This is a genomic window from Limosilactobacillus reuteri subsp. reuteri, assembly GCF_000016825.1.
Classification (GTDB): Bacteria; Bacillota; Bacilli; order Lactobacillales; family Lactobacillaceae; genus Limosilactobacillus; species Limosilactobacillus reuteri.
In genome coordinates, this window is the sequence record NC_009513.1 from 760,343 (window position 1) to 818,013 (window position 57,671).

At 38.9% G+C, this 57,671-nt stretch carries 55 protein-coding genes and 1 pseudogene (2 of these 56 running past the window's edge); 43 read left to right on the plus strand and 13 right to left on the minus strand.

What is annotated here, in order from left to right; genetic code table 11:
* The 9 genes from LREU_RS03730 to ribF form a co-directional block, all read left to right on the plus strand.
* Positions 1-2,959: the 3' portion of a PolC-type DNA polymerase III gene (locus LREU_RS03730; protein WP_003668188.1), read on the plus strand. The gene continues 1,373 nt to the left of window position 1, outside the view; the window shows 2,959 of its 4,332 coding nt (coding positions 1,374-4,332); its start codon lies beyond the left edge, outside the window; it ends in the stop codon at positions 2,957-2,959.
* Between the two features lie 133 nt (positions 2,960-3,092).
* A complete protein-coding gene (rimP, locus tag LREU_RS03735; protein WP_011953434.1) occupies positions 3,093-3,566 on the plus strand; it encodes a ribosome maturation factor RimP in 474 nt (157 codons plus the stop codon).
* A 20-nt stretch (positions 3,567-3,586) separates the two neighbouring features.
* Positions 3,587-4,774, plus strand: coding sequence for a transcription termination factor NusA (gene nusA / locus LREU_RS03740; RefSeq protein WP_003668184.1), 1,188 nt, complete (start codon positions 3,587-3,589; stop codon positions 4,772-4,774).
* Positions 4,775-4,802: 28 nt separating this feature from the next.
* A complete protein-coding gene (gene rnpM / locus LREU_RS03745; protein ID WP_003668183.1) occupies positions 4,803-5,105 on the plus strand; it encodes an RNase P modulator RnpM in 303 nt (100 codons plus the stop codon).
* Positions 5,092-5,403, plus strand: coding sequence for a L7Ae/L30e/S12e/Gadd45 family ribosomal protein (locus LREU_RS03750; RefSeq protein WP_003665798.1), 312 nt, complete (start codon positions 5,092-5,094; stop codon positions 5,401-5,403). Before rnpM ends, LREU_RS03750 begins: the two co-directional genes overlap by 14 nt.
* Before the next feature lie 13 nt (positions 5,404-5,416).
* Entirely contained in the window at positions 5,417-7,675 is a 2,259-nt protein-coding gene (gene infB, locus LREU_RS03755) for a translation initiation factor IF-2 (protein ID WP_003668181.1), read from the plus strand.
* 19 nt (positions 7,676-7,694) lie between these two features.
* Positions 7,695-8,054: a 30S ribosome-binding factor RbfA gene (gene rbfA / locus LREU_RS03760; protein ID WP_003665800.1), complete on the plus strand. Its 360-nt coding sequence runs from the start codon at positions 7,695-7,697 to the stop codon at positions 8,052-8,054.
* A gap of 197 nt (positions 8,055-8,251) precedes the next feature.
* Complete coding sequence (gene truB / locus LREU_RS03765) at positions 8,252-9,157, plus strand: tRNA pseudouridine(55) synthase TruB (protein WP_003668179.1); 906 nt, start codon at positions 8,252-8,254, stop codon at positions 9,155-9,157.
* Between the two features lie 12 nt (positions 9,158-9,169).
* Entirely contained in the window at positions 9,170-10,117 is a 948-nt protein-coding gene (gene ribF, locus LREU_RS03770; RefSeq protein ID WP_003668177.1) for a riboflavin biosynthesis protein RibF, read from the plus strand.
* A 60-nt stretch (positions 10,118-10,177) separates the two neighbouring features.
* Here the strand turns inward: ribF and LREU_RS03775 are convergent, their stop codons facing one another.
* Positions 10,178-10,549: a hypothetical protein gene (locus tag LREU_RS03775; RefSeq protein WP_003668175.1), complete on the minus strand. Its 372-nt coding sequence runs from the start codon at positions 10,547-10,549 to the stop codon at positions 10,178-10,180.
* 120 nt (positions 10,550-10,669) lie between these two features.
* Here LREU_RS03775 and hrcA point away from each other — a divergent pair, with 120 nt between their 5' ends.
* From hrcA to lepA, 5 genes are all read left to right on the plus strand, one after another.
* Positions 10,670-11,722, plus strand: coding sequence for a heat-inducible transcriptional repressor HrcA (gene hrcA / locus LREU_RS03780; protein ID WP_003668173.1), 1,053 nt, complete (start codon positions 10,670-10,672; stop codon positions 11,720-11,722).
* 12 nt (positions 11,723-11,734) lie between these two features.
* Complete coding sequence (gene grpE, locus LREU_RS03785; RefSeq protein ID WP_003668171.1) at positions 11,735-12,307, plus strand: nucleotide exchange factor GrpE; 573 nt, start codon at positions 11,735-11,737, stop codon at positions 12,305-12,307.
* 24 nt (positions 12,308-12,331) lie between these two features.
* The gene (gene dnaK, locus LREU_RS03790) at positions 12,332-14,197 is read left to right on the plus strand and encodes a molecular chaperone DnaK (protein ID WP_003668169.1); all 1,866 of its coding nucleotides are present in this window, start codon (positions 12,332-12,334) and stop codon (positions 14,195-14,197) included.
* A gap of 128 nt (positions 14,198-14,325) precedes the next feature.
* Positions 14,326-15,477: a molecular chaperone DnaJ gene (gene dnaJ / locus LREU_RS03795; RefSeq protein ID WP_003665811.1), complete on the plus strand. Its 1,152-nt coding sequence runs from the start codon at positions 14,326-14,328 to the stop codon at positions 15,475-15,477.
* Between the two features lie 130 nt (positions 15,478-15,607).
* A complete protein-coding gene (gene lepA, locus LREU_RS03800) occupies positions 15,608-17,443 on the plus strand; it encodes a translation elongation factor 4 (RefSeq protein WP_003668167.1) in 1,836 nt (611 codons plus the stop codon).
* Positions 17,444-17,593: 150 nt separating this feature from the next.
* Here lepA and LREU_RS03805 read toward each other — a convergent pair whose 3' ends face one another.
* Together LREU_RS03805 and LREU_RS03810 are read right to left on the minus strand one after the other, a co-directional pair.
* Positions 17,594-18,754 carry a site-specific integrase gene (locus tag LREU_RS03805; RefSeq protein ID WP_003668165.1) on the minus strand — a complete coding sequence of 387 codons (1,161 nt, stop codon included), beginning with the start codon at positions 18,752-18,754 and terminating at the stop codon, positions 17,594-17,596.
* A gap of 123 nt (positions 18,755-18,877) precedes the next feature.
* Positions 18,878-19,612 carry a response regulator gene (locus LREU_RS03810; protein ID WP_003668163.1) on the minus strand — a complete coding sequence of 245 codons (735 nt, stop codon included), beginning with the start codon at positions 19,610-19,612 and terminating at the stop codon, positions 18,878-18,880.
* 4 nt (positions 19,613-19,616) lie between these two features.
* Here LREU_RS03810 and LREU_RS03815 point away from each other — a divergent pair, with 4 nt between their 5' ends.
* On the plus strand, positions 19,617-19,853 hold the full coding sequence (locus tag LREU_RS03815; RefSeq protein ID WP_003668162.1) for a hypothetical protein: 237 nt from the start codon (positions 19,617-19,619) through the stop codon (positions 19,851-19,853).
* Positions 19,854-19,904: 51 nt separating this feature from the next.
* Here LREU_RS03815 and LREU_RS03820 read toward each other — a convergent pair whose 3' ends face one another.
* The 4 genes and pseudogenes from LREU_RS03820 to LREU_RS10190 all read right to left on the minus strand — a co-directional run.
* Complete coding sequence (locus LREU_RS03820; RefSeq protein WP_003668161.1) at positions 19,905-20,354, minus strand: hypothetical protein; 450 nt, start codon at positions 20,352-20,354, stop codon at positions 19,905-19,907.
* Between the two features lie 98 nt (positions 20,355-20,452).
* Complete coding sequence (locus LREU_RS03825) at positions 20,453-20,911, minus strand: hypothetical protein (RefSeq protein WP_003668160.1); 459 nt, start codon at positions 20,909-20,911, stop codon at positions 20,453-20,455.
* 174 nt (positions 20,912-21,085) lie between these two features.
* Positions 21,086-21,214, minus strand: coding sequence for a LexA family protein (locus LREU_RS10520; RefSeq protein WP_229281117.1), 129 nt, complete (start codon positions 21,212-21,214; stop codon positions 21,086-21,088).
* A gap of 159 nt (positions 21,215-21,373) precedes the next feature.
* Positions 21,374-21,547: pseudogene (locus LREU_RS10190) on the minus strand (hypothetical protein); the annotation flags it as partial.
* 408 nt (positions 21,548-21,955) lie between these two features.
* Here LREU_RS10190 and LREU_RS03835 point away from each other — a divergent pair.
* Both LREU_RS03835 and LREU_RS03840 read left to right on the plus strand, forming a co-directional pair.
* Positions 21,956-23,371, plus strand: coding sequence for a C69 family dipeptidase (locus tag LREU_RS03835; RefSeq protein ID WP_003668158.1), 1,416 nt, complete (start codon positions 21,956-21,958; stop codon positions 23,369-23,371).
* Between the two features lie 72 nt (positions 23,372-23,443).
* On the plus strand, positions 23,444-24,520 hold the full coding sequence (locus LREU_RS03840; RefSeq protein WP_011953435.1) for an Ldh family oxidoreductase: 1,077 nt from the start codon (positions 23,444-23,446) through the stop codon (positions 24,518-24,520).
* A 233-nt stretch (positions 24,521-24,753) separates the two neighbouring features.
* Here LREU_RS03840 and LREU_RS03845 read toward each other — a convergent pair whose 3' ends face one another.
* Together LREU_RS03845 and LREU_RS03850 are read right to left on the minus strand one after the other, a co-directional pair.
* Complete coding sequence (locus LREU_RS03845) at positions 24,754-25,713, minus strand: L-lactate dehydrogenase (protein WP_003665815.1); 960 nt, start codon at positions 25,711-25,713, stop codon at positions 24,754-24,756.
* 106 nt (positions 25,714-25,819) lie between these two features.
* Positions 25,820-25,999: a hypothetical protein gene (locus tag LREU_RS03850; protein ID WP_003668154.1), complete on the minus strand. Its 180-nt coding sequence runs from the start codon at positions 25,997-25,999 to the stop codon at positions 25,820-25,822.
* 196 nt (positions 26,000-26,195) lie between these two features.
* Between LREU_RS03850 and LREU_RS03855 the strand changes: the two genes are divergently transcribed.
* The 6 genes from LREU_RS03855 to dtd all read left to right on the plus strand — a co-directional run bounded on the left by LREU_RS03855 (position 26,196) and on the right by dtd (position 31,397).
* Entirely contained in the window at positions 26,196-26,501 is a 306-nt protein-coding gene (locus LREU_RS03855; RefSeq protein ID WP_003668153.1) for a hypothetical protein, read from the plus strand.
* 77 nt (positions 26,502-26,578) lie between these two features.
* Positions 26,579-27,538 carry a 50S ribosomal protein L11 methyltransferase gene (gene prmA / locus LREU_RS03860; RefSeq protein ID WP_003668152.1) on the plus strand — a complete coding sequence of 320 codons (960 nt, stop codon included), beginning with the start codon at positions 26,579-26,581 and terminating at the stop codon, positions 27,536-27,538.
* Positions 27,539-28,279: a 16S rRNA (uracil(1498)-N(3))-methyltransferase gene (locus LREU_RS03865; protein ID WP_003668151.1), complete on the plus strand. Its 741-nt coding sequence runs from the start codon at positions 27,539-27,541 to the stop codon at positions 28,277-28,279.
* Positions 28,280-28,357: 78 nt separating this feature from the next.
* Positions 28,358-28,693, plus strand: a complete 336-nt coding sequence (locus tag LREU_RS03870; RefSeq protein WP_003668150.1) for a hypothetical protein — start codon at positions 28,358-28,360, stop codon at positions 28,691-28,693.
* 18 nt (positions 28,694-28,711) lie between these two features.
* On the plus strand, positions 28,712-30,949 hold the full coding sequence (locus tag LREU_RS03875; RefSeq protein ID WP_011953437.1) for a RelA/SpoT family protein: 2,238 nt from the start codon (positions 28,712-28,714) through the stop codon (positions 30,947-30,949).
* A gap of 10 nt (positions 30,950-30,959) precedes the next feature.
* Positions 30,960-31,397 carry a D-aminoacyl-tRNA deacylase gene (gene dtd / locus LREU_RS03880; RefSeq protein ID WP_011953438.1) on the plus strand — a complete coding sequence of 146 codons (438 nt, stop codon included), beginning with the start codon at positions 30,960-30,962 and terminating at the stop codon, positions 31,395-31,397.
* Between the two features lie 157 nt (positions 31,398-31,554).
* On the opposite strand, the gene LREU_RS03885 is transcribed toward dtd, so the two are convergent.
* On the minus strand, positions 31,555-32,403 hold the full coding sequence (locus tag LREU_RS03885) for a fructosamine kinase family protein (protein ID WP_003668147.1): 849 nt from the start codon (positions 32,401-32,403) through the stop codon (positions 31,555-31,557).
* Between the two features lie 381 nt (positions 32,404-32,784).
* Here LREU_RS03885 and aspS point away from each other — a divergent pair, with 381 nt between their 5' ends.
* Both aspS and tnpA read left to right on the plus strand, forming a co-directional pair.
* The gene (gene aspS / locus LREU_RS03890) at positions 32,785-34,587 is read left to right on the plus strand and encodes an aspartate--tRNA ligase (protein ID WP_003668146.1); all 1,803 of its coding nucleotides are present in this window, start codon (positions 32,785-32,787) and stop codon (positions 34,585-34,587) included.
* 228 nt (positions 34,588-34,815) lie between these two features.
* Positions 34,816-35,274 carry an IS200/IS605 family transposase gene (gene tnpA, locus LREU_RS03895; protein ID WP_003664118.1) on the plus strand — a complete coding sequence of 153 codons (459 nt, stop codon included), beginning with the start codon at positions 34,816-34,818 and terminating at the stop codon, positions 35,272-35,274.
* 139 nt (positions 35,275-35,413) lie between these two features.
* On the opposite strand, the gene LREU_RS03900 is transcribed toward tnpA, so the two are convergent.
* Both LREU_RS03900 and LREU_RS03905 read right to left on the minus strand, forming a co-directional pair.
* Complete coding sequence (locus LREU_RS03900) at positions 35,414-36,157, minus strand: amino acid ABC transporter ATP-binding protein (RefSeq protein ID WP_003668144.1); 744 nt, start codon at positions 36,155-36,157, stop codon at positions 35,414-35,416.
* Positions 36,147-37,658, minus strand: a complete 1,512-nt coding sequence (locus LREU_RS03905; RefSeq protein WP_003668141.1) for an ABC transporter substrate-binding protein/permease — start codon at positions 37,656-37,658, stop codon at positions 36,147-36,149. Before LREU_RS03905 ends, LREU_RS03900 begins: the two co-directional genes overlap by 11 nt.
* Positions 37,659-37,957: 299 nt before the next feature.
* Here LREU_RS03905 and rpsU point away from each other — a divergent pair, with 299 nt between their 5' ends.
* The 17 genes from rpsU (at position 37,958) to LREU_RS03990 (ending at position 55,730) form a co-directional block, all read left to right on the plus strand.
* Positions 37,958-38,149 (plus strand): 30S ribosomal protein S21, encoded by a 192-nt coding sequence (gene rpsU / locus LREU_RS03910; protein ID WP_003665847.1) that lies wholly within the window; start codon positions 37,958-37,960, stop codon positions 38,147-38,149.
* Positions 38,150-38,208: 59 nt separating this feature from the next.
* Positions 38,209-38,655 (plus strand): GatB/YqeY domain-containing protein, encoded by a 447-nt coding sequence (locus tag LREU_RS03915; RefSeq protein ID WP_003668138.1) that lies wholly within the window; start codon positions 38,209-38,211, stop codon positions 38,653-38,655.
* A gap of 119 nt (positions 38,656-38,774) precedes the next feature.
* Positions 38,775-39,752, plus strand: coding sequence for a choloylglycine hydrolase (gene bsh, locus LREU_RS03920; RefSeq protein ID WP_003668136.1), 978 nt, complete (start codon positions 38,775-38,777; stop codon positions 39,750-39,752).
* Between the two features lie 159 nt (positions 39,753-39,911).
* Positions 39,912-41,144 (plus strand): argininosuccinate synthase, encoded by a 1,233-nt coding sequence (locus tag LREU_RS03925; RefSeq protein WP_011953439.1) that lies wholly within the window; start codon positions 39,912-39,914, stop codon positions 41,142-41,144.
* Positions 41,134-42,519, plus strand: a complete 1,386-nt coding sequence (gene argH / locus LREU_RS03930) for an argininosuccinate lyase (RefSeq protein WP_003668134.1) — start codon at positions 41,134-41,136, stop codon at positions 42,517-42,519. The genes LREU_RS03925 and argH overlap by 11 nt, the downstream gene beginning before the upstream one ends.
* A 128-nt stretch (positions 42,520-42,647) precedes the next feature.
* Positions 42,648-43,220, plus strand: a complete 573-nt coding sequence (locus tag LREU_RS03935) for a biotin transporter BioY (RefSeq protein ID WP_003668133.1) — start codon at positions 42,648-42,650, stop codon at positions 43,218-43,220.
* A gap of 5 nt (positions 43,221-43,225) precedes the next feature.
* Entirely contained in the window at positions 43,226-44,197 is a 972-nt protein-coding gene (locus LREU_RS03940) for a biotin--[acetyl-CoA-carboxylase] ligase (RefSeq protein WP_011953440.1), read from the plus strand.
* Between the two features lie 99 nt (positions 44,198-44,296).
* Positions 44,297-45,304, plus strand: a complete 1,008-nt coding sequence (locus tag LREU_RS03945) for a PhoH family protein (protein WP_003668131.1) — start codon at positions 44,297-44,299, stop codon at positions 45,302-45,304.
* Positions 45,304-45,783: an rRNA maturation RNase YbeY gene (ybeY, locus tag LREU_RS03950; RefSeq protein WP_003665856.1), complete on the plus strand. Its 480-nt coding sequence runs from the start codon at positions 45,304-45,306 to the stop codon at positions 45,781-45,783. The genes LREU_RS03945 and ybeY overlap by 1 nt, the downstream gene beginning before the upstream one ends.
* Positions 45,767-46,162, plus strand: a complete 396-nt coding sequence (locus tag LREU_RS03955; RefSeq protein WP_003665857.1) for a diacylglycerol kinase family protein — start codon at positions 45,767-45,769, stop codon at positions 46,160-46,162. Before ybeY ends, LREU_RS03955 begins: the two co-directional genes overlap by 17 nt.
* 11 nt (positions 46,163-46,173) lie before the next feature.
* Complete coding sequence (era, locus tag LREU_RS03960; RefSeq protein ID WP_003668129.1) at positions 46,174-47,079, plus strand: GTPase Era; 906 nt, start codon at positions 46,174-46,176, stop codon at positions 47,077-47,079.
* A gap of 15 nt (positions 47,080-47,094) precedes the next feature.
* The gene (gene recO, locus LREU_RS03965) at positions 47,095-47,880 is read left to right on the plus strand and encodes a DNA repair protein RecO (protein WP_003668128.1); all 786 of its coding nucleotides are present in this window, start codon (positions 47,095-47,097) and stop codon (positions 47,878-47,880) included.
* A 260-nt stretch (positions 47,881-48,140) separates the two neighbouring features.
* On the plus strand, positions 48,141-49,127 hold the full coding sequence (gene glyQ, locus LREU_RS03970; protein ID WP_003668127.1) for a glycine--tRNA ligase subunit alpha: 987 nt from the start codon (positions 48,141-48,143) through the stop codon (positions 49,125-49,127).
* 1 nt (position 49,128) lies between these two features.
* Positions 49,129-51,204, plus strand: a complete 2,076-nt coding sequence (gene glyS / locus LREU_RS03975) for a glycine--tRNA ligase subunit beta (protein WP_003668126.1) — start codon at positions 49,129-49,131, stop codon at positions 51,202-51,204.
* 134 nt (positions 51,205-51,338) lie between these two features.
* The gene (gene dnaG / locus LREU_RS03980; RefSeq protein ID WP_003668125.1) at positions 51,339-53,204 is read left to right on the plus strand and encodes a DNA primase; all 1,866 of its coding nucleotides are present in this window, start codon (positions 51,339-51,341) and stop codon (positions 53,202-53,204) included.
* 1 nt (position 53,205) lies between these two features.
* Positions 53,206-54,348 (plus strand): RNA polymerase sigma factor RpoD, encoded by a 1,143-nt coding sequence (gene rpoD / locus LREU_RS03985; RefSeq protein WP_003668124.1) that lies wholly within the window; start codon positions 53,206-53,208, stop codon positions 54,346-54,348.
* A 197-nt stretch (positions 54,349-54,545) separates the two neighbouring features.
* Complete coding sequence (locus LREU_RS03990; RefSeq protein WP_003668123.1) at positions 54,546-55,730, plus strand: aminotransferase class I/II-fold pyridoxal phosphate-dependent enzyme; 1,185 nt, start codon at positions 54,546-54,548, stop codon at positions 55,728-55,730.
* Between the two features lie 69 nt (positions 55,731-55,799).
* Here the strand turns inward: LREU_RS03990 and LREU_RS03995 are convergent, their stop codons facing one another.
* Entirely contained in the window at positions 55,800-57,182 is a 1,383-nt protein-coding gene (locus tag LREU_RS03995) for an ISLre2-like element ISLre2 family transposase (RefSeq protein ID WP_003667567.1), read from the minus strand.
* Between the two features lie 224 nt (positions 57,183-57,406).
* On the opposite strand from LREU_RS03995, the gene LREU_RS04000 reads away from it, so the two are divergent.
* A protein-coding gene (locus LREU_RS04000) for a tRNA (adenine(22)-N(1))-methyltransferase (protein WP_011953441.1) crosses the window boundary here: on the plus strand, positions 57,407-57,671 show its beginning. 443 nt of this gene lie beyond the right edge of the window; the window shows 265 of its 708 coding nt (coding positions 1-265); its start codon is at positions 57,407-57,409; its stop codon lies off the right edge, out of view.

Sequence of the window (57,671 nt, forward strand, 5' to 3'; positions counted from 1 at the left end):
ACGTTTTGATGAATTCATCGATCCTGGTTTCCCGTTATCAGAACAAACAACTAATTTAACTAGTATCACCACTGAAATGGTTCAGGGTTCAAAAACTGAAGAAGAAGTTTTTCAGATGTTTAAGGACTTTTGTAAGGGCTGTATCATTGCTGGTCATAACGTTTCATTTGATATGGGTTTTATGAATACTGGCTATGAACGTCATCAAATGGGAAAAATCGCGGAACCAGTAATCGATACATTACCACTGGCGCGATTCTTATATCCTGATATGCGAGGATACCGATTAAACACACTTAGTAAAAAATTTAAGGTAGCATTGGAACATCACCACCGTGCTAACTATGATTCGGAAGCTACAGGACACTTGCTTTATAAGTTCTTGAAAGATGCTGAAGCCCGTTATGATGTGAAGTATGTGGATGATTTAAATAAGCATATGGAAGAAAATAATGCTTACCGTCATGCGCGGCCTTTTCATGTAACGATTTTTGCACAGACCCAGGCTGGCTTGAAAAACTTATTTAAGTTAGTATCACTATCAAACGTTGAATATTTTTACCGGGTACCGCGAATCCCGCGAACAGTGCTGACGAAATATCGTGAAGGACTGCTTTTGGGAACTGCTTGTTCATCGGGAGAAGTATTTACCGCGATGATGGAGAAGGGTTACGATCAAGCACTAGAAAAGGCGCGCTACTATGATTTTATTGAAGTTCAGCCTAAGCCAAACTATGCACCGTTGCTTGAACAACACGTGATTGCAGATGAAGGTCACCTCGAAGATATCCTCAAAAATATGGTCAAACTGGGGGATGAGTTGGAAAAAACAGTGGTTGCCACTGGAGATGTCCATTACCTTGATCCACATGATGGAATTTACCGTAAGATCCTGATTAACTCGCAAGGTGGTGCAAACCCGTTAAATCGAACTGAGCGTCCAGAAGTTCACTTTAGAACGACTGATGAAATGCTAAATGAATTTGCTTTTCTCGGTGAAGAAAAAGCCCACGAATTAGTTGTGGAAAATAGTAATAAGATAGCAGCTGAGATTGATGACAATATTCGGCCGGTAAAAGATAAACTTTATCCACCGCATATGAAGGGGGCCGAACAGGAAATCCAAGATCGGACATGGAATACTGCGAGAAAATGGTATGGTGATCCTTTGCCACAACTAGTTCAGGACCGGATTGAATTAGAGTTGAACAGTATTGTTAAGAACGGTTTCTCTGTTCACTATTTAATTGCCCAACGACTAGTAGCTAAGTCCAATAAAGATGGATACTTAGTAGGTTCGCGGGGATCTGTTGGTTCAAGTGTGGTTGCAACGCTTTCGGGAATTACAGAAGTTAACCCGTTGCCACCACATTACCGTTGTCCAAATTGTCAATTTACCCACTTCTATACACAAGGGGAATATAGTTCAGGTTTCGATTTGCCAGATAAAAAATGTCCAAAGTGTGGCACTCTAATGGTAAAAGACGGTCATGATATTCCATTCCAAACTTTCCTTGGATTTAAGGGGAATAAGGTGCCGGATATTGATTTAAACTTCTCCGGTGACTACCAGCCAATTGCCCATAACTATATGAAAGTTTTATTCGGTGAAAAAAATGTATTCCGTGCCGGGACGATTGGTACGGTTGCCGATAAAACTGCATATGGATATGTGAAAGCTTACGAACGAGATACAGAAAAGGAATTTAGAAAGGCAGAGGAGGATCGCTTAGCAAAAGGAGCTACAGGTGTTAAGCGAACTACTGGTCAGCACCCAGCGGGAATTATTATTGTCCCTGATGATATGGATATTTATGACTTTACACCTGTACAGTATCCTGCTGATGACCAAACAGCTGCCTGGGAAACAACTCACTTTGATTTCCACTCGATTCACGATAATATTCTTAAAATGGATATTTTGGGGCATGATGATCCAACGATGATTCGTGCCTTACAAGACCTATCAGGAATTGATCCTCAATCGATTCCAATGGATGATCCAGGGGTGATGGCCTTATTCTCTAGTCCTAAGGTATTGGGTGTAACTGAAGAACAAATTCAAAGTAAAACTGGTACACTAGGATTGCCGGAATTCGGGACGCGATTTGTCCGGGGAATGCTGGAGGATACTCATCCGAAAAACTACTCGCAATTACTACAAATTTCTGGTCTTTCACATGGAACTGGGGTGTGGCTAGATAATGCCCAGGAACTAATCAAACAGGGAATTGCCACTATCGCTAATGTGATTGGTTGTCGTGATAACATCATGACCGACTTAATCCACTATGGAATGGACTCAGAAATTTCTTTCCAAATTATGGAACACGTACGGAAAGGTCGCGGAATTCCAGACGAGTGGCAAGAAAAGATGCATGAAGCTAATGTTCCACAATGGTATATGGATTCATGTTTGAAGATCAAGTACATGTTCCCGCGGGCGCACGCGGCTGCTTATGTTTTGATGGCTCTGCGAATTGCTTACTTTAAGGTTTACTTCCCGTTAGTTTATTATTGTGCATTCTTCTCTGTGCGCGCAGATGACTTTGATGTAGTTGCGATGTCTCACGGTAAAGATGCGGTTAAGCAACGGATGAAAGAAATCAATGATAAGGGAAACGATGCTAGTGCAAAAGAGAAGAATCTCTTAACAATCCTTGAACTAGCTAATGAGATGCTGGAACGGGGCTTCAAATTTAAGATGGTTGATATTGAAAAATCAGATGCCTCCGATTGGTTGATTGATGGTGATTCATTAATTGCACCATTCCGAGCAGTTCCTGGATTAGGACTAAACGTTGCTAAGCAAATTGTTGCCGCACGTGAAGAACGGCCATTCCTTTCTAAAGAAGATTTGGCAGAGCGCGGGAAGGTTTCGCAGACGCTGATTGATTTCCTCACCGATAATCATGTATTAGATAAGCTGCCTGACGAAAATCAACTTAGCTTGTTTTAAGGAATAACAATGAAAACATGCTTCATTGCTTGCCAGTAGCGATGTTACATGCTACAATAGATTATGGTAAATAACTCGTGGGAGTGAGCAGAGATGCTCGCTCTTTTTATTGCAAATAATGGAGGTGACACGTTTGAGCAGTGTTGTAGAAACTGTAACAGATCTTGTAACGCCGATTTTACAGGACCATGATTTTTACTTATATGACTTAGAGTTTGTAAAAGAAGGTAAAAGCTGGTACCTCCGCGTTTATATTAATAAAGACGGTGGGATTACGCTAGAAGATTGCGCACTTGTCAGTGATGAATTAAGTGAAGCATTAGATAATGTTGAACCTGATCCAATTCCACAGGCTTACTTTTTAGAAGTTTCCTCACCAGGTGCTGAACGCCCACTAAAGAAAGAGGAAGATTATCAACGAGCAATTGACCATTACATTCACATCTCTCTTTACCAACAGATTAATGGTCAAAAGGTTTATGAGGGTACCTTAACGCAATTATCTGATAAAGAAATTACGTTGGATTATTTAGATAAGACTCGTCATCGGCAAATTACGATTGATCGTCAGAAAATTGCCCAGGCCCGATTAGCGATTAAATTCTAGTATTAAAGGAGTGTCGAAAGGTGAGTAAGCCAAAAATTAACACTGAGATGATTGGCGCCCTTGATTATCTTGAAAAAGAAAAGGGTATCAAGAAAGAGATTGTTATTGAAGCGTTAGAACAAGCACTTGAATCAGCATACAAGCAAAATTACGGTGATAAGAATGTTGAAGTAGAATTCAATTCATTGACTGGGAATATTAAAGTCTACGCTGTAAAAACAATTACTGATGATGAAGAAGCAGTCGAAGCAGATAGCAACGAATTTATGAGTTTAGCTGATGCACGGAAGCTTCCTCATGGCCAAGGGTATGATATTGGTGATGAAATTCGCGAAGAAGTTACTCCTCGTGACTTTGGTCGGATTGCTGCCCAAACTGCTAAACAAGTGGTAATGCAACGTCTCCGTGAAGAAGAACGGAAAATTATTTACGACAGGTACAAGACTTATGAAAACGAGATTATCACTGGTGAAGTTTCACGAGAAGATAAGCGTTTCACATACGTTGATTTAGGAGATGGCGTAGAAGGTGCTATGGGCTTTAGAGATAAGATGCCTAATGAGCACTACCATGTCCATGATCGGATTCAAGTATACGTAACGAAAGTAAATGACGATCGTCGGGGACCACAAATCTTTGTTAGCCGGACTGCTCCAGAACTTTTGAAGCGATTATTTGAACGAGAAGTGCCTGAAATCAAGGATGGGACTGTCTTAATCGAAAATATTGCTCGTGAAGCAGGTGATCGTGCTAAGGTTGCGGTATACTCAAATGATCCTAATGTTGATCCAGTTGGGACTTGCGTTGGTCCACGAGGTTCTCGTGTCCAAGCAATCGTTAATGAACTTGATGGCGAGAATATGGATATTGTGGAATACGTTAAGGATCCCGCTAAGTTTATCGCTAATGCGTTGAACCCAGCAGAAGTACTTGATGTAATCTTTAACGAAGAGAAGGCAGCAAGCGAAACTGAGGATAGCGAAGGAGAAGAAACGACTGAAGGACAAACAGAACGTTCTTGCACTGTCGTTGTTCCAGATAGCCAATTATCCTTAGCCATTGGTAAGCGGGGACAAAATGCTCGTCTCGCTGCTCGTTTGACTAAGTACAAGATTGATATCAAGTCTGAATCTGAAATGGCTGAAAATGATCAAGAATCTGAAGAAGTAGCTGATTCAGAAGAAAATATTGACAATAACGAAGAATAACTAAAAATTAAGCAGCGGGGTGAAAATAATGAAAAAGAGAAAAATACCGATGCGTAAAGACATTGTTACCGGTGAAATGATGCCCAAACGGCAATTAATTCGGGTAGTTAAGAATAAGGAAAATGAAGTATCCTTAGACCCAACTGGTAAGAAGCCTGGTCGTGGAGCATATGTTGCAGTAGATGTGGATATTGCAAAGCGGGCCAAGAAAGAAAAAACTTTTGAAAAGGCTTTTCATGTTCAACTTGATGAATCATTTTATGATGAATTAATCAAGTATGCAGACCACCTACAGGCACGACAAGAGTTATTTGGTAATGATCAAAAATAAAGAACAGGTCTTAAACCTCCTTGGAATCGCTCGGCGCGCCCGGCAACTTCAAAGTGGGGAAGAGATTGTCTTAAAAAATATTCAAACTAAAAAGGCAAAGTTTGTATTCCTAGCTTCAGATGCTGGAAAAGCTAGTGCAAAAAAGATTACTGATAAATGTAAATTTTATGGCATTCCTTTTTCAACCGATTTCACTAGAGAACAGCTTAGCCAGGCAACAGGGCAAGCACGAACAGTTTTTTGTGTAATGCAATCAGGTTTTGCAAGGAAGTTTGAGGAACTACTAACTATGAGATAAGGAGTGTGAGCATATGGCCAAAGAGCGAATTTATGAATTAGCTAAGGAATTAAAAATGCCTAGCAAAGACTTAGTTAATATGGCCAATCGGCAAGGAATGGGAGTTAAAAGTCACATGTCTTCTGTTACCCCAGATCAAGCGCAACAATTACGTCAACTTGCAAAGGGTGGACAAAAAACAACTAATAATCAACACCAACCAGTAAAGAAAAATGATGGTCACAATAAGCAAAATAACCATCAAGCACAAAATCATAATCAACACCATGATCATGATAAAACGCAAAATGAGCGTCCACAAAAGAAAAACAATAGCCGGTCAAACAATGGAACAAAAGATAATAATCAACACCAAAACAACGGTGGTCGATTTGGCGGCAGCTTGAATAACGATCAAGGCCGTAATGGCAAACGCTTTAATAAGAAAAATAAGAAGAACAAGAAACACAATAAGAATAAGCGGTTACGTGAGGTAGCTCATAAGCAACCAACACAACGAAAAGATAAGCCGCTTCCAGAAGTATTAGAATATACTGATGGGATGAATGCTCAAGACTTAGGAAAGATCTTACACCGTTCACCAGCAGAAATCGTTAAAAAATTATTTATGCTTGGTGTAATGATCAACCAAAATCAGTCACTTGATAAGGATACAATTGAATTATTAGCAACTGATTACGGTATTGAGGCTAAGGAAAAAGTTCAAGTTGATGTTTCAGACATTGATAAGATGTTTGAAGATGAACAAAATAATACTGAACATCAAGTAACGCGGCCAGCTGTTGTTACCGTTATGGGACACGTTGACCATGGTAAGACAACCTTGCTTGATAAGTTGCGTCACTCTCATGTTACTGAACATGAAGCGGGGGGAATTACTCAGGAAATTGGTGCTTACCAAGTTCACTATAATGATCAATTAATTACGTTCCTTGATACCCCAGGACACGCTGCCTTTACTGAAATGCGTGCACGAGGAGCTAATATTACTGATATCACGGTCCTTGTTGTTGCAGCTGATGATGGAGTTATGCCACAGACAGTTGAAGCGATTCACCACGCGCAAGCTGCCCAAACACCAATCATTGTTGCAGTTAACAAGATTGATAAGCCAGGTGCAAATCCAGATCGTGTAACTGAAGAATTAGCAAAGTACAATTTAATTCCTGAAGACTGGGGTGGAGATACGATTTTTGTTAAGATTTCTGCCAAATTTGGTAAGAATCTTGATGAATTGCTTGATATGATTCTACTCCAAGCTGAAATGTTGGAATTGAAGGCTAATCCAGATCAAAATGCAGCTGGGTCAGTTGTTGAAGCCCGTCTTGATCAAGGCCGGGGATCAGTTGCTACTGTTTTAGTGCAACAAGGAACTCTTCATGTGGGGGACCCAATTGTTGTTGGTAACACATTTGGTCGTGTGCGGACAATGACAAATGAAAATGGTCGTCGGATTAAAGAAGCCACCCCATCTACTCCTGTTGAGATTACTGGGCTAAATGAAGTACCAGAAGCTGGGGACCGTTTTGTTGTCTTTGATGATGAAAAGACTGCCCGTGCAGCAGGTGAAGAACGGGCTAAACGTGCCATGGATAAGGAACGTCAAAAGACTTCTCACGTTACATTAGACAACCTTTTTGCTACTATGAAGAAAGGGCAAATGAAGACCTTACCAATTATCATTAAAGCCGATGTTCAAGGATCAGTTGAAGCTTTAAGTCAAAGTCTTCAAAAGATTAAAGTTGACGGTGTTCGTGTTGATATTATTCACCAAGCCGTTGGTGCCATTAATCAAAGTGATGTTACCTTAGCTGAAGCATCTAATGCGGTTATCATTGGCTTTAATGTCCGTCCAACTGCCGTAGCTAAGACATTGGCTGATTCTAATAGTATTGATATTCGTCTTCACCGTGTCATTTACGATGCAATTGAAGAAGTTGAAGATGCGATGAAGGGGATGCTTGAACCGGTATACAAGGAAGAAACAATTGGTCAAGTAGAAGTTCGTCAAATCTATAAGGCATCAAAGGTTGGTACAATTGCCGGGGGAATGGTTACATCCGGTAAGATCACTCGTGATGCAAAGGTTCGCTTAGTTCGTGATGGCGTTGTTATTTACGAAGGTGAACTAGGTAGTCTTAAGCGCTTCAAAGATGATGTCAAAGAAGTTAAGCAGGGTTACGAATGTGGTTTGACAATCGAAAACTACAATGACATTAAGGAAATGGATGTTATTGAAGCCTACAAGATGAAAGAAGTTCCAGTTAAGTAAAAGCTGAGGAGAGATAAAGATGCCAAGTAAACAATATCGAGTAGATCGTTTAGCTCAAGAAATTCAAAAAGATGTTGATGAAATCTTGTTAAAACGTGTTCGTGATCCACGTGTACAAAACGTTACAATTACAGGTGTGGATGTTACTGGTGATCTCCAGCAAGCAACTATCTATTACAGTATCTTGTCAGATCTTGCTTCTGATGCCGAAAAGGCACAGGCTGGATTAGATAAGGCGACTGGGTTAATTCGCAGTGAATTAGGTGCACGTCTTAATATTTTTAAGACTCCAGAAATTAAATTTGTAAGAGACCCATCAGTTGCTTACGGTAGTCGAATTGATCAACTCATTAACGACTTACACAAAAAAGAAAAATAATTAGCAAAAAGGGGAGCGAGACAGAAGTCACTTGTGAGTTCGTTTTCGACGCAAAGCTAGCCTCTGTGAGCTCCCGCAAGCAACAATAGGCCTCCAACGTTCGGTTTTACCGAGCGATGGAGGCCATTGTTGTACTGCGTTATTTGTCTTTTGTGAAAGTAACTTGACTTATATCACAGCCCCTTGGAGGAATAACGATGGATGGAATAATACCCTTATATAAAGAACGTGGGATGACTAGTTTTGCCTGTGTTAGTCGACTGCGACAAATTTTAAAAACTAAAAAGATTGGTCATTCAGGAACGCTTGACCCAGGTGTAGCAGGCGTTTTACCAATTTGTGTTGGAAATGCTACCAAAGTTGTTGACTATTTGATGCAATCAGGAAAGCAATATCAAGGTGAGCTTTTAATTGGGTTTGCGACTACTACTCAAGACCTTGATGGAGACAAAATTGAAGAAAAAGTAGTTGCAGATGAAATTCCCACTAGTGAAATACTATCAGCCATGAATTCATTAACGGGGACAATAATACAAATCCCACCGATGTATTCGGCGGTAAAAGTAAATGGAAAAAAGCTTTATGAATATGCAAGAGCTGGTGAAACTGTTGAACGGCCCAAACGGCAAGTGACTATTAGCAAATTTGAATTACTAAGCTCAAAGTATGATAAGAAAAACAAACAACAACGAATCCGCTTTAATGTTGAATGTAGTAAGGGTACTTATATTCGGACACTTGTTGTTGACCTTGCACGTAAACTAGGATATCCAGGAGTAATGAGTTTGTTAACGCGGTTGAAGAGTGGAGGCTTTACTCTTGATCAGACTCTAAGTTTAGATGACGTTCGCGATGCTGTTGCGACCCAAACTCTCCAGCAATACTTGTATCCTTTAGATTATGCTTTGAAGGACTATCCGCAATTAACGATTCAAGTGGCTCAATGGAAAAAGGTTCAAAATGGGGGATGGCTTTCTCCAAGTGAACTTAATACTAGCGAGAAGGAAATTGTGTTATCATTTGATGGACAAGTAAAAGCACTGTATCATTTTGATCCGAAAAATAAAATGTATAAGCCAACTAAAATGTTTGCAGTTAATTGAGGAGTGTAGGAGTTGCAAGTTATAAAAATTCACCATCCTTTGGCAAAAAGACTAATTCCTGCGGGGCCAATTGTACTTGCAATGGGTTTCTTTGATGGTGTTCATCGGGGGCATCAAGCAGTAATCAAATGTGCCCGTGAAATTGCCCGTGAAAAAGGATTGCCATTAGTAGTTTTGACGTATGATCATGCTCCTGGAATTGTTTATCGTCAATATAAGGGCGGCTTTAAATATCTATCAACGGTCGATAGGAAGCTTGAATTATTAAATGATCTTGATGTCGATCGGGTTTATCTAATAAGTTTTACATCATCGTTTGCAAGCCTTTCCCCTCAGCAATTTGTTGATGAGTATTTGGTAGGTTTTCATGCTCAAACGGTCGTAGCAGGTTTTGATCATACTTATGGAAAAGAAGATATTGCATCAATGAAGTTGCTTCCTAAGTATGCAGCGGGACGGTTTGAAGTTGTAACTGTGCCCAAATTTACTGAGGATGGAAGTCAAGAAAAGGTCGGTTCGCGAGAAATTCGGAAATTAATCGATGCTGGTAATGTGGAAGCAGCTAACCAAGCGTTAGGGTATCCTTATCAAACAACTGGCTTAGTAGTTCATGGCTTAGCTCGTGGACGAACACTTGGTTTTCCTACGATCAATGTTGAGCATCCAGAAGAGGAGCGAATTCCTGGAATTGGGGTCTATGCCGTCAAAGTTAAGCTCAGTAAGAAGTGGTATGACGGTATGGCAAGTGTTGGCCACAACATAACATTTGGCGATGCTAATCAATTAACGGTTGAAATTAACTTATTTGATTTTCAACAAATGGTGTATGGCGAGGAAGTAGTTGTTCGTTGGTATCAGTACCTTCGTGGCGAAGAAAAGTTCACGGGAGCGGATGCATTAGTTGCACAGATGAAGCAAGATGAACAAGACGCCCGTCATATTTTAGAAAAATATAAATAAAAGAGGTTTAGATTGATCTTTCGTGGCAATTGCACCACCAAGATTCATCAAACCTCTTTTTTAATGCCGACTTCCCCGATGACTGGTAGTCTGATTAATTTTATGGATGTTTCGTTCAAATTTGAATCCGCCATCAGTCACTAATTTGAAATGCCGCATTTTCCCGTTAAAAGGCTGGCCGTTTAAGCGCACTGTTGTCCAGTTACGCATAATTTCGGTCATTGAAGCAAGTGCCTTAAGTTGATTAGGATTGTTCTCCTTAATTGCTTCGTCTTTAATATCTGACTGCAAGCGATAGATTAGGTTGTTGTGATATTCTAATAGTTCATTCGTGAGGGGCGCATTACGGTATTTATTAAATAACTTCTGAATTAATAACATTGCTTCTTGAGTATTCTGGGGTTGAATATAGCGATGTTCTTTATGTTTCATGGATAAAGCTCCTTTAAAAAATTGTTTGACGTTTCTTGACTTTTAGGGTAGTAATTGGTATATTATACAGTGTGTTTAGCACTTGACCCTAATGAGTGCTAAAAGGGGAAGTGATATACGATGCTAACACAACGACAGAAAAAGATTCTGCAAGCGATTGTACGTCAATACACATCAACTGGTCAACCGGTTGGATCAAAACATTTAGCAGAAAAGTTACCTTTTAAGGTCAGTTCAGCAACTGTCCGTAATGAGATGGCGGTTTTAGAGGACAATGATTTGATCTTAAAAGAGCACTCTTCATCGGGCCGGATTCCATCGAAACGAGGTTACCGGTATTATGTTGATAACTTGCTTGATCCACAAGCAGTTACTGATAATGACCTGGTAGTAATTCAAAACTCACTTGGAAACGGTTTTCAAAAGATTGACGAGATTATTTCACATTCAGCAGATATCTTATCAAACTTAACTTCATATACTGCTTTTACACTAAAGCCTGAGCAAGAAAGTGTTCGTTTGAGTGGCTTTCGAGTTGTACCGCTGGGGAATCATAAGGTTATTGCGATCTTAGTTACCGACAGCGGTGAGGTTGAAAATCAGTCATTCACTTTGCCGCCGGACATTGACACAGATGCAATGCAGGCAGTAATTAGAATGATTAATGATCAATTAGTTGGTTTGCCGCTATCAGAAGTGGTAAAACGACTAAAAGATGATATCCCACTCCAGGTTCTGCATTATATGCATAGTCCCGATGGTTTCCTTGACATTTTTGATAATGTCTTATCTCAAGCAGCACGTGAGCGGTTTTTCGTTGGTGGTCGATTGAACTTACTGGATTTTGCAAGTACTCATGATCCCCACGCAATCCAATCACTGTATGGCTTGTTAGATAAGAACGACAACTTATCGAATATCTTGGATTCGACACTTACCTCAGATAATGGAGTTAATGTTAAAATCGGTCAAGAAATCTCTAAGAATAAGCTTCTTGATGACTATAGCTTGATTACTGCAAGTTATAATGTTGAACAATATGGACGAGGAATTATTGCAGTTCTTGGTCCAACAAGGATGCCTTATTCACGGACGATTGGAATTGTAAATGCCTTTCGCCAAGAATTAGCAAAACGGCTATTAGATTTCTACCGTCACTATTATGATTCATAGGAGGCGAGTTAATTGGCCAAGGAAAAACAAGAAGAACAACAAAAACAAACTGCGCCTGAAAATGAAAAGGCACCTAAAAAAGATATAAAAAAAGAGGCTTCAGATAAGAAGGGTGATCAAACTTCTAAATTAAAAGAAGAGATCGCTGACTTAAAGAAGCAGCTCGCTGATAAAGATGACAAATATTTGCGAGCAGAAGCAGAAATTCAAAATATGACTAATCGTTTTAATAAAGAACGGGCTCAAATCCTTAAATATGATGGTCAGGATTTAGCAAAGTCAATTTTACCAGTGCTTGATAACCTTAAACGGGCATTAGCAATTGAAGTTGTAGACGATAATGGCAAGCAACTTAAAAAAGGCATTCAAATGGTCCATGATCACCTTGTAAAGGCATTAAATGATCATGGCATCACTGAAATCAAAGCTGATGGTGAAACATTTGATCCTACTCTTCACCAGGCAGTTCAAACTGTTCCGGTCGAAGAAGGTCAGAAGCCTGAAACTGTTGTTAATGTTCTTCAAGCAGGATATCAACTCAAAGACCGGGTATTACGCCCAGCAATGGTTGTTGTTGCTCAATAAATTTGTGAGAGAAGGAAATAAATTATGGCAAGTAATAAGATTATTGGTATTGATTTAGGTACTACTAACTCTGCGGTTGCTGTTATGGAAGGTAATGAACCTAAGATTATCACCAACCCAGAAGGAAGTCGGACAACACCATCTGTTGTTTCATTTAAGAATGGTGAAACTCAAGTTGGGGAAGTAGCAAAGCGTCAAGCAATTACTAATCCTAACACTATTTCATCAATCAAGAGTCACATGGGTGAAGCAGGATACACTGTTGAAGTTGATGGTAAGAAATATACTCCACAAGAAATTTCAGCAATGATTTTGCAATACCTTAAGAAATATGCTGAAGACTACATTGGTGATACTGTTACTCAAGCAGTTATCACTGTTCCTGCATACTTCAACGATGCTCAACGTCAAGCTACTAAGGATGCCGGTAAAATTGCGGGCCTTGATGTAAAGCGGATTATTAACGAACCTACTGCTTCATCCCTAGCATACGGTCTTGACAAAAAGGACAAAGATGAAAAGATCCTTGTTTATGACCTTGGTGGTGGTACATTCGATGTTTCCATTCTTGAATTAGGTGACGGTGTCTTCCAAGTTCTCTCTACTAATGGTGATACTCATTTAGGTGGGGATGACTTTGACCAAAAGATTATGGATTGGTTAATCGATGGCTTTAAGGAAGAACACGGTGTTGATCTTTCTCAAGATAAGATGGCGCTTCAACGTTTGAAGGATGCTGCTGAAAAGGCTAAGAAGGACTTGTCTGGTGTTCAAGAAGCACAAATCAGCTTACCATTTATTTCAGCTGGTGAAAACGGCCCATTACACTTGGAAAAGACATTAAGTCGGGCACAATTTAACCAATTAACTAACGATTTGGTTGAGCGGACAAAGCAACCGGTATTGAATGCTTTGAAAGATGCTGATCTTACTTTTGATGACATTGATGAAGTTATCTTAAATGGTGGATCTACTCGTATTCCTGCCGTTCAAGAAATGGTTAAGGAATTAACTGGTAAGGAACCTAACCACTCAATTAATCCTGACGAAGCCGTTGCTCTTGGTGCAGCTATTCAAGGTGGGGTTCTTACTGGTGATGTTAAGGATGTCGTATTACTTGATGTTACTCCACTTTCACTTGGTATTGAAACCATGGGTGGTGTCTTCACTAAGTTGATTGACCGTAACACAACTATTCCTACTTCAAAGAGCCAAATCTTCTCAACTGCTGCTGATAACCAACCAGCTGTTGACATTCACGTTCTTCAAGGTGAACGTCCAATGGCAGCAGATAATAAGACTTTGGGTAACTTCCAACTAACTGATATTCCTGCTGCTCCTCGTGGTGTTCCTCAAATCAAAGTTACATTTGATATCGATAAGAACGGTATTGTTAATGTTTCTGCTGAAGATCAAGGAACTCATAAGAAGCAAAACATCACTATCAAGTCTAACTCAGGCTTAAGTGATGAAGAAATTGAACGGATGAAGAAGGATGCTGAAGAGCATGCTGAAGCCGACAAGAAGAAGAAGGAAGAAGTTGACTTGAAGAATGAAGTTGACCAAGAACTCTTCCAAGTTGATAAGACTTTGAAGGAAGTTAAGGGTAAAGTTCCTGAAGATGATATCAAGAAGGCTGAAAGTGCTCGTGACGAATTAAAGAAGGCTAAAGAAAGCGGCAACCTTGATGAAATGAAAGCTAAGAAGGATGCTTTGAACAAAGTTATTCAAGACCTTAGCGTAAAGCTTTACCAACAAGCTCAAGGTGCACAAGGTGGCGCTGCTAATGGTCAACCTGGTGATAGCCAACAAAATGGTAATGACAACGGTAATGATGACAATACTGTTGATGGTGATTTTAAGGACGTTACACCAGACGACAAGAAATAGCCTGCGGTAAACAGTCTTAAAATGTTAGTGTAAAAGCCAAAGGCCAGAAAAAAGGACTTTGGCTTTTACTTTCGTTTGCTGGCTGTGGTATAACTAAACAAGCAATAAAGTAATGAGGTATTTATTATATGGCAGAACAAGATTATTATGACATTTTAGGTGTCTCTAAGGATGCATCCGAAAAAGACATCAAGCGTGCATATCGTCGGCTTGCGGCAAAATACCACCCAGATGTTAACCACGAGCCTGGTGCAGAAGAAAAGTTTAAGAAGATTAATGAAGCATATGAGACATTGAGTGATAGTCAAAAACGTGCTCAATATGATCAATTTGGTTCAGCTGGCCCACAAGGTGCTGGCGGTCAAGGCTTTGGCGGCTTTGGTGGTGGTCAAGCTTATTCTAACTTTGGTGGCGGCTTTGACGACATCTTTAGTCAATTCTTTGGCGGCGGCGGTCGTACTCGTCGGGACCCAACAGCCCCGCGTCAAGGGCGTGATTTACAATATGCAATGACTCTTGATTTTATGGATGCGGTTTTTGGTAAAACAACTACTATCAAGTATGACCGTGATGCAGAATGTAAGACTTGTCATGGAACCGGAGCTAAGCCTGGCAAATCGCCAATAACTTGTCCACGGTGTCATGGTGCCGGAGTGATTACGAGCGTTCGTCAAACACCGCTAGGCAATATGCAAACTCAAACTACTTGTCCAGAATGTAATGGAACTGGAAAGATTATTAAGCCCGAAGATCGTTGTGATACTTGCCATGGTGCAGGACATGTTCACGAACGTCATGAGCTAGAAGTGAAGGTGCCTGCCGGAGTTGATGATGGTCAACAAATGCGGCTCCAACACCAAGGAGACGCTGGTGAGAACGGTGGCCCAGCCGGAGATTTGTATATTGTCTTCCGGGTAACACCAAGTCGAGAATTCCGTCGCGATGGTTCAACAATTTATGTTGATCGTGATATTTCGTTTGCTCAAGCAGCCTTGGGAGACGAAGTAAAAGTTAAAACGGTTCATGGTGATGTCAACCTTAAAATTCCTGCTGGAACACAATCAGAAACTAATTTCCGCTTGCGTGGCAAGGGTGTTCCACACCTTAACGGTAATGGTAACGGGGATGAACATGTTACTGTCCATGTTAAGACACCTAAGAGCCTTAACAAACGTCAACGTGAAGCAATGTTAGCTTTTGCGGCTGCTAGTGGTGAAGATGTTAAGGGTGTGAAGAAGACAGTTCTTGATAAGTTACGTGATGCCTTTGAGGATAAGTAAATAATTTTTATGAAGCAGGAAAAGCTTAATATTTTTCCTGCTTTTTGTATATCTAGTAGAAGGTTTCCCATTCTAAACGAGGATTTGGTATACTAGATAAAGAATATTCGTTGAAAGTGAGTCTTTTTAAATGAACCTAGAAGAAATGAAAGAGCGGCAAAAACACATTCGGAATTTCTCGATTGTTGCCCACATTGACCATGGAAAATCAACGCTTGCTGATCGTATTTTAGAAATGACTGATTCAATCAGCAAACGTGAAATGAAAAATCAGATTCTTGATGATATGCCTCTAGAACGAGAACGGGGCATTACAATCAAATTAAATGCTGTTGCCTTGACGTATCATGCTAAAGATGGTGAAGATTACATTTTCCATTTAATCGATACACCAGGCCACGTCGATTTTTCTTATGAAGTATCACGGTCTCTTGCTGCCTGTGAAGGTGCCGTCTTAGTAGTCGATGCAACGCAAGGAGTAGAAGCGCAGACGCTTGCTAATGTCTTTTTAGCGCTTGACAATGACCTTGAAATTTTACCTGTTATCAATAAGATAGATTTACCTTCTGCTGATCCTGAGGGTACTAAGAAGCAGATTGAAGATGAAATTGGTTTAGATCCTGATGAGGCAGTTGATATTAGTGCTAAGACTGGAATGGGCGTTGATGAAGTCCTGGAAAAAATCGTTAAGGATGTTCCAGCACCAACAGGAGATTTAACTGCGCCTTTGAAAGCTCTTATCTTTGATTCAAAGTATGATGATTATCGTGGAGTTGTCCTTAGTGTCCGGGTTGTTGAAGGAACTGTAAAAAAAGGTGACCGAATTAAATTAATGAACGGTGGTACCGAATATGAGGTAGCAGAAGTAGGAATTAACTCTCCTAAACCATTGGCCCGTGATGTGTTAATGGCTGGGGATGTAGGTTACATTACGGCGGCAATTAAAGACATTAAAGATACCCGGGTTGGTGACACGGTCACAAGTGCGGATAATCCTACAGATAAGCCGTTAGAAGGATATCGGCAAATGACGCCAATGGTATATGCTGGACTCTATCCAACCGATAATGCTAAATTTAATGATTTACGTGATGCGTTGGAAAAGCTTCAACTTAATGATGCAGCATTAACCTTCGAACCGGAATCATCGCAAGCATTGGGATTTGGGTTCCGTTGTGGTTTCTTAGGGTTACTTCACATGGATGTTATTCAAGAACGACTTGAACGTGAATTTAATCTTGATTTAATCACGACTGCACCATCAGTTACTTATCATGTTGAATTAGCAGATGGGACAACAAAGGAAGTGGAAAATCCGGCTGAAATGCCGGACGCTTCTTCCATTAAAGCGATTAAGGAACCGTATGTCCGCGCCTCAATCATGGTCCCCAATGATTATGTTGGCCCAGTAATGGAACTTTGCCAACGGAAACGGGGAGACTTTGATACGATGGAATATCTAAGCGATACCCGGGTAAACGTTATTTATCATATTCCGTTGTCAGAAATTATTTTTGACTTCTTTGATAAGTTAAAAAGTTCTACACGAGGATACGCTTCCTTAGATTATGAAATTGATGGCTACCGTCCAAGTAATTTGGTTAAGATTGACATCTTGCTTAATGGCGATAAGGTGGATGCATTAAGCTTTATTGCTCACCGTGACTTTGCGGCAGAACGTGGTCGAGAAATTACTGCTAAATTAAAGAAGATCATTCCACGGCAAAACTTTGAAATTCCAATTCAAGCAGCAATCGGTTCTAAGATTATTGCCCGGACTAATATTAAAGCCTACCGGAAAGATGTTACTGCCCGTATTCATACCGGGGATCCAGACCGGCGTGCCAAATTATTAGATAAGCAGAAACGTGGGAAGAAACGGATGAAGGCTGTCGGAAAAGTTGATATTCCTCAGGCCGCCTTTATGGCCGTTTTGAAGACTGATGAGCAATTGGACGAGAAGTAAACGTTGATGTAAAGGCGTTTCTAACTTGCTGGATTTCACAAAGTAGACCAATTTATATACCAATTAAAGTGTTTTGCCCACCATTTGCCCACATGAAGTACCTTCGTGGGCAAGACGCAAGATACTTTGTGGGCAAATGGTGGGCAAGATTTACATTTTAGCTATTTGATCAAGTAGATTTGCTGTTTGATGTTTCTTCTTATTGCTAAGATGGACATAGGTATCTAGAGTGGTGGCAATTTTGTTATGGCCCAATCGTACTTGGACCTCTTTAGCAGATGCACCCGCTTCTAGTAACATGGTTGCGTGGGTATGACGCAAACTATGGAAATTAAATGGGAAACCTAGCTCTTTAGTGACGGTACTTGCATAGTACTTAATCGAATTGGGAGTTACAGGTTTCCCATTTTCTTTTGTACATACAAAGTTAGATTCATGGTAATTTTTACCATATCGTAAACGATTTTCATTTTGTAGTCGCCGCTGAACTTTAAGCGCATGAATAAGTTGATCACCGATTGCAATTGTTCGATAACTGGCAGCGGTTTTTAATTTTCCAAGTCGAACATCAGTTTTGGAATATTGTTTCATTTGCTGAGTAACATTAATTTCAGCATCTGGTAAACTAACATTATCCCATTCAAGACCGGCTACTTCTCCACGCCTCATTCCAGTATAAAAGCTGATTAAAAGGGGAAGGTGAAATGGGTGGCCAAGAGGAAATTGCTCTAAAAGTTGATTAAATTGTTGTAGGGTAATAATTTTTAGATCTTCTCGTGTAGTTTTAGGATGGTTATATTTTGGCTGCCGGACATATTCTGCAGGTGATTGAGTAAGAATATGCCAGGGATGGACTGCTTGTCGAAAACCTTCCTTGATAACCATAAGAATAATTTCGACAGTATGACCATGGAGTCGTGAGTGATCAGGCTTGTATTCGGTAGAGTCTGCAATCTTATTAATAGTCTTTTGAATTAATTCTGGAGTAACTTTAGATAATTGGTAAATTCCAAGGGTAGGTTGCACATATTTATCCAAGACATGCCGATAATTCAGCTGAGTATTTTTAGATAAGTTAGTCTTAACATAATTGTCATACCAAAATTCAAAGTAATCATGAGTTGAAATCTTATCAGTGTTGGTAACTGCTCCTGTATTTTCATAAAGCTCTAAAGCAACGCGTAATCGGTGCATTGCTTCCTTGTAAGAATCGCCTCCGACTCGTTCATACTGTCGTCTTTTTCCGTCTTTGTCAGCAATATCAAAGCGGTAGTACCATTTTTTACCACGCTTTCTAACATTACCATTCATAGTAAAACTCCTTTCTGTTATAATAAAAATGTACTGAGGGTGTACTTCACCCCTAGTATTGCTATTGTGACCTCAATGATCGACCGGCCAAAGTTGGATCATTGGGGTTTTAATGTTTAAAATTTAATAGTATATTGTAGGTGTAGCACTTTTGCCTTCATTGATTGTCATTTGAGTAACATGTAAAGGAAAAATATTGTTCTTCATATTAAAACAATTTTTTCCAGGATCGTAATCCTTGATAAAATTCATTTTCTTAAATGACATTAAAGTTTCATGAACTACTTGCCTTAGGAGTGCTAGATGTAACTCTTTGAAGGGAATCCCTGGCATATTTGGCATTTTAGTTGCTTGTAAAGAATATATATCATTCTTTAAGTTATAGTATTTTTCATTTAGCTCAGGGTCAATGTGAGCTCCGCCATCTTTATTTACAATGAATCTAACAAGTTCTTTTCTGGTGAATGAGGTATCTGAGGCAATTAAAATTCTTCCGTTCCACCAATGTTCAAAACTAATATAGTGACCAATTTCTAAATTTTTTTCATAGCATGATGGAAGATAAACATATTTGCCAGCAACAAATGCATTAGTAACACTTCCTCCATATATAATTGGCTTTTCACCAAATTGACAAGTAGACAAAAATTGATCTTTATTAACTTCCGGAATAAGGTTTATTAATATATCTCCATAGCTTTGTTGATAGAATAAAGTTCGTAATTGTGGAGTAGCCATTTTTATAGCTGTTCTCTCTCCACTATCGTATAGCTTTGCTGCATAATTTAAGAATTTAAGCTGTTCAATAAAAGCATCATAATATTCGCTTTGTGATCTTCTTATTTTTCTGTTAACCATTGAGGTGACTCCTTTGAATAAAAATATTATTATTGTTAATGATAAAAAAGATATTGATAATATTACTGAATTGGAATCTTTTTATTCAGAATTTCCAACTGATAGTAATATAGGCATTGATGAGCTAAAGACACTGATGACTGGAAAAGCCTTAATAGATGTATCTGATGGTGAGTATATACATTGGTTACAGCTAGATAAACATGCTTTAAGATTTGCAAAGACTATACTAGAAAAATAACTTGTAATTACAATAATTTCATCCCTTGTTGCAGCAGGGGATGTTTTTTATTTAGTTGTTGTCATCGTGCATTACATCATAGAGTGATTCGCCATCGTAAGACATGTATAAAACTTTATCTGTGTTTTCAGGATTAACAATTGCAATAGGTGTCTTAATATGACAATCATCATAAATTGTTTCTGATAAGTCATCGATTGATTTGGTAAGCTTGTTCCAATCGTGTTCAGACTCATCACCGTCAAGAACAGCGATCATTTCATCTTCAAATTCTTCATCAGTAGGTTTAATAGCAATAACGTCATTTTCTTTATCGTAGTAAACATCTGCAGAATCACCATATTCTTCTTGCATGATAGACACTGCCTTGTTAATTCTAGAACGTTTTGACGCTTGAACTACTGTAATATTGCTACTATTCGTATTAACAACAACCGTCGTGGTAGCGAGGGAAACCCCAGCAAGGCCCACTGCCAACATAATCTTAAAACCTTTATTCATAAATAAACTCCTCCGATTTCAACTTTTAACGTCAATCAGTATTTGGACGTACATAGTTACTTGTTCTCTTTTACAAGTTTTTCCAATTACTTTCTCATTTATTTATAACTATCTGTTAAAACCATAATGGCATTTTTACCAAAATACTTTTTAGCAAACCAACTATTAGCTTGTGTTTTTTCAATTTCAAGACGACCATTAAGCTGACCTTTAATCGTTATAGGATCACCAACAGCAATGCGTTTTTTATGCTTGCGACCTTGTAAAACGGTGAAATAATAGTTAGTACTTTCAGGAGTATTAGTGAAAATTATTCGTTCATTATGGTGTTTATCATAGCTAATACTTTGTACATAGAATTTCTTTATTGATACATCGGTAAATAAATCTGAGTCATCATACTGATTCATGTTATTCACATCAAATTTACTAGTTATATCTGGATAATCATCGTTTGTTGATGCTGCATATACATAATTATTATTTGCTAGTGAAGTAGTAACCGTTCCTCCACAAATTCCTAACAAGCTAAGTGCGATTATGTTTTTGAACTTCATAAGTAAATCTCCCTAACATTCAGCTTTTTACGTCAATCAGTATTTGGACGTAGATCATTATTTAATGCTCCATGAAACGTGAACCGCCTTACCAATAATTCGACCTGGAATATCTTTATCTAAGATAATTGGGCCGAATTCTTTATTATCTGGCATTAGCATAATTAGATTTCCTTAGTGCTTAACACGTTTCAGTGTCGCTTCATTATCACCATCAACGAGAGCAGCAGCTATTTCACCATCTTCCACTGTGGGCTGTTCTCTAATGGTTACAATTGAACCGTCGTGAATGGTTGGTTCCATGCTTTTACCTTTGCAACGCAGAGCAAAGAGGTTACCTTTTGGGAAAAATCTCTTCAACGTAACCTTCAATATTCTCTTCAGCTGTGATAGGATCCCCACAGGCAATTTCGCCAATGAAGGGGATGCTAACATGCTGAAATTTATCTCCTAATGGATAAATTATATTAGTTGGCACTTTAGAATTGCTATTTTTTCTTGGTTAATGTTATATCCCATCAGCCAACCTTCATCAACATTTAAAGCTTTTACTAGTGAATGAAGCTTGTCTTGCTTGGCCTCGTATTTTCCTTTTAGATAATCACAAATTGAATTTCTTCCAATATTTACTCGTCTTGCTAATTCTGCTGTTTTATTTTAGCACAGTTTTATGTACATATTTAAAAGCGTACAAAAAACTGTATAGCTATCTCTGACTATGATAATGATTAGCCTGTAATATAGTAGGTCAGGAAAAATGATCAAAAATTAAAAGGAAGTCAAAGCGATTTGTTTTGATTTTGCTATTCCAGATATATTAATCGGCATTTCTTTTTTAATTAAATGAAGTAAGGACAGAATCACAAATTTTATAGAATTCATGCCCATGATCAAGATAGGCAACTTGTGCAACTGATAACTCAAAATTATGCAGTATCATTCGATTAAACATGGTGGGTTTTTATACTCGCTCAATACTGCAGTCCTCATCAAATTAGCGTATCATAGATAATGTAATCGCTATTATTTGAGGAGGAAATAAATATGCAAAATAAAGATGCTTGTACATCAATCATGGTCGGTAAAAAGGCTTCTCTCGATGGTGCTAATTATATTGCCCGTAATGAAGATCGTGTAAAGGCAATTGAACCTAAGCAATTTTTAGTAAAACCGGCAGTAAAAGAACGCCATGAAACCTACGTATCACCTTACAACAAAGTAACTATAGCCTTGCCAGAAGAGGGAATGCGTTATACCTCTACGCCTACTCTTGACCAAACAGCCGGACCTAATGAAGAAGATGGAATTAATGAAGCAAATGTGGCAGCTTCCTTTACTGAGAGTGTTTATGCAAACGATCGGGTGTTAGCATATGATCCATACGTAAAAAATGGCCTGGCAGAAGACTCACTTTGTACTTTAGTATTACCGTATATTCATTCTGCCCGTGAAGGAGTTGAATATACTGGAAAATTAATTGCTGAATTGGGCTCGGCTGAGGGAAACGGAATGCAATTTGCAGATGCAGATGATATTTGGTATATGGAAGTAGTGACTGGTCACCAATGGGTTGCAGTTCGTATTCCTGATGATTGTTATGCTGTTACTCCTAACCAGGTAGCAATTGAAGATATCGATTTTGACGATCCTGATAATTATATGTGGGCTGATGGAATTCAAGAGTTTGTTGAAGAACATCAATTAAACCCTGACCATGACCGGTGGGATTTCCGCCATATTTTTGGTACCAGTACACAAAAAGACCGTCATTACAATACACCGCGGACCTGGTTTGCTCAACGTTACCTTAGTCCTAACGCTTCATTGGGTCAACGTCCCGAAGATTCTGAAATGCCATTTATCCGTAAGGCTGAATTTAAGATTGCTAATGAAGACATCCAATATGTTCTAAAATCGCATTTTAATGAGACACCTTACGACCCAATGGGGGATGCTCCTGAACGTAAGACTTACCGGGCTATCTCTTTATCACGGACGGCCCAATCACATATTTTACAAATGCGCAATCTGAATAAATATAAAACAAGTATTCATTGGATTGAATTAGGGGTCCCAGCCTTTAACCCTTATGTTCCATTTTTTGCTAATGCTGACGATACTGATGAATCATATCGAAATGTACCGGAAAAAATGAACTTAGAGTCTGCATTCTGGTTAAATGAAGCCTTAGCAGAGGTCGTTGAAAGTCATTATCAAGAATTTATGGAAAAAGATGAAGACTACCAAAAAGAATTAAATGAATGGGCACGCCGTAAAATTGCGCAGGTTGATAAAGAAGCAGCTAGTCTTGAAGGCCAGGCACTAATTGATTATCTAACGGAGCAAAATCATGAAATAGCTTCCCATTATAATGAACGAACAAAGGCACTCTTCTTTGAATTATTAACTGAAGGCTGTGAGCTTTCAAAGATGTCATTTAAGATGGATCCCAACCTTTAAGCGACTTTGAATATTGACATTTTTCTCTTTGTTATTAAAATATAATTAATATAAAATGAGAGAAGGATGAAAATGAGAATTCAAGCAACCGATGAACGGCATTATCTAGTAGAAGTTTTTACAAAATTGGGATTTAACCACGATGACAGTCAATTATTAGCAGACACTCTAGTTGATGCGGATTTGCGCGGGATCTCATCTCATGGGATTCAACGATTAGCATGGTATCGTCGGATGATTAAAGAAGGAACGATTATTCCTCAAAATAAGGCTAAAATTATTCGTGAGTTACCAGGATCTGTCCTTGTTGACGCTAACCAAAATATGGGACAGCTCGCAACGGTTTTAGCGACTCAAAAAATAATTGAAAAGGCTAAGAAAACAGGGGTGGCAATTGCTGTTATTCGCAATTCGAATCACTTCGGCACCGCTGGTTACTATACAAGATTAGCGTTAGAAGCTGGATTGGTAGGAGTTGCCCTTACTAACACTCGTCCCTTGGTAGTCCCAACTAATGCTACTCAGGCTTTTCTTGGGTCTAATGCCTTTGCGTTTGGCTTTCCTGCTTCTCCATATCCATTTATGTTTGATGGTGCTACTTGTGTTGTTTCCGGTGGAAAAATTCAAGTTCATGCTAAAAAAGGAGAACCGTTGCCCGGCGAATGGGCAGTTGATAAAGATCGGCAGGTAGTAACTGATGCGCAAGAGGCAGAAGATATTCTTGCCACCGCGGCCTTTACTGAAGGGGAACAAAAGGGTGGAGGAGTTCTCACTCTTGGCGGAAGCAATGAGGAAAATTCTAATTATAAGGGGATGGGAAACTCAATTGTAATTGAATTATTGACGGGTATTTTAGCCCAAGGATCTATCTCTGCCGATACTGTTAGTGGCAAACATGATTTTAGCCAATTTGTAATGGTTCTTAACCCAGCATTCTTTGGTGATCCAGAGGTATTGAAGAAAGATGCCACATCAATGTTAGATCGAATTCGCCAGCTTGAACATATTCCTGGTAAAGAAATTTGGGTACCCGGTGATCGTGAGTACCGTTTATTAGCAGAAAATAAAGAAAAAGGTGTCACAATTGATGAAAAGACCTATCAAGAAATGAAAGAAATAGGAACTGAACTTGGTATTGATGTTCCTTAATAATTGATAAACTCCTTCAAATCCGGATAAGCGAAAGTGGCTTACTTCGGCAATTTTAGCGAGTGAACTTAGAAAAAAGGGTTATAAGGATAAATTAATAGAAGACTTCCTTGATGATTTTGCACGTGACTTGAAAAATGATCAAAAATAGGTAAAAAAACTCCCAACGTTTTACTAAACGCTGAGAGTTTTTTAGTAGCACGATAATCTATCGTTCTATTTATGAATATGGCTTAGTTGTTACCTTGTAACTTTGCCATACCGTTCTTAGCAACTTCTTCCAATTGCTTAGCAGAGTCGGCCATAGCCTTCTTTTCACGGTCGTTAAGTGGAACTTCAATAACCTTTGCAACACCAGAAGCATTAACAACAGCTGGAGTACCGATGTAAAGGTCGTTGAGTCCGTATTCACCGTTCATTGGGGCACCGATAGGGAGAACAGAATTTTCATCACGAAGAATAGCCTTTGAAATCCGCATTAAAGCAGTGGCAACACCATAGAAGGTAGCACCTTTGCGGTTAATGATTTCGTATGCTTTGTTACGAACATCATCTTCAATCTTAAGTAATTCATCTTCTGAAATACCTTCATCCTTAGCGATGTCAAGTAATGGCTTGCCACCAACAGTAGCACTTGAGTAAGCAGCAAATTCGGAATCACCATGTTCACCCATAATGTTAGCAATAACATCACGAGGGTCAACATGAAGCTTCTTACCAAGAGCAACCCGAAGACGTGCGGAATCAAGTGAAGTACCTGAACCAACAACCTTGTTCTTAGGGAAGCCAGAAAGCTTTTGAACAGCATAGGTAAGGATGTCAACTGGGTTAGCTGCAACTAAGAAGATTCCGTCAAAACCAGACTTAACGATTGGTTCTACAACGGACTTAATGATCTTCAAGTTCTTATCAACTAATTGAAGACGAGTTTCACCAGGCTTTTGTGGAGCACCGGCAGTAATAACTACTAAATCAGCATCTTTGCAAGTGTCGTAATCTGCTGAGTAGATGTTCTTAGGAGCGGTGAAAGCAGTAGCGTCTTCAAGGTCCATTGCGTCCCCTTCAGTCCGTTCCTTGATAATATCAACAATAGCAAATTCTTCAGCAATTCCTTGTTGAGCCATTGCGAAGGCGTAACTTGAACCGACAGCACCGTCACCAACAAGAACAACTTTTTGATGATTCTTAGACATAATAAACAGTCTCCCTTTCATCTTATGTATACATTATTTGAGATTTCTCTCACAGTAATGATTATAACATTCCGCAGAAAAATTACTATAAGATTTTATAGATAAATTAGTTAGTAAATAAGCCTGCTCCTAAGATAATGACTGCTAAAAGGATCGCTGGCCAAAGTAAAACATGAATTAATGTCCCGATTAATAGAATAAGAAGGATTAGACCAATGAACTTAACCGTTAAAACCCCAATCTTCCATAGCAGCCAGCAGATAAGAATAGCAATTAAGAGACTCACTATTGTAATCACCTTTCCTTAAAGTATTGTGAACATAGTATAGCATTTTTTTGAAAATTAAAGTTTAAACATAGATTAAACTTTGGAACGTTGGTGACCTGTGCTAAAATATACCTATCTAGGGAGATTAATTTAAAATTGATCAGGAATAATAATAGAGGAGGTGGTTACCATTCTGAATCGAACTAAGCAATTTATGCGCGACAATGATTTAATGTATAAAAAAGAGTACATTCGGCCAATGATGACACCCCAACACGTATATGTGTTCCGCTTTGGTAAACACAGACTAAATAATCGGGTAATTGTTCGTTATTCCCATACTTGGACCGGACGATTAAAAATTAACGAGATTGATGTTCGGTTGCATCACCAACATCATCCCCGTATTTTCTTGACTGAGTCCGACTTAATCGATTACTTAAGTCATCATTTAGAAAAAGAAAAGAAACGCGAACAAGAACGACCACATATTAGTAAAGTTGATAATGAAAATGATTAGACTTTATTAAGTTGGTATTTATCGTGACCATTTACTTTTATTGTGGTCACGATTTTATTATTTAAGGAGGTCATTAAATGGATTGGACAGCAATAAAGGTAATAACTTCTAGTGAGGCTGTTGAAGCAGTTAGCTATATTTTGACGGATATGGGAGCACAAGGCGTTCAAATTGAAGATGCCGCTGATTTTGCAAACTTACATGAGGGAAAGTATGGGGACCACGGTGAATTTATTGATCCATCATCAATTCCGCACCGAAAAAATGGCGCAGCAGTATCTGGATATTTCCCCCAAAACGTATTTGTTCCTGAACTATTGCCAACTATCCATCAACGAGTAGCAAAATTAAGGGAGTACGGCTTGAATCCAGGAGAAAATGATGTTTCGGCAGCGACCGTCGATAATCAACAATGGGCAACAGTTTGGCAAAAGTATTATCACCCATTAAGAGTAACGGATCAGTTAACGATTGTTCCGCAATGGGAAGAATACCAGCCAGCAGATCCTAAAGAAAAATTAATCTTTCTTGATCCAGGAATGGCTTTTGGCACCGGAACTCACCCAACTACTCGTTTAATGCTTGAAGCCCTTGAAAAAACAATTGTTGGTAATGAATATGTAATCGATGTCGGGACAGGTTCTGGTGTTTTAAGTATTGCTGCCAAGCACTTAGGAGCAGGAAAAGTTGATGCTTATGATATTGACGAAGTAGCGGTCAACTCAGCAAAAAAGAATCTTGCACTAAATCCGGTCGCTAAAGACGTTAAGGTTGGTATAAATAGCCTGTTAGATGGAATCCATACCAAGGCAGATTTGATTGTGGCTAATATTCTTGCGGAAATCATCGTGCCTCTTATTCCTCAAGCATACGAAAATCTTAAACCGGGTGGCAAGTTCCTAGTTTCTGGAATCATTGATGATAAGGCTCCGTTGATTCGTCAAAAGTTGCAAGAGCAAGGATTCATAATTGATGATGAGCAGCAGATGAAGGACTGGCATGGAATGATTGCCCACAAGCCAACCGAGGTGAAATAAATGCAACGCTATTTTGTTAATGCAACTCCAGCCGATGAAGTAACATTACCGCCTGAAGCAGCCCACCACTTGTTAAAGGTAATGCGCGCAGAGGTTGGCACAACTGTTGAACTTGTGTTAGCCGACCATTGTGTTTACCTTGCAACTCTTAGCGCTACAGAACCAACGGCAACATTAAAAATCAATCAAAAGTTAGATGCTGATAGTGAATTACCAGTTTCAGTGACACTTGCCTGCGGACTTCCAAAGACTAAAGAGAAACCAGAATTAATTGTTCAAAAGGCAACTGAATTGGGGGCAGACAAAATTGTCTTCTTCGATGCGGCTCGCTCCATTAGTCACTGGCAGGGGAATAAGCAGAAACGAAAGATCGAACGTCTGCAAAAGATAGCTGAATCAGCAGCGGAACAATCCCATCGAAATAAGATTCCCCAGGTTGAATACAGTGCTAATCTTGATCAATTATTAGCCAATTATCCCGCTACTGAACGGATAGTTGCTTGGGAAGAATCAGCTAAACAGGGAGAAACAAGTGCTTTAGCGCAACAATTTAATGCCCTTAAACCAGGAGACTCGATCCTTGCTGTTTTTGGCCCAGAAGGTGGGTTGTCGGAAAATGAAATTGCTAAAATGAATGAAGCTGGCGTGGTAGCAGCTGGTTTAGGACCACGAATTCTGCGGACTGAAACAGCGCCATTATATTTCATGGCAGCTATTTCATATGCAATGGAATTGTCATAATGTAGCCGGCTTACTTATGGTAAAATAAAGAACAGCTTTAATCGGTGATTTAAAACTGAATATAGGTGTTGAGAGAGAATGAATTTTATGAAAAAAGCATGGGAACATTTAGACAAACCATTATGGCTAGCTAGTATTTTAATTGGGATTGTATTGACGCTCGTTGTTGATAAGCTTCCATTTGTTACGCGAGTGGTAATGGTAGAGATTGTCTTAATCCTTATTAATGGTATTTTTAGTATTTGGTCCGGTTATTGGATTTATAAGCACCAGCGAAAATGGGGCGAGTTATTCATTTTTCCAATCCTTTACTTGATAACTGCGTATTTCTTTATGCCCCGATATACTTATTATTTTGCCCTTGCTTACTTAGCGCTTGCGTACTTATCCTGGGCAATGCGTCAACAAAAGTAATTGAAAGGAGGTCGTCCGATGTCAAAAGAAAAGGAATTGACACATGAAGATGTTCAAAAGATGGTTAGTTCTTATATGAATGAAGAACACGTTGCTTTAGTTGAAAAGGCATATCATTTTGCCGAGGTAGCTCACCATGACCAACGACGTAAATCTGGAGAACCGTATATTATTCATCCTATCCAAGTTGCGGGGATCCTTGCTAATCTTCATATGGATCCCGAAACAGTTTGTGCAGGATATTTACATGATATTGTAGAAGATACTGGCGCAACCTTAGATGATATTAAAGAACTCTTTGGACCAACCATTGCAATGATTGTTGATGGTGATACAAAGCTTGGTAAGATTCGTTACAAATCAAATAAAGAACAAATGGCTGCCACTCATCGTAAATTATTACTTGCAATGTCAAAGGATATTCGGGTAATGATTGTTAAGCTTGCGGACCGGCTTCATAATATGCGCACCCTTAAGCATTTGCGACCTGATAAGCAGCGCCGCATCTCAAATGAAACCCTTGAAATTTATGCTCCAATTGCAGATCGCTTGGGTATCAGTACTATTAAGTGGGAACTAGAAGACCTGTCATTACGGTACTTAAATCCGCAACAATATTACCGGATTGTCCATTTGATGAATTCACGGCGCGATCAGCGGGTTGACTATATTGATGAGTCAATTAAGTTAATAAAGAAGGCGATTGCGGATTTGGACTTAGGACCGAATGTTGAAATTTATGGCCGGCCTAAGCATATTTATTCTGTCTACCGTAAAATGGTTACTCAACATAAGCAATTTAGCCAAATCTATGACCTCCTCGCGGTTCGAATTGTCGTTGACTCAATTCGTGACTGTTATGCTGCTCTTGGAGCTATCCATACTAATTGGAAACCAATGCCTGGACGGTTTAAGGATTATATTGCAATGCCTAAGACTAACGGATACCAATCCTTGCATACAACAATTATTGGACCAGAAGGACGACCATTAGAAGTGCAGATACGGACTCACAAGATGCATGAAATTGCTGAATATGGGGTTGCTGCTCACTGGGCATATAAAGAAGGTAAGACTAATGGAATCCAACAAACTCAGGATAGTCAAAAGCTAAATGTCGTCAAAGAAATCCTTGAATTACGAAGTGAAAGTCAAGGCACAGATGAATTTATGCAGGGGATTCAGAGTGATATATTTACTGATAAGGTCTATGCATTTACCCCTAAAGGTGACGTAATTGAAATGCCTAAGGGATCTGGCCCACTTGATATGGCTTACCAAATTCATACTGAGGTTGGTAATCATACAACTGGAGCTAAAGTAAATGGACGGATTGTACCCCTTGATTATGAGATCAAAAATGGTGACATTGTTGATATTTTGACTTCATCATCATCAGCTGGTCCAAGTCGTGATTGGTTTGATTTGGTTTCAACACGGCGGGCTCGTAATAAGATTCGCCAATTCTTCCGTGCACACGATCGGGAAAAGAACATTGAAGAAGGAAAACAGCTTCTTGAAAATGAACTCCGTGAAGCAGGATACTCGCCAGCAGAATTGATGACTGATGAAAAATGTGAGGAAGTTGCTCAGGAGAGTCATTATAATAGTAGTGATGACATGTTTGCGGCTCTAGGATTTGGTGACTTGGCTCCCGTGGGTATTAGAAATCGTTTTACTGCTGATATCCGGCAACAAGTTGAAAGCGACCGCCAACAAGCAGCAGAAAAAGCTGTATTAGAAGATCATCAGACTCTTGAAAAGCCGAATGAACGTGAAAAGCAAAAACAGGCTAAGGCATCGAGCGAGGGCGTAATTGTTGAAGGAGTTGACAATCTTCTTGTTCGTTTAAGTCATTGCTGTAGTCCAATCCCTGGAGATGCTATTACTGGCTACATTACCAAGGGACGAGGAGTGTCAGTTCACCGGGATGATTGCCCGAATATTAAAGCCGCCCGTAAGAATGGCGAACGAATTGTTAGTGTATATTGGGCAAATCCTAATGGCGACAGAACAAACTACAATGCTGACTTGGAAGTTCAGGGATACAATCGAAATGGCTTATTAAATGATGTTTTACGTTCAGTAAATAACAGTACGCGCTTCTTAAATTCAGTTAACGGAAAAGTTGACCACAATAAGATGGTGACAATTAGTTTGATTATCGGAGTGCGTAATTTACGGCAGTTACAACTGATCATGGATGGCTTAAAGAACATTCCAGATGTTTACGTTGTCAAAAGAATTATTCGATAGGAGGATGCTTGTGCGAGTTGTTTTACAAAAAGTAAATCATGCAGCAGTTTCAATTGATGATGAAGTTGTTGGTAAAATTGGCCTTGGCTATTTTCTCTTAGTCGGTTTTGCTCCAGATGATACCGAAGAAAAGTTAAACTACTTAGTGCATAAAATTACTAATCTTCGTGTTTTTGAGGATGAAAACGGTAAGATGAATAAGGGGTTGCGGGACGTTAATGGTGCGATTTTATCAGTCTCCCAATTTACCCTTTATGCTGATACTAAGCATGGGAATCGTCCTGGTTTTTCACAGGCGGCTAGTCCTGAGATTGCTGAACCGTTATATGATCTTTTTAATCAAAAATTAGCTGCTACTGGTATTCCTGTTGAGACCGGACATTTTGGAGCAATGATGAAAATTGATTTGGAAAATGATGGTCCAACAACGATTATTTATGAACGCTAAAAAGTAAAGAGGGAGCGAGACAGAAGTCACTTGTGACTTCGTTTTCGAGCCCCCGCAAGCAACAATAGGCCTCTAACGTTCGGTTTGCCGGACATTAGAGGCCATTGTTGTACTGCGTATTTGCTTTTTATGAAAGTAACTTAACTTATGTCACAGTTTAGTATTGACTTAAAATTTGATCGACTGCGCCACCATAGCTTTCGCCAAATAAGATTAAATGCATGCATAGGTAATAGAAGCGATACCATGAAAGACGTTCATCTAGCTGATCATCAAATGGAAAGACGCTGCTATATGCCTGGTAAAAACTATTATCAAAACCGCCAAAAACAGTTGTCATGGCTAAATCAAATTCACGATCCCCAAATAATGCATCTGGATCGATTAAGTATGGTTTATGATCGCCAGCAAATAAGAAGTTGCCGGCCCATAAATCACCATGAAGAAGACTAGGGATAACTTCATAGTGTTGGTAGTAATCAGTAAATTTATTAACCATTTGTTGGTAATGTTCTTGCCGCCATTTATTCCATCGTCCGCGTTGGCTTGCCACTTTTACTTCTGACTCTAGTCGCTGATTAATATAAAAATCAAGCCAGCTTGAGTTCCAAGAATTGTTTTTTACGAGGGCCTTGGTTTGATGATTGTCCATAAAGCCGAATTCATCATTATGCTGTTGGTGCATTTTGGCAACGGCTAATCCCAGGTCAGCTTGATTACCCCAAGTCTCATCGAGCCAGTTTAAAATTAAATAGGCATTCCCGTCAATTTCACCATGGTAAAGTGGGGTCGGGGTATTAATGACCTTACCGATAGCTTTGAGACCATTAATTTCATGATTAAAATAATCTTGTGAATGGTTAGGTTGAACCTTTATAAAGTACCTATTTCCATCAGTAGTTGTGGCTTGATATGCTAAATTAATATCACCACCACTGACTGGTTTAACAGAAGTGAGATTTTTTAATGGAAGGCGCTTAAACCATGCTGTGTTTGGACTTTCCAATTGATGTTCCTCCTTTATTAAATTACTTTATTTATACCATTTTTAGGCAAGTGTTGTTAAATAAAGTTGATTTATAAGGTACCAATTAACCTTAGTATTGACATTTATGAGGGGATCGAGTAAGGTAAAAATGTAAATTAAAGATATTAATAGCTGTTGATAAAGAATGCTCGGGTACTTGAAATTATCAGCGATTGGAGAAAGGTGAGAGCTCCAAATATTTCAGCCTCGATTGACCCTTTTGAAGCTGGGCAATATGCTCCGTCGTTTAGACGTTATTTTTGAGTGATACCAAGGTGGTACCGTGCATTTGCACCCTTGTAATTTCAAGGGTGCTTTTTATTTAAACTGTTATTAAAAACTGAAAGAGGTAAGCGGAGAATGAAGAGAACAAATTATGCTGGGGATACAAATGAACAGCAAGTTGGACAAGAAGTTGTCTTAAAGGGTTGGGTAGCTAAGCGTCGTAACCTAGGTGGACTTATCTTTATTGATTTATGGGATCGGGAAGGAATCGTTCAACTAGTATTTAACGAAAAAGAAAATCCAGAAGCATTTGAAATCGCAAATGCGGTTCGTAACCAATATGTTCTTGAGGTTCAAGGAAAAGTTCAGTTACGAGCAGAAAAAGAAATTAATCCGGATATGAAGACTGGTAAAGTCGAAGTAGCTGTTGATGAGGTTAAGGTATTAGCAAAGTCAGAAACAACGCCATTTGATATTACTGATGGTGTTGATGCTTCTGAAGACTTACGGATGAAGTACCGTTACCTTGATTTACGGCGACCAGAAATGATGCGTAATTTGAAGTTGCGGAGTAAGGTTGCTTCGATCGTGCACAATTACTATGATAATGAAGGGTTTATGGATGTTGAAACTCCTGATTTAACACGGTCAACACCAGAAGGAGCACGTGACTATATTGTTCCATCACGTGTTTATCCCGGTCATTTCTATGCTTTACCACAATCCCCACAATTATTTAAGCAATTGTTAATGGCAGCCGGAGTTGATAAATATTATCAATTGGCACGTTGTTTCCGGGATGAAGATCTTCGTGGTGACCGTCAACCAGAATTTACGCAAATCGATACTGAAATGAGTTTTGCAACTCCTGAAGATATCCAAACAGTTACAGAAGGTTTAATTAAGCGGGTAATGAAGGAAATCGTGGGAGTAGATGTTAAGACCCCATTTCCACGGATGGAATGGCAAGAAGCCATGGACAAGTATGGTTCCGATAAGCCTGATACTCGTTTCGGGATGTTGATTCATGACCTTTCTGATATTGTAAAGGACAGTTCATTTAAGGTCTTTGCTAATACTGTTGCTGATGGTAACTATGTTCGTGCAATTCGCGTTCCTGGTGGAGCAGATAAGTATTCTCGGAAAGATATTTCTAAGTATGAAGAATACATTAAGCGTTTTGGTGCAAAGGGCCTTGCATGGGTTAAAGTAACTGCTGATGGTTACAATGGTCCAGTTGCTAAGTTCTTAAATGATCAAGTTGCCCAAATCAATGAAGAAATGGATGCCAAAGAAGGGGACTTAATCCTCTTTGTTGCTGGCAGTTTCCACGTTGTATCAGATTCACTTGGCTACCTTCGTCGGGCAATCGCTGAAGAGTTAGATATGATTAAGCCTGACCAATGGAACTACTTATGGGTTGTCAATTGGCCAATGTTTGAATATGATGAAGGGTTTGGGAAGTGGATTGCCGCTCACCACCCATTCACAATGCTAAATGAAGAAGACTTACATTACCTTGAAGATGGGGAAGATCCTCATAAAGCTCATGCTCAAAGTTACGACATTATCTTAAATGGTAACGAGATCGGTGGAGGATCAATTCGTATCCACGATCCAAAGATTCAAGAAAAAGTTCTCAAGGCTCTTGGCTATACAAAGGAACGTGCAGAAGCGCGCTTCGGATTCTTGCTTAAGGCCTTAACAATGGGGATGCCACCTGAGGGAGGACTTGCCTTTGGTTTAGACCGGTGGGTTATGTTACTAGCTCAAGCTGATAGTATTCGGGATGTTATTCCATTCCCTAAGAACTCGAAGGCAGTTGAACCATTAACGGCAGCTCCAGGTAAAGTTAGTGAACAACAACTTGATGATCTTAAAATTGAATTTGATGAAAAGATTGATTATAAGCTCGATCAAGATCCAGACGAACAATAAATAGAACAAAAATAATCCTCGTGAAAAGGTACTTGAAGTGTACTGTTCACGAGGATTATTTTATTAATGTCTTTAGACCTAGTTGAGTGCGCGAGCAGAGCGAGTGCACGAAACAAAAAATCACCTGCTATGCGGGTGGGCGATAAAAATTATATAAAAAAGGCCTCTTTTGCCTTAAGATGTAGGTGTTCAAGCCAAAGTCAATAAGGGAAAAGAGGTTATATAAATATGGCTAATAAATTAAATAGCTTAGCCCATACGAAGTGGTTATGTAAGTATCACATCGTATTCATACCAAAGTATAGACGTAAAGCGATCTTCAATCAATACCGAAGAGACCTGAGAGATTATATTCGTTTGTTGTGCAAATATAAGGGAGTAGAAATAATTGAAGGTCATATGATGCCAGATCATGTGCACTTGTTAGTAAGTATTCCGCCGAAACTAAGTGTCTCGCAGTTTATGGGATACTTAAAAGGGAAAAGTGCATTAATGATGTTTGATCGACATGCAAACTTAAAATACAAATATGGGAACCGACATTTTTGGGCTGAAGGCTACTATGTGAGTACAGTTGGATTAAATGAATCCACGATAAAGAAGTATATCCGAGATCAAGAGAAACATGATATAGCAATGGATAAGCTAACAAGTGTGGAATATTCGGACCCTTTTAAGGGTAAGTGAGGTAGTATAAACACCGCTTAAAGCGGTGGCAAAGTAGTCAGAGCATTTTGGCTTGAGCAAAGCGAAAGCCAGCGCCTTGAGACGCCGGCTTTTATTATCGGCTTATAGCCGATGTGCAAACCACCCGTTTGACGGGTGGTTATGATTTCAAAATCTTTTTCAAAAAGTCTTGTGCCCGTGGGCTAGTAGGGTGGGCAAAAAATTCTTCTGGATCTCCAGTTTCCTGAATATACCCATCTGCCATAAACCAGATTTGGTCTGCTACTTCACGAGCAAACCCCATCTCATGGGTAACAACCACCATTGTCATTCCCGATTCAGCTAAATCGCGCATTACTTTTAGTACCTCATCAACCATTTCGGGATCAAGGGCACTAGTTGGTTCGTCAAAGAGCATTACTTCCGGACTCATCTCAAGGGCCCGGGCAATGGCAACCCGTTGTTTTTGCCCTCCTGACAGTTGATCCGGATATTGTTGAGCTTTATCGCTTAAACCAACTTTTTCTAGTAGTTCCATCGCAGTTTTAGCTGCTTCTTTTTCATTGATATTTTTAACTTTAACTGGTGCAATGGTGATATTTTTAAGGACTGTCATATTAGGAAAAAGATTGAAACTTTGAAAAACCATTCCCATCTTTTCTCGCAACTGATCGAGTTTTTTATCACTTAAGCCAATCAGATTCTGTCCTTCAAAAAGAACTTGTCCGCTTGTTGGTTGTTCGAGTGCATTTAAGCAACGGAGAAAAGTACTTTTACCTGCTCCTGAAGGGCCGATCACACAAATTACTTGGCCCTTATCAACATGTTCGGAAATATCTTTTAAGACAATATTATTTTTGAATTTTTTCTGTAAGTTTTTAATTTCAATCATTTTAGTGGGCATGTTTCATTCTCCCTTCAAAGTAAAACAAAATCCTGGATAGCGTAAATGTGAGGATAAAGTAGATGATCATTGTGATGAATAGAGGTAAAACTCCTTTATAAGTTGCTGATTGCACTAATTGTGTTTGATACATCAATTCGGAAACACCAATCACAGAAACTAATGAACTATCTTTTAATAAAGTAATAAGCTCATTTCCTAATGCTGGCCAAATATTTTTAAGTGCTTGTGGCATAATCACATATCTGAATGTTTCGTTTTTACTCATCCCCAAGCTCCGAGCAGCTTCTGTTTGTCCAAGCGGAATGGATTGGATTCCAGAACGAATAATTTCAGCAACATAAGCACCAGAGTTTAGTGAAACGGCAATAATCCCAGCGAGGAGGGCCGGAAGTGATTGAATAAGTGCCCCAATCCCAAAGTAAACAAACATGATTTGAACCATCATTGGCGTACCCCGGAGAAATTCAATGTAGCAAACCGCAATTGAATGTAAAAATTTGTTCTTTGAAAGCCGCATTAGTGCAAAGAGAGTCCCTAATAGGAAACCAAAAATAACAGAGACAACTGTAATGATTAATGTATATTTAATCCCTTTAGCAAAGTAACGCCAATAGCTAAGAACAGTATTTTGCTTTTTATAACTCTTCATGTATTGGGAGGCTTCAGGAATCCATTTTTTATTAATTAGTTGTTCTTTGTTAACTTTTTTAATTGTTTGGTTGGCAGCATTGACTAACGAAGTATCACCTTTAGGAAAGGCCATGGCAATTCCGCCAGCAGTATTTGGCAATTTCGAATTAAAGGCATAAAGATTTGAATTATTGGCAGCATAGGCTTTAGCAGTAGCAGCATCCATTAAAATCCCATCATATTTATGAGATTGAAGCCCAATGACTAAGGAAGAAAGTTTAGCAAGCCCTTTGCCGTTTGCTTTAGGCATTTCCTTTGAAATCAGGGTTGATTGGAGCGTACCGTTTTGTGCTCCTACATTTTTCCCATTAAAACTTTTGACATTAACTAGCTTATCTTTATCTCCTTTATTAATTAAGAAGTAACTATCGCCGGAATAATATGTATTTGAGAAGTCAACGCTCTTTTTTCGTTCAGCTGTAACGTTCATTCCCGAAATAATAGCATCAATTTTACCCGTTTCCAGTGCAACTAGAAGTGAGTCAAAGTCCATGTTTTTAATAACTAGTTTTACTCCCAAGTCTTTAGCAAATTGTTTAGCAAGGGAAACTTCAAAACCGACATATTTAGTTTTTCCATTTTCTTTGGTTGTGAATTCGTAGGGTGGATAATCAGCACTCATTCCCACAACCAGTGTTCCTTTTTGTTTAATCTTTTGTACTGAATCATTACTAGCGACTTGCGATGGATTATTGGCTGACGAAGAGCTAGTTGAACTGCTCTCGTTAGCAGCTAATGCAGTAATAGGTGTACATAATATCGGAAACGCAATTACCATTAGCAGTAATAAATGTTTAAAACCTTTCATAGCTAATAACTCCTTTGAGAATAGTAAAATTAAATTGTTACTAAATATACACTTAAATGTTTATTTATGCAATATAAAATCTGAAAAAGAATAAATATTCACATATTTGCATAACAATTAAAAGCGTTTGCTTAGCTTATGGAGTAGTCAAAGAATAGGTGGATAAGAAATTTAAATTTTTATTTAAAAGTAATGTTGACAGGGTAGGCCATGTTGGGTAAAATAATTTTTGTAGTGAAAAGGAAGCAGTATGCCTGCTACCTCGATACGTAACTTTAAGCTCGGAGGGAGGGATCAACATGTCAAAAACAGTCGTTCGTAAGAATGAATCTTTAGACGACGCTCTTCGACGCTTTAAACGTTCAGTTTCACGTAACGGAACATTGCAAGAATATCGTAAACGTGAATTTTACGAAAAGCCAAGTGTAAAACGCAAGTTGAAATCTGAAGCGGCACGGAAGCGTAAGAACAAGCGCGGTCGTCGTTACTAAAATGTGTGCTCTCACCTGTTGCCTGGTGAGAGCTTTTTTATATGAAAGAAGGATAAATAATGAGCTTACTACAACAATTAACGTCAGATATGGTATCAGCAATGAAGAATCGTGATAAAGAAACATTAGACGTTGTCCGGATGCTTAAAGCAGCGGTTCAAAATGAACAAATTGAACTTGGCCACGATTTGAGCGCTAATGAAGAAATTGCGGTAATGGCACGTGAATATAAGCAACGTAAGGAATCGCTTGAAGAATTTGAAAAGGCTGGACGAGAAGATCTGATCAACCAAGCTAAAAATGAATTGGCAATTGTTGAAAAGTATATGCCAAAACAGTTATCAAAAGATGAAGTTACTAAGATTGTTAAGGAAGTAATTGACGAACTTAATGCTTCTAGTATGAAGAACTTTGGACAAGTAATGGGGTCGGTTATGCCCAAAGTTCAAGGACAAGCAGATGGAAAATTAGTTAACCAGGTTGTAAAAGAACAATTGAGTAAGTAATATTAGCTGTAAAAAAAGAGAGTATAAGGAGAAAGTTTCTTCATACTTTCTTTTTTTACTGTACATTTTTCCTTTTTAAACTAGAATTAAGGTATATTCAAAAGAAAAGGGGCCTTTATATGTGCACATCAGTAATTTATACAGCAGGTGATTATTACTTTGGTCGTAATCTTGATTTGGAAGTCAACCTTGGTCAAGAAGTAGTGATTACCCCGCGTAATAAGACTTTAGAATTCCGGGAAATGCCCAATCTTGAACACCATTATGCAATTATTGGAATGTCAATTGTTCGTGATGATTATCCATTATACTTTGATGGGGTAAATGAAAAAGGGGTTGGGATGGCAGGCCTTAATTTTGATGGTCCAGCTCATTATTTCCCAGTCCAAGAGGGGAAGGATAATATTGCATCCTTTGAATTAGTTCCTTATATTCTTGCGGCAGCTTCCTCGGTTGCTGAAGCGAAGAAGTTACTTTCAAATGCAAACATTGCTAATATTAATTTTTCTGATAAACTCCAAGCTGCACCGCTACACTGGATTATTGCTGATAAAACGGGTGCTTCTGTGACTGTTGAATCCACCGCAAAAGGATTGAATGTTTATGATAACCCAGTTGGTGTTTTGACAAATAATCCGGAGTTTCCTCGTCAATTATTAAATCTTAGTAACTATCGTAGTGTTGCACCTGCTAATCCGGCTAACGTATTTGCACCTAATGTCGACCTACCAGTTTATAGCCGGGGCTTAGGGACCCATTTTCTCCCGGGAGGAATGGATTCTGAAAGTCGTTTTGTTAAGGCTACTTTCACTAAGATGCATGCCCCAGTTGGTAATTCTGAGGTTGAGAATATTACCAACTATTTCCACATTCTTCAATCTGTCGAACAACAAAAGGGTTTGGATGAAGTAGCACCGAATACTTTTGAATATACGATTTATTCTGATGGTTCGAACCTAAAGAAAGGGATTTTTTACTACAAGACTTACGAAAACAGTCAAATTAATGCAGTTGATATGCATAAGGAAGATCTTGAAGCATCAGAATTAATTACCTATCCAGTTCAAAATAAACAAATAATTAACCAACAAAATTAAATAATTATTCTATTTTTAAACTCTTTTTATGCATGAATAATTTATATTTTATGCATAAAAAGAGTTTTTTTGAAAAAATATGCTAAAACTATTGATTTTTATTCATAATACTCGTATATTTATAAACAACAAATTTCAAATGAGATGGAGGACGAGATTATGTCAAAAGAAAAAATTGTTTTAGCTTATTCTGGTGGTTTAGATACTTCAGTTGCGATTGCGTGGCTCAAAAATAAGGGTTATGACGTAATTGCATGTTGTATTGATGTGGGTGAAGGAAAAGACCTTGAAGCGATTAAGGAAAAGGGTCTCCAAGTTGGTGCGTGGAAGTCAGTAGTGATTGATGCCAAACGTGACTTTGCTGAACAATTTGTATTGCCAGCCCTTCAAGCCCATGCAATGTATGAGCAAAAGTACCCATTAGTTTCAGCACTTTCTCGTCCATTAATCGTTCAAAAATTAGTTGCAGTTGCTAATCAATACGGTGCGACTGCTATTGCCCATGGATGTACTGGAAAGGGAAACGATCAGGTTCGGTTTGAAGCAGGTATCCATGCTTTGGCACCAGAGATGAAGATTGAAGATCCAATTCGGGATTGGCACTGGTCACGGGAAGAGGAAATTCAATACGCTAAGGATAATGGCATTCCTGTTCCAATCACAAAAGCTAGTCCATATTCCATTGATGAGAACTTATGGGGCCGGGCAAATGAATGTGGAATTCTTGAAGATCCGTGGGCTGCGGCACCGGCTGATGCATATGATCGGACAGTTTCAATTGAAGAAGCCCCTGATACCCCAACCACAATTGAAATTACCTTTAATGAAGGGGTTCCTACAGCAATTGATGGTGAAGAAATGCCGCTTGACCAGTTAATTATGAAGCTTGACAAATTAGCTGGTAGTCATGGGATTGGTCGGATTGATCACGTTGAAAACCGGCTTGTCGGTATTAAGTCACGGGAAATTTATGAATGCCCAGCTGCAACTGTTTTACTAGCAGCCCATAAAGATTTGGAAGACCTAACCCAAGAACGGGAAGTAGCGCACTTTAAACCATTAATTGAACAAAAGATGAGTGGAATTATTTATAATGGGCTTTGGTATTCACCATTAATGAAATCTTTAGTCGCTTTTATTGATGAATCACAAGCAGTTGTTAATGGAGTAGTAAGGGTTAAATTATTTAAAGGAAATGTAATCTGTGAAGGTCGGAAATCACCAAATTCACTTTATGATAAAAACTTGGCAACTTACACTTCCGCTGATGAATTTGACCAAGAAGCTGCCACTGGCTTTATTAAACTTTGGGAATTACCAGATAAGGTCTATGCTCAAGTACAAAACAAAAATAAAAAGAAAGTAAAGGAGAATACAAGCGATGCCTATTAAGAGAATGTGGGGTGGCCGGTTTGAAGAAGCTGGCGACCAACTAGTTAACCAATTTAATGCGTCGATCAGTTTTGATCAAGAAATGGCTCAAGAAGACATTGAAGGCTCATTAGCCCATGTAAAAATGTTGAAAGAAACACAAATTTTGTCAGCAGAGGATGCTGATAAGATTATTGCTGGACTCAAGAAATTACGTGAGCGATTAACTAGTGAAGGACTCCCATTTTCGATTGACAACGAAGACATTCATATGAATATTGAGGCATTGCTGACAGAAGAAATTGGCCCTGTTGCCGGTAAGCTTCATACTGGGCGGAGCAGAAATGATCAAGTTGCAACTGACCTTCATTTATATGTAAAGAAGCGATTGCCCATTATCATTAATGAATTGAAAAAATTACAGGCAGAATTAGTAGATAAAGCAGCAGAAAATGTTGAAACGATTATGCCAGGGTATACTCATATGCAACATGCTCAGCCAATTTCGTATGGGCACTATCTCATGGCTTATTTCCAAATGTTTCAGCGAGATGTTGAACGTTTTGAATTTAACCAGCAGCACACGGATTTATCACCCCTAGGAGCGGCTGCTTTAGCTGGAACCACTTTCCCAATTGATCGACAATTAAGTGCAAAGTATTTAGGTTTTGCTGGACCATACCATAATTCACTGGACGCTGTTTCTGATCGGGATTTTGCCCTTGAATTTTTAAGTAACGCAAGTATTTTGATGATGCACCTGTCACGGCTATGTGAAGAACTGATTTATTGGTGTAGTTATGAATTTGGCTATTTAGAATTGGCAGATTCATATTCTACTGGTAGTTCGATTATGCCGCAAAAGAAGAACCCTGATATGGCAGAATTGATTCGTGGTAAAGTTGGGCGAGTTTATGGTGATCTTTTTAGCTTATTAACGACAATGAAGGGCCTTCCACTTGCTTATAACAAGGATATGCAAGAAGATAAAGAGGGATTATTCGACGCAGTAAAGACGATTCTCCCAAGCATCAAGATCATGACCGGGATGATTGCTACCCTTCAAGTAAAGAAAGAAGCCATGGAGCATGCAACTCATCATGACTTTTCTAATGCCACTGAATTAGCAGATTATCTCGCTACTAAAGGAATTCCATTTAGGGAAGCGCATGAGATTGTCGGTGAGCTAGTATTGAAGGGACTTAAGACAGGGACAAATCTTGTTGATATTCCATTAGACGAATATAAAAAGATTTCGCCCAAAATTGAAGAAGATGTTTATACCTGCTTACAACCTAAAGTAGCGGTTGAACGGCGGAATTCTTATGGTGGGACTGGTTTTGATCAGGTTCGTCAACAAATTAAAGATGCTAAGAAGATTTTAGAAGGTAAATAATTGTGGAAATTGAGAGTGAGAAAGCAAAAACTTTCCTCACTCTCAATTTTTTGTTTCATAGTAACCCATATATTGAATTAAAGGTTACAATTAAATATAATTGATGCAAAAATAAAGGATTTACGAGAATGATTAGGGAAAAGATAAGTTTGTCAATTCATGAAATGACTGTCGTTGCCATGATGGTTGCAATTATTGCTGTTTTAGGAGCAGTTCCAGGAATTCCGTTGGGGTTTATTCCGGTGCCAATTATTTTACAAAATATGGGAATAATGATTGCCGGAGAATTACTTGGACCAAGATTAGGGACAATTGCTGTATGGCTCTTCTTGTTTTTAGTTGTACTTGGGTTGCCACTGCTTTCCGGTGGCCGCGGCGGAATGGTAACAATATTAGGTCCAACTGGCGGATATATTTTTGCTTGGTTATTTGTCCCATTGTTGATTGGCCTTAGTCTAAAATTAAGTTGGTATTATGGGATGACGCAGGGAGTAACTGAATTCCTGATTGTTTGGCTATGGGGTGTAATCTTTGTGGAAGGAGTGGGCGCAATATGGTTAGCTAATCAATTGCATACCACGCTTATTGCTGCTTTGACTTCCAATATTTTATTTGTTTTTGGCGATACAATCAAAGCACTTATTGTCGTCTCAATTACTCGTCGTTTACGTCACATTAAGGCTTTTTCATTAAGGAGATGATTAGCATGGCTCATTCAACTGCACAGAAAATTTTATGGCAATTACTTTCAGCGCCAGATTCATGGATTTCTGGAAATGATTTAGCAAAGCGATTCAATATTAGTCGTGAATCTGTTTGGAAAGCCATCAACGGTTTACGAAAAAGTGGAAATAATATTGAGAGCCGTAGAAACCTTGGATACCGTTTTACCGGAAATTCACGGTTGAGTGCTGATATTATTGATTTTTATACCCATAACCACTTTACTAATCGTCTTTACGTTGAAGATCAGGTTAGCTCAACTCAAAGCGTCGCAAAAGCTTTTTTGAGTCATCACCTAGTTAGTGCGCCAACAGTATTTATCGCTGATTATCAAATTGCTGGTTATGGGAGACAGGGACGGTCCTTTTACTCTCCGGCAGCAACTGGACTGTACTTTAGTATGATTTTGCCTAGCCCAACAGACAAACCACTACAAGCTGGGTTAATGACAACGACTTTTGCAGTTTTAATTGGGGAAGTTCTTAAACAATTTTTCCCTGCTCAAGACTTTCGGTACAAATGGGTCAACGACATTTATTTAAATCATAAAAAAGTCGGCGGAATTTTGACCGAGGCAGTAGTAGACCTTGAATCAAGGACAACGACATCCTTGGTGGTAGGAATTGGTTTGAATATAACTACAAAAGAATTTCCACTGGATCTTAAAGACAAAGCGACGGGAATAGCACCAGCAGATCGTAATCTTTTAGTTAGTCGGCTTATTGAGACGATTGCTAATAATTATTCAGACTATGATAATCCCCAGTATCTTGAGCAATATCGCCAAGGCTCAATGATTTTAGGACAGAAAGTGGACTTGTTAGTAAATGGTGAGGCGATTGCTGGAATTGCTAAAAAAATTGAAAATGATGGTGCACTAACAATTCGCTTGGCAGACGGAAAAACGAAAACTTTTAATAGTGGGGAAGTAGTTAAAGTTAATTTTGAAAAATAACTTCGATTCCTTAGAAAAGCTTGCAGTGATGAGGTTAAAGGTGATCTATGATATAATTATCATTAAATAAAATCTGCTAAATTAAAGGAGATTGTATAGGTGGGAGAACAAAAAACAATTGAACAAACTTTTCAAATTGAAAGTCCAGAAATAGAAGTTGGCTTACTAGGAACACAGGATAAGTTTGTGAGCCTGATTGAACAAGGAATGGATGTTGAAATCCGACCATTCGGTGAAAATCTTAAAGTAAGTGGACAAGAAGAAGACGTTAAACTTACGATCGATGTATTTCGTGCCCTTATTTCGTTGCTAAACCAAGGAATCCGCATCCACAGTACAGATATTGTTAGTGCGATGAAGATGGCGCATCGTGGAACACTGGAATATTTTGCTGACCTTTACAGTGAAACGATTATTAAAGATCGCCGAGGAAGAGCCATTCGGGTAAAAAATTTTGGTCAGCGGCAGTATGTTAACGCGATGAAGCATAATGATATTACGTTTGGGATTGGCCCTGCCGGAACAGGGAAAACTTACCTAGCAGTAGCAATGGCCGTTGCATCCTTAAAGCGTGGCGAAGTAGAACGGATTATCTTGACGCGACCAGCAGTTGAAGCTGGTGAAAGTCTAGGATTCTTACCCGGTGACCTTCGTGAAAAAGTAGATCCTTATTTACGACCAATTTATGATGCCTTAAATGATATTTTTGGAGCTGATCATACGCAACGGTTAATTGATCGGGGAATTATCGAAATTGCGCCCCTTGCTTATATGCGTGGACGAACTCTTGATGGAGCATTTGTAATTTTAGATGAAGCCCAAAATACGACTAATGCCCAAATGAAGATGTTCCTTACCCGTTTAGGCTTTGGTTCAAAAATGGTTATTAATGGGGATGTTTCACAAATCGATCTTCCTCATGGGACTCGCAGTGGTCTTGTAAACGCGCAACGAATTCTGAATAATATTAAGTCAATTAAGTTTGTTAAATTTAGTGCAGAAGATGTTGTTCGTCACCCGGTTGTAGCGCGGATTATTACTGCTTATGAGGACCAAACATCAAAACAATTAGCAGAAAAAGATAAAGAGAAAAAAGAGGAAAAATGATGGACTTGGAAATTTTTGATCAAACAACAGCGCAGCTTCCAAATGAACAATTGGAGATGGTAAGGGACTTATTACAGTATGCTGCTAAAGAACTTTCCTTATCAGAAAATACTGAAATGTCCTTAACATTTGTAAATAATCCAGAGATAAAAAAATTAAATGCCCAGTATCGTAATGTTGATCGGGCAACTGATGTTTTAAGTTTTGCCGCAGAAGAGGCGGGAGATGAAACACCAATCATTATGGATCCTGAAATGGCTGCTGAAATTCCTGTTAACTTAGGTGACTTATTTATTTCCATCGATAAGGTAGCAGAACAGGCAAAGTTTTTGGGCCATTCAGTTGATCGAGAGTTAGGATTTTTAGCTGTTCATGGCTTCCTTCACTTAAATGGATATGATCATGAAGAGCCGGCAGATGAAGAAAAAATGTTTAAATTACAACGGGAGATACTAGACGGTTATGGACTCACGCGATAAACATCAAACTGAGAAAAATCATCACTTAATTCAAGCAATGTGTCACGCAATCGATGGAATTATCCAAGTGTTACGTGAAGAGCGTAATATGCGGTACCACCTTTTAGCGGCCTGCTTAGCCATTATTATGTCGATCTTATTGCATATTTCAGCAATGGAATGGTTATGGATTTTATTGGCAATCTTTGTTGTTTTTACATCTGAATTTCTTAATACGGTTACCGAAGCTGTTACAGATTTGATTGTTGACCACCACTATGAATTAAATGTAAAAAAAGCTAAAGATGTGGCCGCTGGTGGGGTACTGATTTCAGCGATATTTTCAGTCTTGGTGGGGCTAATTATTTTTATCCCCCGTATATTAGCAATTATTAGATAGGAAGTTTTAATATGGATAATCCAAATTATAAGTCTGGCTTTGTGGCAATTATTGGGCGCCCAAATGTTGGAAAATCAACTTTATTGAATTATGTTGTCGGTCAAAAGGTAGCAATTATGAGTAATGTTGCACAGACAACGCGTAATAAGATTCAAGGAATTTATACAAGCCCAGAAGCACAGATTATTTTTATTGATACGCCAGGAATTCATAAACCATCTACTAAATTAGGTGATTTCATGGAAAAATCAGCAATGTCAGCATTAGATGAAGTAGATGCTGTCTTATTTGTTGTGAGTGCAACTGAGAAGCGCGGCCCTGGTGATGACTTTATTATTGAACGCTTAAAGAAAGTTAATCAGCCAATCTTTTTAGTTGTTAATAAGATTGATCAAATCAATCCCAATGATCTGCCTGAAATTGTTGACCAGTATAAAGATACCCTTCCATTTAAGGGGATTGTGCCAATTTCGGCTTTGCAGGGAAATAATGTGAATAACTTAATCAATGACATTATTAAGATCCTTCCTAATGGTCCGCAATATTACCCAGCTGATCAAGTAAGTGACCACCCTGAACGCTTTGTAATTGCAGAAATGATCCGTGAAAAGGTCTTTTTGCTGACGAGACAAGAAGTGCCGCATTCAGTAGCTGTTGATGTAACATCGATAAAGCGTGAGGATGAAAATCATATTCATATCTCGGCCAATATTATTGTTGAACGTCCGGGCCAAAAAGGAATTATTATTGGCAAGGGTGGAAAAATGCTGAAAAAGATTGGGACAATGGCACGGCAAGATATTGAAAGATTACTTGGTGACAAGGTATTTCTTCAACTATGGGTAAAGGTTGTTCCTGACTGGCGTGATAAGTCTGCAATGCTAAAAGACTATGGCTATCGGAATAAAGACTATTAAAAGGATGATGGTTACATGGCACGCGTAACCACACAATTTACTGGGATCATTATGTACCGACAGGATTATCGTGAACGCGATCTATTAGTGAAAATGCTTACTGATAAGATTGGGCCGGCAATGTTTTTTGTGAAAAATGCTAAAAAACGTGGCTTTCGGATGACTGCTGATATCCTGCCATTCACCCATGGTACATACATTGGCTCACTTGATGAAAATGGCTTAAGTTTTATTAATACCGCTAGCGATACTAGCCAATACAAGAAGATTGCAAGTGACATTAGCAAAAATGCATATGTTACGTATATCTTGGCATTAGTTGACAGTGCTTTTAATGATGGCCGAAGCATTGGTGGCTGGTTTAAGCAGGTTGCTGCAGCGTTAGACTTAATCGAAAAAGGATTAGATGAGCAAATAATTACAAACGTTATTGAAACACAGCTGTTAGTTGCTTTTGGTGTAGCACCAGTTTGGGACCGGTGTGTGGTATGTGGCCGCAATGATCTGGCTTTAGACTTCTCTGAACAATATGGGGGGATGCTTTGTCAGAATCACTGGTCACTTGATGAACACCGTCTTTATCTTGACCGTAAAACTGCTTATTATCTCCAACAGTTTGCCACAATTAACTTGCAAAAATTGAATTCTATTCGGATTAATCCAGCTACTAAACGACGCCTCCAACAAGTCTTGGATACTCTTTATGATAACGAGGTCGGACTAAATTTGAAGGCAAAACGGTTCATTAAACAAATGAATAAGTGGGAACAAAATATTGGAAAGTTATCAATGAACGATTGACATTTGTAAAATATTTTTCTATTATAAGAGCGTGTTTAATTGAATATTGGCAATGACAGAGATTATGGATAAACCAAATCAGCGAGCAGGGGATAGTGCAAGCCTTGTAATTTATTTATCCTTGGCACTCTAACAGCCGCTTAAACTAAGCTGTTTTACAGAGATGTAAAAAAGTAGGGTGGAACCGCGATTAACTTCGTCCCTACAGTATCGATTATTTGATACTGTAGGGACTTTTTCATTGAAAGGAGAAGTAAAGTATGACGAAAAAACTAACCGTGCAAGATATTATCTTTACATTGGAACAATATTGGGCAGATCAAGGCTGTATGTTAATGCAGGCTTATGATAACGAAAAGGGTGCGGGAACAATGAGTCCTTACACTTTCTTGCGTGCAATTGGTCCTGAACCATGGAATGTGGCTTATGTTGAACCTTCACGGCGGCCTGCTGATGGTCGTTATGGTGAAAACCCAAACCGGCTTTACCAGCACCACCAATTCCAGGTATTAATGAAGCCTTCTCCTGATAATATTCAAGAATTATACTTAGGAAGTTTGAAAAAGCTAGGAATTGATCCTTTAGAACACGATATCCGGTTTGTTGAAGATAACTGGGAAAACCCTTCAATGGGCTGTGCCGGTGTTGGTTGGGAAGTTTGGCTTGACGGAATGGAAGTTACTCAATTTACTTACTTCCAAGTCGTTGGAGAGTTGCCAATGAGCCCAGTGGCCGCCGAAGTTACTTATGGACTTGAACGGTTGGCTGAATATATTCAAAACGTTGATTCAGTTTATGACTTAGAGTGGGCAGATGGTGTTCTGTATGGTGATATCTTCCAAGAACCCGAATATGAACATTCTAAGTATGCGTTTGAAGAAAGTAACCAAGACATGCTTCTTCAAGACTTTAATGATTACGAAAAAGAAGCTAAACGTTTAATTAAGCTTGGATTAGTTCACCCAGCTTATGATTATGTTTTAAAGTGTAGTCATACCTTTAACTTGCTAGATGCGCGTGGTGCTGTTTCGGTTACCGAACGTGCTGGTTACCTTCACCGTATTCGAATTATGGCAAAATCAATTGCTAAAGCATTTGTTGAAGAGCGGCGTAAACGTGGCTTCCCATTGATTCATGACGAAGCAGTTCGCCAAAAGACAGTTGAAGAATATACAAAAAAAGCGGAAAAGGCAAAGGAACGGGCCACAAAGCAAGCAGCTAAGAAGGCACAAAAGGGGGAAAAGTAAGATGGCAAATACATACTTATTAGAAGTCGGTGTTGAAGAAATGCCTGCTCACGTTGTAACACCAAGTATTAAACAGTTACACGAACGAGTAGCAAAGTACCTTAAAGAACAACGGATTACTTTTGATGATATTCAAGAATTCGCTACTCCACGACGGATGGCGTTACTAATCCATGGTTTAAGTGATAAGCAACCTGATATTGATGAATCAGTTAAGGGTCCTGCAAAAAAGATTGCGCAAGATGCTGATGGTAATTGGACCAAAGCTGCAATTGGTTTTACCCGGGGACAAGGTGCCTCTGTTGAAGATATTGAATTCAAAGAAGTAAAAGGCGTTGAATATGTTTTTGTTGAAAAGCATATTGCTGGAAAAACTGTTGCTGAAGTTCTTCAAGGATTGCCAGCAGTTATTACTTCGATGACATTCCCAACCTTGATGAAGTGGGGCTACAATAACTTACAATTTATTCGTCCAATTCGGTGGCTAGTTTCATTATTAAATGATGAAGTCGTTCCATTTAATATTTTGGACGTTGAAGCTGGTCGAGAAACACAAGGTCACCGGTTCTTAGGTCATCCAGTTGAAATTGCTAAGGCTGATGATTATGAAGAAACCTTAAATAATGATTTCGTTATTGCTGATCAAACAAAGCGAAAGAACTTAATTAAGGATCAAATTACTAAAATTATCAATGAAAACAACTGGCAAGTTGATTGGGATGAGGACTTACTAGAGGAAGTTAATAACTTAGTTGAATGGCCAACTGCTTTTGCTGGATCTTTTGACGAGAAGTACTTAGCATTACCTGATCCGGTCTTAATTACTTCCATGAAGGATAACCAACGTTTCTTCTGTGTACGGGATGGAGATGGTAACCTCTTATCGCACTTTATTTCTGTTCGTAACGGTAACACCGACTACCTTGATAATGTTATCAAAGGAAATGAACGGGTTCTTGTTCCTCGGCTTGAAGATGCTCAATTCTTCTATCAAGAAGACCAAAAGCTGACAATTGATGAATATGTGGAACGACTTAAGAAAGTTAGCTTCCATGATAAGATTAGTTCAATGTATGACAAAATGCAGCGGGTCGCAGTGATTGCGAATGTTCTCGGTAAGCAACTAAATCTTTCAGATGAAGAACTAGCAGACCTTGATCGAGCAGCACATATTTATAAATTTGACCTTACTACGCAAATGGTGGGTGAATTCGCTGAGTTGCAAGGAATTATGGGTGAAATTTATGCTAAGCTATTCGGTGAAAAAGATGATGTTGCCACAGCTATTCGTGAACACTACATGCCAATCTCTGCAGAAGGGGAATTGCCACAAACTAAGATTGGCGCGGTCTTAGCAATTGCCGATAAACTTGACAGTATCATGAGTTTCTTTGCAGTTGATATGATTCCAAGCGGTTCAAATGACCCTTATGCTTTACGTCGGCAGGCATTTGGAATTGTCCGGATCATCGCCGATCGTGGTTGGCACCTTCCATTATTAAGTATTCAATCAGAAATTGCCCCTGCCTTTGAAAACGCTGAAATCAATGTTTCCTTTGATTTGAATAAAAATAGTGATGAAGTCCGTTCGTTCTTCTTGGACCGGATTAAGCAATTATTCCATGGTCAAAAGGTTCGTCACGATATCATTGATGCAGCTACCGATACTCGTCAAAATGATATTGCTAATATCCTTGAAGCTATTCAAACTATCGACGATCATAAGGATGATGATAACTTTAAAGAAGATATTGAAGCTCTTACCCGGGTATTACGGATTGCAAAGAAGGATAAACGTCCAGTTAGTGAGCTTGTAGTAGATCCTAATTTATTTGAGAACCCATCTGAGGCTAAGATGCATACTGCTGTTTCAGAATTGATTAAGGAAAATCAACAGACAGTAAGTGAAAACTTTGCAGCATTACGGACTTTAACACCAATAATTAGTGAATATTTTGATGAAAATATGATTATGGATAAGAATGAAGACATTCGTAATAATCGTTTGGCCCAATTAAGTATTTTGGCTCACCAAGCATCATTAATTGGTAACTTGGATAACTTGATTGTAAAATAAGACGTTTTAATTGTATTGCTGCTAACTTGTGGTATTATAGATACTAGTTAAATGTAAAAATAGGTGGAGGTCGCATTCCGTTAGGTTGCGACCTTTCATTTCGTTGCTGTTCGCTTACTAAGTGAGGTGGATCAATGGCAAAGATACCGCGTAATGTAATTGATGAAATACGAAATTCAGTTGATATTGGTGATGTAATTGGGCGCTATGTCCAACTGCATCAGGCTGGAAAAAATCTAATTGGGTTATGTCCCTTTCATGATGAAAAGACCCCCTCTTTTTCAGTGAATGAGGAAAAACAATTTTTCTATTGTTTTGGATGTCACCGGAGCGGAAATGTATTTCAATTTTTGATGGAGTTAAAGCATATCGATTTTGTCGATGCAGTTAAGGAGATCGCTAACGATAGTAATATCAAGATTCCTGAACAATATGTTAGCGTTCCGGCTAAACCATCAAATAACGAGAATCGACAGCTGTTTGATCTTCATGATAAAGCAGCTAAACTTTATCACCATATATTGGTAAATACACCGGCTGGGCAAGTTGCACTTAATTATTTAAAAAAACGGGGAATGAGTGAAGAACTGATTGAGCAATTTGGCTTAGGCTATGCTCCTGATCAGCGAATCTTAAAGCCGTTCTTCCAGCAGCAAAAAGTTGATTACCAATTGCTAAGAAAAAGTGGGCTTTTTAGTGAAGACCAACAGGGAGAGTTGCGAGACCGGTTCATTGAACGGATAATGTATCCGATAAAAAATGGTCAAGGGCAGGTAATTGCTTTTTCTGGTCGATTAATCGATACCAGTAAAACAAATTTACCTAAATATTTAAATAGTCCTGAGACACCAATTTTCAACAAACGACGGACATTATTTAATTTTGACGTTGCACGAAAAGCAGCCCGTAAAGATGGTCGATTATACTTATTTGAAGGATTTATGGATGTGATCTCGGCCTTTGCCGCAGGAATCGAAAATGGAATTGCTTCAATGGGGACCAGTTTTACCGAAGAGCAAGTAGCGATTATTGGTCGTGCTACAAAGCAATTAGATATTTGCTATGATGGAGATCAACCGGGACAAAATGCAATTGATCGTGCAATTAGCCTCGTTAATGATCATCGACCTAATCAGCTCCAGGTGAAGGTTGTCCAATTACCAGCTGGGATTGATCCAGATGAATATGTTCAAAAGTATGGTCCACAGCAATTTAACGCCTATCTTACTAATAAGGAAGAAACAACAACAGAATTTTACCTGCGCTTTTTAAGAAATGGGAAGAATTTAGATAATCAGAATGAGCTGATGCAATATCTTAATCAAGCACTGAAGGTAATTGCTCAAGTTCAAGCTCCCTTAGAAGAAGATATGTACTTGCAACGGTTAGCAAGTGAGTTCAATTTAGATCGGCAAACCTTAAAGACGCAGTTAGATCAATTGCGACAGCAACTAGGAATTCATAATCAGCCATGGACTAAGCAACAGCCTTCACTAGTGCGTCATCAACAGTTTCAACAAACTAGTGAAGAAGAACATCGAAAAGTTAAACTTAGTAGGACTGAATTAGCGGAACAGATCTTACTAAGGTATATGCTATATGATCGTGAAGTGTGGATGCATGTAACATCAGACCACGATTTTCATTTTGCGCATGAAAAATATCAAACCTTGTATTTATTAGCAGCAAGTTATTTTTCTGAAAACGGCTCGTATTCAACTGCTGACTTTCTTGATTATTTAGATGAAAGTAGTTTACAAGGTACTCTTGGGCAAATTGAAAATTTAAATGTTGACCAAGAAGTTGATATGCGGGCAATTGATGATTGTATCCATATGATCGCAGAACAAACACCGTTAGCTGCGCAAATTGCAGATAAGCAAGCCCAGTTAAAAGAAGCTAATTCACTGCATAATACAGAATTAGCTACGCAATTAACGATTGAACTGGTAAAATTATTAAAGCAGCAGCAACGCTTAAAAACGGAGGAGACTAATTAATATGGCAAAGAGCAAGAAAAAAGACATTGTTATTTCTAACAGCGCCGATTTCGATCAACAAGAATATGACACCGCAGTTGGTAAGTTAATTCGTAATTACAAGAAGCAAAAGCAGATTGAATACGATGAATTAACTACTAAAATTGCTAAACCATTTGAATTGAACGCTGACGGAATTGACAATTTACTTCAAAATATTGAAGATGCCGGAATTAGTGTTGTCGATGAAAATGGGGATCCAGATCCTCGTGCTTTAAAAGCTACTGAAAAATTCTCACAATCTGCTATGAAGGATACATCAGCTCCAACTGGAGTTAAAATTAATGATCCTGTGCGGATGTATTTGAAGGAAATTGGTCGTGTAAATCTTTTGACGGCTGATGAAGAAGTTCAGCTTGCTTTACGGATTGAAAAAGGTGATGAAGTAGCTAAACAAGAATTAGCTGAGGCTAACTTACGGTTAGTTGTTTCAATTGCAAAGCGTTATGTTGGCCGTGGGATGCAGTTTCTTGACTTAATCCAGGAAGGTAACATGGGACTTATGAAGGCCGTTGAAAAATTCGATTATCGGCGGGGATTTAAGTTCTCTACTTATGCTACCTGGTGGATTCGTCAGGCTATTACACGGGCAATTGCTGATCAAGCCCGGACAATTCGGATTCCGGTTCATATGGTTGAAACTATTAACAAATTGATCCGGATTCAACGGCAATTACTTCAAGATTTAGGTCGTGAACCGTTACCAGAAGAAATTGGTGCAGAAATGGATATGCCAACTGAGAAAGTGCGGAATATTCTTAAAATTGCCCAAGAACCAGTTTCACTTGAAACGCCTATTGGTGAAGAGGACGATTCTCATTTAGGAGACTTTATTGAAGATCAAGATGCAACGAGTCCAGCTGACCATGCTGCTTATGAAATGATGAAGAAGCAACTTGAAAATGTTTTGGATACGTTAACCGATCGTGAAGAGAACGTTCTTCGGCTTCGTTTTGGCTTAGATGATGGTCGAACACGGACCCTTGAAGAAGTTGGAAAAGTCTTCGGGGTAACGCGGGAACGGATTCGTCAGATTGAAGCTAAGGCGCTCCGAAAATTACGTCACCCATCACGTTCTAAGCAATTAAAAGATTTCTTAGAATAAAAATATATATGTAAAAAGATGAATTTACACAAAAAGCAACTTGAGTTAATTAATTATCTTAAGCTGCTTTTTAATTTTATTTAAAATAAATGAGAGAAATCTTATTTTTATATTGAAAACATTCAATTGTTCGGGTAAAATTTTTATAAAGCGTTTTTTAAATCTATTATAAATAAAAATTGAGGAGAGATCGAACAATGCCAGAACTATCTGCTGATTTATATGGAACTGTTAGTCATAAGTTAGATGCGTTACAGCCATCAGGTATCCGTGAATTCAACAAAGAAGTTTCAAAGATTCCGGGAATTATTAAATTAACATTAGGAGAACCAGACATGGCAACTCCTGAACATGTTAAGCAAGCAGCCATTAGAAGTATTGAGGAAGATGATTCTCACTATGCTCCACAAATGGGAAAGCCGGAATTACTTGAAGCAATCAGTGATTATATTCAGAATACTCGTGATGTGCACTATGACCCACAAACAGAAATAATTGCGACTGTAGGAGCAACCGAAGCCCTCGATGCAACTTTATTTGCAATTCTTAATACTGGAGACAAAGTTGTGGTTCCGACCCCGATTTTCTCTCTATATTTCCCATTAATTGAAATGACAGGAGCAACAGTTGTTCAGGTTGATACTTCAGCAGATAATTTTGTTTTGACTCCAGAAAAGCTTGAAGAAGTTCTTGAAGAAGAGGGGAAAGGCGTCAAAGCTGTTATCCTTAACTACCCAAGTAACCCAACTGGTCGTGAATATCCTCAGGAAGTTCTAGCAGGATTAGCTGAAGTAATTAAGAAGCATCATTTATATGCGATTGCTGATGAAATCTATAGCGAACTAGTCTATGGGGTAGAGCACTATTCAATTGCTACTATGATTCCAGAGCGGACAATTTTTATCTCTGGACTTTCAAAATCTCACGCAATGACTGGTTACCGTTTAGGATATGTTGCAGCTCCGGCTAAGATCATGACTAATATTTCAAAGATGCATGCCTTCTTAGTCACAACCGTAACTAATAACGTTCAAGTTGCAGCGGCTGAAGCACTGACAAATGGTTTAAATGATCCATTAGAATTTCGAAAGATTTACCAGCATCGCCGTGATTTACTCGTTGCCGGTCTTAAGAAATTAGGCTTTGAAATGTTAACTCCTGAAGGGGCCTTTTACCTGTTTGCTAAGATTCCAGCTCAATTTGGAACTGACGATGTTGCCTTTGCAAAGCAGCTTGCTAAAGAAGCAAAAGTTGGAGTAACACCAGGTAGTGCATTTGGTAAGGGTGGCGATGGTTATGTTCGTCTGTCATATGCCTCCTCTGATGAAAACCTAACAGAAGCCATTAAACGAATTAGTGAATTTTTAGACCATCTTGCGTAAATTATAAGGAAGTAGGAATAGGACTCCGTATCTGTCAAGTTTTCATAGGTAGCCTTTAAATATACAGTTTTAGTGGGTTAGTGCCTTAAAAAGTTGTCCTATTGGTCTACTTGTGGCCGTATTAATCGGAATTATTCCTTGTACTACTCCAATTGACGGCTTTGTCGGTGCCTTTCTTAGAAACTCTCCAGTTCGAATATGCATTTCCTGTAATAGGCTGGTTTGAGCCACTCGAGGAAGAACTGTTAATTGTTCTAGGATTGTATTTAAACTAGCTTGCAGTTCACCATTCATTCGGGCTTCAATTAAACCAATCATGGCTTTAGCCCCCTGCTTAGTCCATGACTTGCCCTGTTTCTTCATCCGGTAAGTAAAAGCCCGGTGAGAACTTTCGACTGAACCAATTAAATGAATATCCTTAAATCCACGCATTTGTGGTGAGAGGATATACCGCCAATTTCGCTGTAGATACTTTCTTAAACGCATTAGGTCGTCTGCTTGTTTTTCCGTTAGGTTTTGTGATTCATAAGTATCTAAAATTATTGTTAGCTCTGCTTGATCATGATGACGAACGGCTTTAATTGCTCGCATGGCTAATTCGTTGTGCCGGCCTAAAGTATGTTCAATTTTCTGTAAACAATGATAGCGGTCGAGAAAGTATTCACCATGTGCACCTTGAGGAACTAGACTTAATAGCTTAGCTGGTTCGTAACCTGGGCCAGCGTCACTGGCCAAAAAGATCGTTTGACCGGCAAGCTTATAATGGCGGTCTAAATAATCACTTAGTCGTGCTTCAAGCCGTCCTTGGTGCCCAACACTGAGAAAGTCATGCCGATTAATGATTTGATTAGCTACTCGCTCATAAACCCGATAATGGTGCACAAGAGTCAGCTGACCTGCTTCTTTTTTACCTTTAATCATAAAGGCATCACCCTCAATAGTTAAATTTTTAGGCATATGGCGAGGAGTAGCTTGGTGTTCTTTTGCTTGAGTTTGTTTAGCTACCTGATTTCCTAACTCATGCACGGCGTGCATTACCGAATCGGCAGTAATTCCGCTGTCAAATACAAGGTTCAAAATGTCGGCAGTATTGCGCATTGTAGTTGTTTGGGCAATCTTAGCCATCATCATTAAGTAGTGTGGCGATAAACGACGACGTGGTTTAATTTTTAATTGTTGGTCTAAGTAAAATTCACGTTTCTTTGTCCCAGCCTGATAATACCGTCGTTGAAAAGTCACCGGGCCAAAGATAAAATTAAGCGTCCGTGGCTGTTTATTGATTACTTGATAGTTCGCTGGAGCTTGGGACTTTAAGCTTCGATCTAAGCTTTCCAAAAAGTTTTGCATGATTACTTGTCCTAACTCCAATACCCCTTTTAAAATAATCTGTTCAGCTTCAAATAAACTGCCTGATTTCACCAAATTCTGCTCGATTTCTGTTAAAATATCCATGAGGAAAGACCTGCCTTTGCTTAGTATTCGACACACTAAAGGCTACTGGTCTTTTCTTTTTTTGTAAATAAGTAAATTGGTCTACAAAAAAGATTTCCACGACCAGATGAATTATTCATCCAACCTATGAAAATCTTACACTAACTAGGACTCCTAAGTGGGTGCTATCTTGCTTCCTCTTTTTGTTATAATTAATTTATTAAATAGAAAAAGGAATGATTTTTGTGGATGAAAAGCACTTATCAGCACGTTTAGCATGTGTTGCTTCCCTTGTTCCAGCAGGTGCGCGGGTGGCTGATATTGGTTCTGACCATGCATATTTACCAGCCGCATTAGTGTTAGATGGTAAAATTGATTTTGCAATTGCTGGAGAAGTAGTAAAGGGTCCTTATGAAAATGCTGTTCATGAAATAAAAGACCACCAATTAGAAGGCAAGGTTATCCCACGGTTGGCAGACGGTTTAGCAGCGATTGAACCAGCAGATAAAG

What these genes read in the sequence shown, in the direction of transcription:
- rnpM (WP_003668183.1), top strand. Translation starts at nt 4,803, where the DNA reads ATGAAAAAGAGAAAAATACCGATGCGTAAAGACATTGTTACCGGTGAA.
- LREU_RS03750 (WP_003665798.1), top strand. Translation starts at nt 5,092, where the DNA reads ATGATCAAAAATAAAGAACAGGTCTTAAACCTCCTTGGAATCGCTCGG.
- infB (WP_003668181.1), top strand. Translation starts at nt 5,417, where the DNA reads ATGGCCAAAGAGCGAATTTATGAATTAGCTAAGGAATTAAAAATGCCT.
- rbfA (WP_003665800.1), top strand. Translation starts at nt 7,695, where the DNA reads ATGCCAAGTAAACAATATCGAGTAGATCGTTTAGCTCAAGAAATTCAA.
- truB (WP_003668179.1), top strand. Translation starts at nt 8,252, where the DNA reads ATGGATGGAATAATACCCTTATATAAAGAACGTGGGATGACTAGTTTT.
- LREU_RS03775 (WP_003668175.1), bottom strand. Translation starts at nt 10,549, where the DNA reads ATGAAACATAAAGAACATCGCTATATTCAACCCCAGAATACTCAAGAA.
- hrcA (WP_003668173.1), top strand. Translation starts at nt 10,670, where the DNA reads ATGCTAACACAACGACAGAAAAAGATTCTGCAAGCGATTGTACGTCAA.
- dnaK (WP_003668169.1), top strand. Translation starts at nt 12,332, where the DNA reads ATGGCAAGTAATAAGATTATTGGTATTGATTTAGGTACTACTAACTCT.
- dnaJ (WP_003665811.1), top strand. Translation starts at nt 14,326, where the DNA reads ATGGCAGAACAAGATTATTATGACATTTTAGGTGTCTCTAAGGATGCA.
- lepA (WP_003668167.1), top strand. Translation starts at nt 15,608, where the DNA reads ATGAACCTAGAAGAAATGAAAGAGCGGCAAAAACACATTCGGAATTTC.
- LREU_RS03805 (WP_003668165.1), bottom strand. Translation starts at nt 18,754, where the DNA reads ATGAATGGTAATGTTAGAAAGCGTGGTAAAAAATGGTACTACCGCTTT.
- LREU_RS03810 (WP_003668163.1), bottom strand. Translation starts at nt 19,612, where the DNA reads ATGGTTAACAGAAAAATAAGAAGATCACAAAGCGAATATTATGATGCT.
- LREU_RS03820 (WP_003668161.1), bottom strand. Translation starts at nt 20,354, where the DNA reads ATGAATAAAGGTTTTAAGATTATGTTGGCAGTGGGCCTTGCTGGGGTT.
- LREU_RS03825 (WP_003668160.1), bottom strand. Translation starts at nt 20,911, where the DNA reads ATGAAGTTCAAAAACATAATCGCACTTAGCTTGTTAGGAATTTGTGGA.
- LREU_RS10520 (WP_229281117.1), bottom strand. Translation starts at nt 21,214, where the DNA reads ATGGAACCAACCATTCACGACGGTTCAATTGTAACCATTAGAGAACAG.
- LREU_RS03835 (WP_003668158.1), top strand. Translation starts at nt 21,956, where the DNA reads ATGCAAAATAAAGATGCTTGTACATCAATCATGGTCGGTAAAAAGGCT.
- LREU_RS03840 (WP_011953435.1), top strand. Translation starts at nt 23,444, where the DNA reads ATGAGAATTCAAGCAACCGATGAACGGCATTATCTAGTAGAAGTTTTT.
- LREU_RS03845 (WP_003665815.1), bottom strand. Translation starts at nt 25,713, where the DNA reads ATGTCTAAGAATCATCAAAAAGTTGTTCTTGTTGGTGACGGTGCTGTC.
- LREU_RS03855 (WP_003668153.1), top strand. Translation starts at nt 26,196, where the DNA reads ATGCGCGACAATGATTTAATGTATAAAAAAGAGTACATTCGGCCAATG.
- prmA (WP_003668152.1), top strand. Translation starts at nt 26,579, where the DNA reads ATGGATTGGACAGCAATAAAGGTAATAACTTCTAGTGAGGCTGTTGAA.
- LREU_RS03865 (WP_003668151.1), top strand. Translation starts at nt 27,539, where the DNA reads ATGCAACGCTATTTTGTTAATGCAACTCCAGCCGATGAAGTAACATTA.
- LREU_RS03870 (WP_003668150.1), top strand. Translation starts at nt 28,358, where the DNA reads ATGAATTTTATGAAAAAAGCATGGGAACATTTAGACAAACCATTATGG.
- LREU_RS03875 (WP_011953437.1), top strand. Translation starts at nt 28,712, where the DNA reads ATGTCAAAAGAAAAGGAATTGACACATGAAGATGTTCAAAAGATGGTT.
- aspS (WP_003668146.1), top strand. Translation starts at nt 32,785, where the DNA reads ATGAAGAGAACAAATTATGCTGGGGATACAAATGAACAGCAAGTTGGA.
- tnpA (WP_003664118.1), top strand. Translation starts at nt 34,816, where the DNA reads ATGGCTAATAAATTAAATAGCTTAGCCCATACGAAGTGGTTATGTAAG.
- LREU_RS03900 (WP_003668144.1), bottom strand. Translation starts at nt 36,157, where the DNA reads ATGCCCACTAAAATGATTGAAATTAAAAACTTACAGAAAAAATTCAAA.
- LREU_RS03905 (WP_003668141.1), bottom strand. Translation starts at nt 37,658, where the DNA reads ATGAAAGGTTTTAAACATTTATTACTGCTAATGGTAATTGCGTTTCCG.
- rpsU (WP_003665847.1), top strand. Translation starts at nt 37,958, where the DNA reads ATGTCAAAAACAGTCGTTCGTAAGAATGAATCTTTAGACGACGCTCTT.
- LREU_RS03915 (WP_003668138.1), top strand. Translation starts at nt 38,209, where the DNA reads ATGAGCTTACTACAACAATTAACGTCAGATATGGTATCAGCAATGAAG.
- bsh (WP_003668136.1), top strand. Translation starts at nt 38,775, where the DNA reads ATGTGCACATCAGTAATTTATACAGCAGGTGATTATTACTTTGGTCGT.
- LREU_RS03925 (WP_011953439.1), top strand. Translation starts at nt 39,912, where the DNA reads ATGTCAAAAGAAAAAATTGTTTTAGCTTATTCTGGTGGTTTAGATACT.
- argH (WP_003668134.1), top strand. Translation starts at nt 41,134, where the DNA reads ATGCCTATTAAGAGAATGTGGGGTGGCCGGTTTGAAGAAGCTGGCGAC.
- LREU_RS03935 (WP_003668133.1), top strand. Translation starts at nt 42,648, where the DNA reads ATGATTAGGGAAAAGATAAGTTTGTCAATTCATGAAATGACTGTCGTT.
- LREU_RS03940 (WP_011953440.1), top strand. Translation starts at nt 43,226, where the DNA reads ATGGCTCATTCAACTGCACAGAAAATTTTATGGCAATTACTTTCAGCG.
- ybeY (WP_003665856.1), top strand. Translation starts at nt 45,304, where the DNA reads ATGGACTTGGAAATTTTTGATCAAACAACAGCGCAGCTTCCAAATGAA.
- LREU_RS03955 (WP_003665857.1), top strand. Translation starts at nt 45,767, where the DNA reads ATGGACTCACGCGATAAACATCAAACTGAGAAAAATCATCACTTAATT.
- era (WP_003668129.1), top strand. Translation starts at nt 46,174, where the DNA reads ATGGATAATCCAAATTATAAGTCTGGCTTTGTGGCAATTATTGGGCGC.
- recO (WP_003668128.1), top strand. Translation starts at nt 47,095, where the DNA reads ATGGCACGCGTAACCACACAATTTACTGGGATCATTATGTACCGACAG.
- glyQ (WP_003668127.1), top strand. Translation starts at nt 48,141, where the DNA reads ATGACGAAAAAACTAACCGTGCAAGATATTATCTTTACATTGGAACAA.
- glyS (WP_003668126.1), top strand. Translation starts at nt 49,129, where the DNA reads ATGGCAAATACATACTTATTAGAAGTCGGTGTTGAAGAAATGCCTGCT.
- dnaG (WP_003668125.1), top strand. Translation starts at nt 51,339, where the DNA reads ATGGCAAAGATACCGCGTAATGTAATTGATGAAATACGAAATTCAGTT.
- rpoD (WP_003668124.1), top strand. Translation starts at nt 53,206, where the DNA reads ATGGCAAAGAGCAAGAAAAAAGACATTGTTATTTCTAACAGCGCCGAT.
- LREU_RS03990 (WP_003668123.1), top strand. Translation starts at nt 54,546, where the DNA reads ATGCCAGAACTATCTGCTGATTTATATGGAACTGTTAGTCATAAGTTA.
- LREU_RS03995 (WP_003667567.1), bottom strand. Translation starts at nt 57,182, where the DNA reads ATGGATATTTTAACAGAAATCGAGCAGAATTTGGTGAAATCAGGCAGT.